Here is a 57,465-nt window from a genome sequence, read left to right on the forward strand (position 1 = left end):
AGGAATCCGGGCCGTATATCTTTGTCTAGGCATAAAAGGCTGTGAGTCGTGCCCCCCGTAAAGCAAGTGCTAGCCCGCTCTACTCCACCACAGCCCGACACAAAATGAAAAACCACAGGCACGTTGTGACATAGAGAAAAACGTCATAACCCTTTAGACTGGTTAATCAAACCCATACTGAGGAAATTGTGATGACGATAATCAAGAGTTATGCCGCACCGGAAGCAGGCGCAGCGCTGGAGTTGTATGAGTTTGATGCGGGTGAACTGCAAGCGGAAGACGTCGAAGTCGTGGTTGATTACTGCGGCGTGTGCCATTCCGATCTCTCGATGATCGATAACGAATGGGGAATGTCGAGCTATCCGCTGGTTGCCGGGCATGAAGTGATTGGTCGTGTGCACGCATTAGGTGACGCGGCGAAGAACAAAGGATTAAAAATCGGTCAGCGCGTCGGCATTGGCTGGACGGCACGTAGCTGTGGGCACTGCGATGCCTGTATCAGCGGTAGCCAAACCAACTGTCAGCAAGGCAGCGTGCCAACGATTCTGAATAAAGGCGGTTTTGCCGATAAGATTCGTGCGAACTGGCAGTGGGCTATCCCACTTCCTGATTCCATTGATATCGAATCGGCAGGTCCGTTACTGTGCGGCGGCATCACCGTCTTTAAACCGCTGTTAATGCACCATGTCACTGCGACCAGCCGCGTCGGCGTGATCGGTATCGGCGGTCTGGGACATATTGCGATTAAGCTCCTGCATGCGATGGGCTGTGAAGTCACGGCATTCAGCTCAAACCCGGCCAAAGAGCAAGAAGTACTGGCGATGGGTGCCGATAAGGTCGTCAACAGCCGCGATCCGCAGGCGCTGACTGCACTGGCAGGCCAGTTCGATCTTATCATCAACACCGTGAGCGTCGATCTGGAATGGCAGCCCTACTTCAACGCGCTCGCCTATAACGGGAAGTTCCATACCGTCGGCGCGGTGATGAAGCCATTTAGCGTTCCGGCTTTTACACTTATCGCAGGCGATCGCAGCGTTTCGGGTTCTTCTACGGGTTCTCCGCATGAGCTACGTTCTTTGATGAAGCTCGCCGCACGTGCCAGCGTGAAGCCACAGACGGAACTGTTCCCGATGTCGAAAATCAACGATGCCATCCAGCACGTGCGTGACGGCAAAGCCCGTTATCGCGTCATACTGAAAGCCGATTTTTAATCGATAAAGACGCCTGAGCGATTGGGCGTCTGCTTTTTGCACATAAGTCAGATTAACGTCATTCTCTGGACCACACTGCTCGGCACCACGCGACTGAATGTATTCAACAGGTTTCATGATAGGATTGAAAGGTGATACAAGAGGAGACTCGCAATGCCTTTTAAAGAGTATGACCACGACTTTATTGATAAAAATAAAAAGGCTTTCTCGTCCGTAAGGTTTGCCCTTTTATTGTCTGTGTTAATCATTATATTTAATCTCTTGTTCTTCAAGCATCGAGATTTTCAGGAGCAGTTACACAATAATCCAGGGTCTTATACGGATTCGATTGCACTGGTTTTTCTTTTTTTTATCTTGTCATGTACCAGTAAAATCTCACTTAACCATACTTCAGCCTTATCTATTCGGCTTGGGCTACATGTCTGGATATGCTCCGCCACGTTTGATTTCATGGATGAATTTATCTATCAGCCCAAGCTAGTTGGGTATTATGTTGAGGATATGCTGAGAATCATTGGTATGTTTGGCGTCGGATTCGGTGTCTATACTCTGATACAGCAAATTAACAATAAGTATGTCGAAGCCAGAATACAGTCATTCAGCGATGAACTCACACAGCTCCCTAACCGTCGATTTTTTATTAACGAATTAAAAAAGCTCGAAGCGAAAACACCCTATTTATTTATTATCGACATCGATAATTTCAAAGTCATCAATGACAAATACGGGCATACGAAAGGTGATGAGATATTAAGTAAGTTCGGCCATATTCTTTCCCGTTTCGATAACAGTGAAGTGGTCGCCACGCGAATAGGTGGGGAAGAGTTCGCCATTATTCTGTATGGCGGGACACAGGATCGGGCAGAGAAGTTGGCAAGAGAAGTCTTAAAAAATGCGAACAAAATCATTATTAAAAATATGCACCATCTTTCTGTCAGCATTGGAGCAGGTAAAAAGCAGCCTCAGGAACCCACTGAACACTTTATGAAACGCGTGGATGTTGCACTTTACCAAGCCAAAAATACCGGCAAAGGCAAAGTAGAATGGGCTCTGGAGCCGAAAGAAAAAACGCAGTAACCCAACGTAACCTAATCCGATAACACGGCCGCACGGACGCGCCACCGCCCTTAATCATCATAAAAATTACTGAAACTGACATTCCCGCCACAGAAAGCCATCGTTCAAATAATCTATCATTCTGTAACAAAATTAAATACATCCTGATTAATCAACTTGCTGATCTGCGTGTACTCTTTTATAGGTAGAACATGAATACATTACCCCCACAACACATTCAGTAAAAGGAAGACGAATGAAAGCAGCCATCGTTATGAAGGATCATTCCGTTGAGATTCAGGACAAAAAACTGCGCCCTCTCCAACATGGAGAAGCTCTGTTAAAAATGGAATGCTGTGGCGTATGCCATACCGACCTGCACGTCAAAGACGGTGATTTCGGCGATGTAACCGGCATCACCCTCGGCCATGAAGGTATCGGTATCGTTAAAGAAGTGGGCCCGGGTGTGACATCGCTAAAACCCGGCGATCGCACCAGCGTAGCCTGGTTTTATCAGGGCTGTGGCCACTGCGAATATTGTAATAGCGGTAACGAAACCCTGTGCCGCACGGTGAAAAACGCAGGTTATTCTGTCGATGGTGGAATGGCAGAAGAGTGCATCGTCGTTGCCGATTACGCGGTAAAAGTGCCGGACGGTCTGGATTCTGCCGCGGCCAGCAGCATTACCTGCGCAGGCGTGACGACGTACAAAGCGGTGAAAGTCTCGCAAATCAAACCGGGACAGTGGATCGCCATTTATGGCCTGGGCGGATTGGGTAATCTGGCACTGCAATATGCCAAAAATGTCTTTAATGCGAAAGTCGTCGCGATTGATGTGAACGACGCACAGTTAGCCTTTGCTAAAGAAGTGGGCGCAGATCTGGTCATCAATCCTGCCAAAGAAGATGCAGCCAAGATCATTCAGGAAAAAGTCGGCGGCGCACATGCCGCCGTGGTCACCGCCGTTGCCCGTGCGGCATTTAACTCCGCTGTAGATTCTGTTCGCGCAGGCGGGCGTATTGTTGCCGTCGGCCTGCCACCAGAGTCAATGGATCTGAATATTCCGCGTCTGGTGTTGGATGGTATTCAGGTATTAGGTTCGCTGGTCGGCACGCGTGAAGATCTAAAAGAAGCGTTCCAGTTTGCGGCCGAAGGGAAAGTAAAACCGAAAGTGACCCTCCGTCCACTGAAAGACATCAACGCTATTTTCGCTGAAATGAAAGGCGGGAAAATCACAGGCCGTATGGTGATCGACCTGTCAATGTAAGCGATAGTTAGCAAACAGGAATAAACGGGATAACATTATCCCGTTTATTCCTTCATCTCTTAGCTAAACGTTTGTGTATTACCGGGGCACACAAGCTGCTTACTTTTAATATGGTAGACCTCAACGTCAGGACGCGTGAAAAAGGCAATTTCCCACGGATTCTTGGTAACGAATTCATGACGCACTTTTTCATAGAGCGGATTGTCGCGCGCGATAATAAACGCTTCCCCTTCAATAATGGTGTAGTTCCATTCAATTGCCCGCTCGAAGGTATAATGGCTGCGCTCATCCATCGCAAAAAAGCAGTGCGGATTACGTTTGAGCAGTTGAGATTTAAAGGTTTCGGGGAATGTAATCAGGAAGATATCGTTATCCACGGACGACAGAAATGCTAACACCGTGGTATGCGGCTGCTCGGCCGCCATGGTGATTAATACACCGACCTTGTTGGTGAAATCCTGCTTTTCCGTCGGTGGAAAATCTACCATCGGCGTCAGAGGCACCGACATCGACGGGCGATCGTCTTGTGGAAACTGATAGCCCGGCTCACGGATGTCCAGCACGGGCGTGAAACCGTGCAAAAGCTGGCATTCTCTCGGTTCGAGTACCACCCAATCGCCTTCGCTTGCTATCACGCGCCCTTTGTAAGAAGTGCGATAAACCTGAATATTGGCATCAAACTCATCAACCCCAGAGCGATTATCAAGGTGAATGGTTGCCAGGTCGCCAACGGCAAACTCATGTCCGTGCGGGAAAAAAACGCGCAGACTGTTATCTGCATTGGGGTAGACGCCGCAAATATGGATGACCATACCACCCTGCTTATAACCCGCCAGTACACCGAGAGTTTGCTTTCCTAGATAGCTAACGAGACTCATACATCACGCCTTATTCAGATTGGGCTTCAGAGAGGATGCCGACCCTGATTCGTTCGGGCCGTTCCAACAACGGTCAGGAATCTGAGAAAAACCATCAGTCTGTCCGTATGACTTCCTACCTATCAACGGAGAAAGTGCTGAAAACTTTAGGCTTAATACCTATCTATTTAAAGGGCTATAGCCCAGAAAGCGTAAACAGCGCGGCCATAACGGCAATCGACAGTACTCCAATCCACACTTTCCATTTTTTCATCTGTCTGGTTCTCATTTCGCTGCAAAAGCGCATTGCTTTAGCGGTTATTTCAGCACCAGCATAGCGATTCCCACACCGACCAGCATCAAACAAAACGCGCCGCGTAGATAAGCTACTGGCAGCTTATGCGCCACCGCAACGCCCCAAGACACGCTGACAATCCCCCCCAGCGCCAATGGTAAACCGATACTCCAATCAACGTTACCCGCCTGCGAATAGGATAACAGCGCCGCCAGTGCGCCCGGCACCACAAGAATCAGTGCCATACCCTGCGCCTGCGTTTGTGCAAAGGCAAACAGCGTAACCAGTACTGGCACCACTACCAAACCGCCGCCGACGGTAAAAATACCAGACATAAACCCACTCGCGACACCGAGCAGCGGCAGATATTTGGTCGACAAGACAATCTCTGACGTTTGGCTGCGCTTTTTGTTATACCACTGCCAGATATAGTACGCCGCCAGCACCAGCAGGAAAGTGGCAAAGGCGCGCTGAAGGTTGTGAACATCAATCGATGAAGCGATGTGAGCGGCAAGATAGGCCGATCCCGTCGCAAAAGCACACATAGTCAGCGCCACCCGCGTATCAATGCGGTTACGCTGGCGATAGCGCAGAAAACCAATCAGCACGTTTGGCGTTATCATCACCAATGCGGTTCCCTGTGCCATATGCTGATCCATCCCGAATAACACACCCAGAATCGGAATCGCGATAAGCCCACCGCCAATTCCCAGCATTCCTCCACAAAATCCCAGCCCGATCCCCAAAAGCAAACACAATAAAATATCGCTGAACATCATTAAGCTAAACATAAAAAATGCGTGACCTATATATCATAAGACTATCTGGAAAACCGCGTTTCAGGCCGGCAGGCAGACAATGGTTTTAGGGTAAATACTCAGCGATTTCGATCAGGTTAAGATCGGGATCGCGCAGGTAAATAGAACGAATTGGCTGCGTTGCGCCGGTTCGCAGCACTGGCCCTTCATGAATCGGCCAGCGACAACGAGTCAAATGATCAATCACCTGCTCCAGCGGTATCGAAGCAATAAAGCACAGATCAAGTGAGCCAGGAACAGGCAAATGCGCCTTGGGCTCATGCTCTGCCCCGCGCAGATGTACATTGATTTTTTGATGACCAAAATGAAAAGCTACGCGCCCGCTTGCAAATGTTTCCTCCCGCATTTGCAGTACATCGGTATAAAAATGCCGGGTCGCAGCAAGATCAACACAGGTCAATACCAGGTGATCGACATGATCGATAAGTGACACTTATAAGCTCCATCTTAAATGAGACTTCACACATCCTAGGAGTAACGTGGTCTTTTGATAATCACTGAATCGTCAATGACCCTTTCCTGTCAGGAAAACCTCCAACTGTGTTAGCCTACAGCGTGACATAAGACATGTGACGACATGCTGCGCGGAATCAAACTGCCAGCTATTGTGCTGCTTTCCAGCCCGACTGAGGACTCTCAATAAACCATGATTAATCCTGCGCATTTTGACCTTCAGTCGCTCCGCATATTTTTGCAAGTTGCCCAGACGGGCAGCCTGACCAAAGCCGCAGAAAAGTTTCACATCACGCTTTCGGCCTTGAGCAAGCGTATCGCCGAGCTGGAGCGTACCGTGGACTGTGCGCTGTTTATCCGAATGCCGCGTGGCCTGACGTTAACGCCAGCAGGTAAGGAATTGGTCAATCTCGCGGGCAATGTGTTGAGCAACGTGGAGCGAATGGCGAGCGAAATGAATGACTACGCCGTTGGCGTGCGCGGTCACGTACATATGTGGGCAAATACTTCAGCGATTATTCAGTTTCTTCCGCAGGATCTGGCGTCATTTCTTCCGACACGGCCGCTCGTTCGTATTAACCTAGAGGAAAAGCTCAGCAAAACCGTGGTGACGGCACTCGCGATGGGTGAGGCCGATATCGGCATTTTCGTGGACAATGTCGGCTCGCAAGGAGTCGAGAAAATTCCTTACCGTAAGGACAAGCTTGTCGTACTCGTTCCGCCCCAACACCCGCTTTCCGCACTGTCAGACGTGAGCTTTAACGACACATTGGGCTACGATTACGTCGGCCTCAATAGCGGTAGCTCTTTGCTGAAACAGCTGAAAGACGCCTCGGATGAACTGGGAAGAGTGCTGCGCCTGCGCGTGCAGGTCAGCAGCTTTGACGGTATTTGTCGCATGATCGAAGCGGGACTGGGCATCAGCGTCTTGCCGGAGGGCGCGATTCGCCCGGAAGTGCTTGGCACCGGGTTACGTGCCATCAATCTTACCAACGAGTGGGCTTCACGCCAGCTCTGGCTGGGCGTGAAATCCGGCGCAATTCTGCAACCCGAAGTGATCAATCTGCTGACGCATTTGCGCCAATGTGGGGAGTAAGGAGGAAATCTACTTTCAGCCTTCGTCGCGACCCGTTTTTTCATATCCGAGGCGGCCAATAAAGGGTAAACGCAGCGCGGGCGGATTGATATCTACGCCCATGTTCAGCCCCAGAATATTGGCTTCTATGCCCTCTTCGACCCCCATCGTGATACCCAGTACGCCCAACAGTGAAATCTGCACGCCACTCCCTGATGGCGACAACCCAACGGGGCGCGTTATCGGGCGGTAATCTTTACCAATCGCATTGGCTGGCATATCCAGCTTGAGCGCGGGCACTTCGCGGCCAATATGTGCCAGAAACGTATTGCTATTCGGCCCCGGCCAGGCGTGATAGGTATTCGGCCACGGATAGCTTTTAATGGCGGCCTCAATCTGCGGGATCATCGCCTCCGCCTTGTCACCACGGTGTTCTACCAACAGCTTAGGCATCGCCCCGTACCAGTAAGCATCCGCCACCGAACGATTCAGACGGACGACGTTATCACTTCCCCAGCTTACAACCTCGTAGCGACGATATTGGGTTTCCCCTGCTTTCTTGAAAATGATCCACGGATGCACCGCCACCAGCCCGCGCCAGCCGTAAGTCGGTGCCGCATAAACCTGCACAATAGCGGTCTGGCGGAACTGCACAGGGTTCGGCGCTAGCCCTGAAGAATCACGTTTGGCAGACCACCAGGTTTGTCCACTAAACGTCTCGCCGTTACGCGTCGACTGCGCCCAGCTTTGCCAAAAAGACAGCAACAGAACACAAATAAACCCAATCCCCAAGAATTTGAGGTACGTCATAGGCCAACTAGCTCACTGAAAAGAGATGGAACGGAATCGATGCGCATGCGGGCGAGCGCCCACAGTGGAAATCGGTCAAAAAATCATTTCGCTAGTTTACTGCCAGTTGGCGGTAAGGTTAAGACATTCGGCGAAACCTTGACCTACTTTTACGTTATGCAGAGGCTAGCAGGTGAAAATCTTCCTTTTATCCAGTCTTGATGTCACATTCTATATACGACACACGCTACGTTAAACATGCTAAGGAACAACGAGATGAACGATAATGCGTCTCTGGCAGCCGCTTTCTATCAGGCCTTCAATACCAATGACCGTGAAGCTTTCGACCGCCTGCTAGCAACCGACTGGATCAATCATCCTGCCGATCCGGGCCAGCCTAATACACCTGCAGGGTTCAAACGCGCGGTGTCACATACTCATGCGGCTTTCGAAGGCTTTCATATCGATATCGAGGCTGTGGTTGCCGAGAACGATTTGGTAGTTTGCCGGATTGCCATGAGTGGCCGTCATATCGGTGATTTCGACCGCTGGAAAGCCTCCGGTCAGCAGGTACGTTTTTCTGGTATGGATATGCACCGTATTAAGGGAGGACGTATCAGTGAAACCTGGCACTTTGAAAATTTCGATGGATTAAAAGCGGAGGAAACCGCCTGACTAGCTGAGTCTGCTATCAGCGGTTACCCGAGTGAGATAACATTTACTCAGAGCGAGTAATCCAACAAAAACAAGTGAATGTAAAAATGATTTGCACAGAAAATTACAGAAAAAACGAAAAAGAAGCCGGTAAAGCGTTGGATGCGTACACGGAAAATAAGCTAGGAGATAGGTTCTGTTTCAAAGAGAAGAAGCTAAGCCTCATTTATAAAGAAGGCGACCACGTTGTTGGCCGAATCGTCGGATCCATATTTTTCAACTATCTCCAAATAGAGATGATCGTCGTGGATGATCGTTGCCACGGAAAAGGTATCGGAGGAGAGTTGCTGGCTGCCGCAGAAAAAATGGCTTCAGAGGAAGGCTGTGTCTTCGTCTATTTAGAGTCAATGAGCTTCAATGCTCCCGGTTTCTATGAGAAGAAAGGGTATAAAATTATTGAAAAAGTTGAAAACTCCCCCTTACCAGGGGAATCACATTACTTTTTTATCAAGTATCTAAAAAAATCATCACAGAAAGTAGCATAAGAAAATGTAAAACCATTACCATGAAAATAATATATTTACGAAACATAATTATTAAACAATCAACAAACACGTTTCAGTTTATTTTAATTTCCCCATGTCATTAAAAAACCACCAACTATAATAAATCTGCAAATTCAATTAACAACACACCCCTGGTAGAAAACGGAGAAATTAAATGATAAAAAATAATAAGCGTATTAAGCCTATGATATGTGCATTATCATTGGTCGCATTAACACTAGGCTCAGCGGTTTCGCTCGCCTGTACGCGGTTCGTTTATAAAGATCTCAATAACCCTGATTACCCTATTACCGCCCGTTCAATGGACTGGGCCGACGATACCGAGACCAATCTCTGGATTTTCCCACGAGAATTAAAGCGTTCTGGTGCCGCAGGCGCGCATTCTCTGGAGTGGACATCAAAATACGGCAGTGTCATTGCCTCTGCTTTCGACAGTAATCCAAATATGGCCTCCACAACCGATGGCGTGAATGAAAAAGGGTTGGCAGCTAATGTGCTCTGGCTGGCGGAGTCTAAATACCCAGATACAGCACCGACAGCAGACAAACCGGGCTTGAGCATCGCAGCGTGGGCACAATACGTGTTGGATAATTTTGCTACCGTCGATGAAGCCGTGAAGTCGCTGCAAGATGAAAAATTTACACTGGTCACAAAAGACTTACCGAATCAGGATAAAAAAGCGACGCTTCACCTTTCCTTATCCGATTCCTCTGGTGACAGTGCCATTATTGAGTATATCGACGGCAAGCAGGTCATTAACCATAATAAGGACTATCAGGTGATGACCAATTCTCCGACGTTCGATAAGCAGTTGACGCTGAATACCTATTGGGATCAGATAGGTGGCAATGTGATGCTGCCGGGAACGAACCGCGCTGCCGATCGCTTTGTCCGCGCCTCATTCTATGTGAAAAATGTTGCCCCCAATAAACTCATTCCAGGGGTAGCAGAGAAAAGTAAAATAGAAAAAGATAAAGCGGACTTAGCCGCCGCATTCAGTATCATACGCAATGCATCCGTTCCCTATGGTTATTCCTTACCAGACATGAAGAATATTTCCTCAACGCGCTGGCGCACCGTTATAGATCATAAATCGCTACAATACTTTTTTGAATCTGCCGTATCGCCTAATATCTTTTGGGTTGATTTGAAAAAAATCAACTTTGCGCCGCGCGGAGGTAACGCCGCCAAACTAGATTTGGGGCCTGACCAAAGCACCATTTATTCAGAGGAGGCTTCCGGGCACTTTAAACCCGCTACGCCATTTAAATTCGCTGGACTATAAATCGGGAAGTTATTTTTCGATACGCTGTTTATTCCACGATGATATTAAAGCGCCATGATCCCATGGCGCTTTCTTGTTATACCACCAAAAAACCACATCTCAGCCATTGTAATAAACTATTTAGTAAACCGCTTTAAAATACCCCATACATTAAATAAAGGATAATTATCACGAAATTAACCAACGGGGTAATAAAATCCATGAAAAACTTCAATATCGAAATTAACGTGTGTGACAGTACCGGAAAATCAACCTGCACCGTTCATCCACCAGTTAACGTTGATCACCACACTTGTTGCAATACAAACAGCCAGTGTGAACAGAATCCAAACACCTCTGGCGTTTCCTCCGTATTCGGGCGTACGGGCGTCGTAACAGCACAGCCGGGCGATTACACAGCGAACGAGATTACAGAAACGGCGACAAGAAAATTCGTCACACCAGATGAAAAATCCGTATGGAATGCAAAACAGTCAGAATTAATTTCTGGGACTAACATTCGAACGCTGTTTGGACAATCGTTGCTAGGCAGCGGGGATTTTTCCCCCACTCCCGCCCAAATGGGTGCAGCAGCGGCAGTGCATACCCATACAACATCAGATATCACAGACTATACGCAAAAAACCAAGCAGCTTATTGCCGATTCACTTGAAGCAGGAAATGGCGTCACGTTAAGTCGCAACGCCTCTAATGGCAAAACGGTAATTAGCGCAACGGTCAGCAACGGTTCTGGTAATGGGAGCGGAGGGTATACCGTTGTTGATAAAGCGGGTGCAACAGCAGGTGAAAACCATTTATTCAGCATTAGCCCTCAGACATCCTATGCGTATGACGCCTATGCACTGAAAGAAGAAACTGGCGCAAGCAATCAAACCTATCTGGTAGATAACTTTGATAGCGCTAGCCAGCCTAACTATAACAGTACAAGCGCAGTAAATTTTAACGGTACTGTGACTCCCTTTATCGGTGATACGTACGAGTTACAACAAGATGGCAGTTTCTACAGCGCTGAAATAAAAGCTGATGGGGAATTTCTTTCTCTCATTCCTGAGACTAGTACATCGATTATTCCGGCCATGACATCGGATAGCGCGCCTGTCGGTTATGTCGCAAGCGCCTCCAATTTTGCGATCTCCACCGCAGCCTTTCACCCTTATGTTGCCTTTGATGGAAAAGACAATGTCGGAGAATGGCCGGATTGCTGGAGTACCGATAATCAATGGCTCCCATCCGTGGCTAATCCACACTGGTTACGGATCGATCTCCCAGAAGGAAAATCGGTTTTCAGCTATCAGATGGTTAACCGCTCAAGAAATGAGTTAGGCAATCCTAAATCCTGGAAATTTCAGGGAAGCAATGATAACGGCGTAACATGGGATACCCTGCACGAGATCGCTGACAGCGCAGATAATAATCCTGGAAGTAAAAGAGATTATAAGCTTGGCAAAGTCGTCACATATAAGAGCTATCGGTTACTGATCACGGCCAAAAACGGAAGCCAGCCATTTACTACACTGGCCGAACTAAGTTTATTCTCACCCATTAGTCGGTTCGTAATTCAGTCAAACAATACATACTATGGGGTAACCAACGGGGTATTATCAGAAATCCTAGGTGAATTAACCAAAGAAAAAATTGATCAATATGGTGTTTTCAGTCTGGATAAATTAGATACTGCCGGGACAGTGCTAACCGCACCGGTCAAAATCGTTTCAAATGAAAAAATGAAGGTAAAAACAACGTATATTCCCTTCCCACAGATCGTGTTACCGAAAGAGCTGATGTATGCCAGCGCATGGGCGAAAATTAATTCAGCAACATTAACAGCGGCACAAACTAACGCAGGCAAAGTTCGTGTTGCGGTCTCGCGCGATCTGAACGATTGGTTCGCATGGAATGGCACAGCATGGTTATCTATTGGCGCGTTGTCTGCCGATACGACGAGTGCAACCGCATTGATTCAAGATGGCATGACGCCAGCCGCTTTAAATGCAGTAACAGCGACACAATGGGGACAGCTTTTTGCTTCAAAAAACAATGTACCAGATCGTCTCGCATTTGCCTTTGCGCTGGATGTCACCGATCCAGCAGTGGATGTTTCATCCATCGATAAATTGGCACTCAATGTCGATAATGCTTCATCCTGGAAATTGCAAACGTCAGCGGAAGTCGAAATTCGCTGGAACAGGGATAATGTCACATTCCGTACAGTGGCTGCGGGAAATTACAAGCTCGCTTATCAACACCCCTAATCATTAAGCCATATTTTTAAGCCGCTATTTTCAGCGGCTTTTTTATTGAGTTTACCCTAAAAATAATGTAAGGCGGCACACTACCGCTATTACATTTACATGCAGGAGTATAACTGGGAAATCACGATTAAAATTCTAACACTACGTTATAACGCCTTCGCATTCCCTGCCCATTCGGCATAGAAATGGCTCGAACAGATCCCTGGCTCAATTGCTTTTATTTCTGTTTTGACTAATCCCAAATTGACAAACGGATCGTCGTCCAGAATATCTTCCATATCAGAAATCTCTAACCCGTAGGCTAAAATAAACCCACCGGTGCCATCGTCCAACGGGCCGGCAAAAATAACATTTCCCTTTTTAATATTATCAGCTAGCCATTTTTTGTGTGCGTCAATACTCTTTTCAAGTTCATCTTTCGGGCTGGTGTAATACAGTGTAATGGCATAGAGCATGATTGCCACCTCAATAATTATTGATCGGCCATATATTTTTTAAGCTATGGATGTAATCACAGAATGGATAGAGGACTTCGCATTTTGGATTTCACGATTCTTGATTTCATCCCCTTTTGAAGCGCCTTCCACACGGACAAAATGAATATCGGTAATACCAAGAAACCGGAAAAAGCCCTGAAGATAGCGTTCCTGGAAATCCATATCTAAAAAAGGCGGTGTGGTATAAAAACCACCGCGGGACGAAATCACAATGACCGTTCTTCCACCCGATAAACCTACTGGGCCTTTCTCTGTATATTTAAAGGTCTTCCCCGCCTGTGCAAGACGATCCAGCCACGATTTCAATTGGCTCGATACGGAAAAATTATACATCGGCGCACCAATAACAATTACGTCATGCGCCAGAAATTCCGCGACCAACGTTTCAGATAATTGGTGTTCCCGCAGCGTTGCCTCGTCCACTGAAGCCGATGGGATCGTACGAAATCCCGCAGCAATCGGCCCGGTTAAGTGGCGTATTTCATCCTTAACCACATCACGATAAGAGACGACAGCGTTCGGATGCTGCTGAACTAATTGATCGACAACGTCAGCTGAAATCTGTCGGGAAACGGAACCATTCTCAAGAATACTGGAGTCTATATGTAAAATGTTCACAATAACTTCTCCTACATTGAGTTTCAGAGCTCACTCATTTAACTGCTTTAGCCGCGCTATCAATAAAATCCGCGACGACTTCCGGGTGTGACACCAGAGACATATGGCTGGACGAAATAGACTGTGTCTTTGCTCCGATATGACTCGCGATTGCTTTCTGAATTGATGGGTTTAATGCCTTGTCATTCTCCGTTAGCAAATACCAGGTTGGTTTATTTTTCCATGCCGCCTGCTGAATACGATCGCCAAACGCTTTTGCGGCAATCGGCTGTTGCACCGCTACCAACGCCTGTACTTTGTCTAGCGGTACATCGCCAGCCATAACCGCACGATACTGCTCAGGATTATCTAGCCAAATTAACCCGTTGGCATCGGGCACCATGCCTTCCATCGGCGCTTTCAGGCGCTGCAATAAATCAGAGGCGGACTCTCCGCTGTCTGGCACTAGGGCAGATAAGTAGACGATGCCGCGAACGTTGGGAGAATTACCAGCCTCAGTCACAACAGCTCCCGCCCATGAATGTCCTACCAGCAGCACATCGCCCTGCAGCCTTTGCAACACACGCTTCGTTGCTTCAACATCATCCGCTAAAGAAGTCAGCGGGTTTTGCACCGCAGTAACGTGGTATCCCATCCCTTGTAGTCGGGCCGTGACGGCAGACCAACTGGAACCATCGGCAAAAGCGCCGTGGACCAAGACGATATTGTTAATTTTTGCCGCCTCCGCAACATTGTGAACGCTGGCAGACAGCACCAGACCTAACGCGATAGCCAGATGGCCAAGCCATTTAATTCGGTAATGCGTCATACGCACTCCTCAGAAAGGTTGATACGACTGCCAATTTCCCCGATGAGTGTTGTCACTCTTTGGGTAACTAATGGTTGAATTTTAATCGTGGTTGATATTTGTGGTAAGATGGCAAACTTGACATAGTTCATGCAAAATCCGCCAAATATTGTCTGACTGGAAAATTCACTATGCACATCTCTATTCTGGCGCTGCCGGGCAGCATGCAGTCGGCGATATCCGGGCTTTCCGATATATTCTGGATGGTCAATCAGGCACTGATTACACAACCTGACAACGCGCTTCCCTCTTCTGCACCGTCGTTTAAAACATCCATTATTAGTGTGGACGGCAAGTCAGTTCGTGATGCTCAGGGCAGGCTAATTCACGTAGACAGTTCATTCGACACAGTTGGTAGATCGGATGTCGTATTGGCGACCGGAATGATGCTCGGGCCTGACAAATTACCGCTGTCGACGTCATCCGTCAGTGAATCCGCAATTTGGCTCAAGGAGCAATATCGGCAAGGTTCTCTGATAGGCGGTGCCTGTGCGGGTGGTTTTATTCTGGCTGAAGCTGGGCTGTTGGATGGTCGGTTTTGCACCACGACATGGTGGCTCTACCACACTTTTAAACAGAAATACCCGAAGGCAAAACCGGTGTGGGGCAAAGCGCTAGAAGAGCAAGATGGCATTATTACCACCGGCGGACCATTATCCTGGGTGGAGCTTGCCCTGCATATTATTCGCCGCAGCGCAGGCCCTAAGATTGCCAAACTAGCGGCGGATATTGCAGTGGCGGATAGTCAGCCCCTCTCGCAACGTATTTATGCCCCGCAGGGGTTTATTAATACCGTACATCCCCTACTGCTGCGTGCTGAACAGCTTATCCGCTACGAGAACCCAGCGATCACCGCAGAAGAATTAGCCAGCGCCCTGAATTTTAGTGACCGAACGCTTCACCGAAAGCTCAAAGGACTCACCGCTGAAAGCCCGAAAAACTTTATCACCCGCGTCAGAATCGAAATGGCCTGTCTGCTGCTTGAAAACCCGATGACCAATATCAAGCAAGTTGCCGCTGAATGTGGTTACAGTGAAGACACTGCTTTCAGACGTGCCTTCTCCCAGCAGATGGAGATGACGCCGACCCAGTTCAGAAAATGGGCGCTGTTGAGAAATAATAAACCGAACGCGTTAGATAATGAGGATAGTGATTAAGGCTGTGGCTCTGGAAGACACGAACTACCGTCTTGATTTACGCCATCGCAACACATTGCTATTCACCGTTCGAACAAGCGTATAAAAATGACGTTCGTGGTGCTGGCAACTATTTATCCCAGATGTATTACAATGGGCAGTATGTTGAAGCTGAAGGCCATCAAGCCAAAATATTACTAGGAACCAGCTAGAACATCAGATGATAATTATTTTCGCCAGTGTGAAAAAGATAAGCGTGAGAGAACAGCAACACGCAGCGAATTACCGTTCTTAACGTTAAAACATGAATAAAACTTTCTCGGAAGAAAGGACGTGCCGTATAAATGTGAGGTCCATTTCGTTATCTATACTAATAAATTAGGTGAAGTCGCTAATAACCTGACAGTACTCTCTATTTCGCTCAGCGATTTTTGTAATGAACAAGAGATTGAATCACTCACTCTTTTTATTGAAAAAAGAATGGGTAGTCCAAAAACAATCTCATAGCAGCACTCGTTGCATAATTCTGCTGTATGACAGAATCCTATAAACAAATTGCCAGTAGACTATGGCGTCTTCTCGTTTATGTTCCCTACTTCCTGCCGTCACTTCACACCTGAGTAGCGCGACGGCCACTATCACCTCTGCGCAATTTTTACGCCGAGAGGGGAAATATATTCAGGTATATTAGCCCCCTCAATCTAACTCAACGAATAATCCCCAACCTCACAGGTAGCATTGAAATTATAAATAGACAAATAAAAATTGGTGACCGCGGGCGCAATCACCAATATGTCAAATAAAAATAATTATCATGCAAATCATCTATCGTATTTGAACTTTACAAATTTATTAATGTAAGCATTTAGGCCGTCACCATTTCTTGCTAAAACCTTCATTTTCTCTACATGGATATGACCTGCCACACCATAGCTGTATGTATAAGATTTCGCAGTATTATCAAACCATACTGTTATGCAATCACTACCTATTTCATACCCTCTAACACCAGAGTCATTATTAATGTCTTTATAAACTTCCATTTTATTACCCCTATATGAATACGCTTATACGCATCGTCATAATTAAGAGATAAACAAAAATGAGTATTGATTGCGATCATAGATAAGACTAAAAACCATCAAGCCTAAATAGCTGTTCCGAATAGTAGATCACTTCGAGGGAACTCAGCCCGGATTGTGCGATCCGATCAATCGCCAAACCGACCCTATCACCAACCGGACTGAGCGATACATTTATCAACTTATTCCTTTTCGGAATCAAAATTATGCTGGGGTGTGCAAGATCACCGAATGAGCTACATAGATACGGCAAAAACGAGTGCCGCGTCGGGAACGCGTCACTAGCAGCGCCAAAAGCAGGCATAAACACCGAAGGAGTCGCGCAGCGGCATAATTTCTGCCAACAGCCTGGGTTCTCAGGACGGCGGCAACTGAATGCCCAGAGTCGGGCATGACAATTGTGCAACAGATAAATTTATTATCTATCACGAGCGAAACTTTCCCTTTTCGTAAAAAATTCGTCCTGTAAACAAACCATGACTCCGTATCACTTAGCAAGCACCCAGTTCGGTTTTAAGACAACCAAAATTTGCCTCAAGGTGCTCTACTAGTAGCCTCTGACATCCTTCGGCAACCCATGCATCGATCGAAAGCCGCATTGCCCCAACGCAAATCATTGCTGCAAGACGTAGGCCGAAACGTCTCTCAACATCTGGCCAGAGCTCGCACAGACCTTCGTAGGCTGCTTGCTCCATTCGCAGAAATTTAGCCTGATTGCCCGATTGGAGTTGTTCGGTCGACTGCACAATTCTGCCAATCAACACCGCGACATCCGGGCGCATATTCACCGTCAGAGTAACCAGCGCCGCTTGAATGGTCTCGATTGGCGATGCTGCTACACCCCGCTTCAGTATCTCCGCATGTAACTCACCCGGCAGCGCATTTTGCCAAGCCAAGATGATTTCTTCCTTAGAGCCGAAGTAGTTAAAGAAGGTTCTTCGGGCGATGCCCGATGCTTCGGCAATCGCATCGAGCGTCGTGGCTTCATAGCCGTTCTCTGCGAACAACTTCAGGCCTACTTCAGTGATGCGGTGGTACATCTCGCGGCGCTTCTTTTCGCGAACGCCGTCTTTACGTTTCAACTCATGTTCCATACCAAGCTCTCACATATTTTTTTCTTGAAAATTTGCACCAAGTGCAATATTTTATTTTGCACTTGGTGCATAAATATATCATCGATACCTATTTTCCCCAACTTTGGAAATCACACATGAGAGCCATACGCATTCACAATTTCACAGAAGCACCACGCAGGGAGGATATCCCCGTACCTGATATCGGCCATGACGACGTGCGCGCGGGTGGACGCCTCATTTCTACTGTCATGCCACCCGACGAGGAAGAAGCACGAGCACATGGAGTAACGGCCAGCATCTTCTATGCTAAGCCCTTTGCCGATCGTCTCGGCGATCTCGTCGCAACGATCGCTAGTCGAAATGTAAAGGTGATCATTGATCGCACAGTTCCTTTAAATCGCTTTGACGAAGCGTGGGACTACCAGATCTACGGTCATGCACGCGGTAAGATCGTCGTACTTTCACAATAAACCTCAACAACCCACATTAGGATAATTTCATGAATACCTCGCACCTTGGTGGCACATTTACCCCGATCGGTACATCGTTGAACCTGAAACGCATGGGCTATGGCACCATGCAATTGCCCGGCCCGCACGTCTGGGGTCCACCGCGTGACAAAGACGCTGCTCTGGCAGTACTACGCGAAGTGATAGCTCTGGGAGCCAATCACATCGACACAGCCGAATTCTATGGCCCGGGCGTATCCAACCAGCTAATCCGCGAAGCGTTATCACCCTATTCGGGTGACATGACGATCGTTACCAAAGTCGGTTTCGTGCGTGGTGACGATGCATCTTGGGTACCCGATCATACGCCGGGTGGGATCAAGCGTGCGGTGCATGAGAACCTCACAAGCCTCGGACTGGAAACGCTTGATGTTGTCAATCTGCGGCTGGGCGGCGCGCACGGACCGGACGATCGCTCGGTAGCCGAATCATTAGAGGTACTTGTTCAACTCCAGCGGCAAGGTCTGATTCGTCACATTGGCTTGAGTAATGTCTCACCCACGCAATTTACCGAAGCTAAGTCGATAACGACAATCGTGTGCGTCCAGAACCAGTATAATTTGGTCAAGCGTGGCGATGATGAATTCATCGATGCTCTGGCGGCACAAGGGGTAGCTTACGTTCCCTTCTTCCCGCTAGGCGGATTTTCGTCACTGCAATCATCGATCCTCTCGCAAGTGGCTAACGAGGTCGGAGCGACGCCAAAGCAGGTTGCATTAGCATGGCTGCTACAGCGATCTCCTAATATTCTTGTCATCGCAGGAACGTCATCTACGACGCATCTCAGAGAGAATTTCGCCGCAGCAGATCTCGTATTGTCAGGCGAGCAAATCACAAAGCTTAATAGTATTTCGCGACAGGTTGATTAATCACGCCTTAGGTAACCGGTGTCTTTAATAAGAAACCGCCGTCTTCAAAATAGGAAAACCCGCAGTTATGCGGGTTTAGATAGGCTTTTGGCTATTTAGCACAGAGTGTAGTGGGCAACAAAACTGACTGCGGTTTTAACATTTACCCAAAACGAAAATTCTGATTCATTTAGTGTAATGCCGCCATTTGTGGTGGCGCGCAATGCACTATAAATAGCATCTGGTGACTATCACGGATTCAATTTTCACTGTTTCCCTGAAAGGGCCATCAACGACTGATGTCGCTCCAACAATTATTCATCGTCGCGTTCTTTTCTTGCTCGCTGACGTTCATAGAACTCATCTTCAGCCGCAATGATTTCATCAATCAGTGAACCCATATCCACCTCATGCGTCGCTTCGACGAAGAGACCAGTTAGCGCTGTTTCTGGTGTTAATTTTCCGTCTTCATATAACATCCAGATTTCTTGCGCATACCGCGTTTGCAATAATTGTGGCGCGAACTGACCGTAGTAAGCGGTGATGTTATTAACATCACGTGTAAACATTGATTCAGCATGGTTGTTGGCGGCGGCGTCCACAGCTTGTGGCAAGTCGATAATTACCGGCCCCTGCGCATCGAGCAGTACGTTAAACTCCGATAAATCACCATGTACAATACCTGCACACAACATGCGCACGATATTGCGGATCATTGTATTAAAATCAGCAACTGCAGTCTCTTCCGTGAGAGTCACATCGCTAAGGCGTGGAGCAACAGCGCCCTCAACATCTGTGACCAACTCCATTAATAGCACACCGTCAAGACAGATATAGGGCTGTGGTACGCGAACACCGGCATTAGCAAGACGGAACAGTGCATCGACTTCCGCCGTTTGCCAGGATTCCTCTTGTTGCTTGCGTCCGAATTTTGAGTTTTTTTGCATTGCACGGGCATTACGCGTGTTACGGACTTTGCGCCCTTCCTGGTACTGCACTGCCTGTTTAAAGCTACGCTGCATTGCTTCTTTGTACACTTTGGCACACTGGATTTTGTCACCACATAAAACAGTGTAAACGTCCGCTTCCTTGCCGCTTTTCAAGCGTTGGAGCACATTGTCTATCAGGCCATCATCGACCAGAGGTTGGAGTCTGTTTGGGATTTTCATGCGGCTTTACACCTTATTTCAGCCGCTTTTCGTATCAATAACAAAGACGGTGATACTGGAAAAAATGGCAGAGTCTGAAGAAAGATTTTAATTTTACCAATAATCACCGGATTTTGCTTGCCTACTCCCCGTTGAAATCCTCTTCTTTGCTTCATTCGGCCATTCATGTGCCTCTGAACGAGTCATCCCGTCAACACCATATCGATAAATGGTGCTGGTTTCTTGTCTACCGTGGATCGAGTCGTTGTAGCGAAACGAGATCTCTTTGGGGCGTTTATTTAACGCTTCAGTGATCAGACGTTCACCTTTCGGCCAGTACTGCGAGCGCGTTTGCCAATGTGGATGATGCCAGCCCTACAGCTCTGGAAACGGCCGCCAGCGTCATCTCTTTTTCCTTAATCCCGCGATAATATCCGCCGGGTGCCAGTCAGTGTGATCTATTCCATTTCCCTCCACCTATCAAAAATCATTTTTGATTTCCCGTGTGGATAGGATCATTTTTTGTGATGAGTAAGACCACAGACGATGAGTCACATCTTTAACGGATTAGCCTGTGTCTAGCTAAACCGCTGCCGTATTTTAGGCCGGCGCACGAGGATGGGGCAAACGCTTAGGGCATATCAAATCACAGTAGCCCCATGTATCTAGGGATGTAAAACAACATGGAAAACTGACGTTAGACTATAACTATTATTCTGGAGATACCCTATATTACTTGAGTACATAACGTGACAAAGGACCTACGAATACTCCAGTAATACCCCATCCCCCAAGAGGCAAAAATTCTTTCTAATATTAGAATGGTTTTAATATCTTGAAAATTTCTAAAACTGTGACATTCTAGGTAAGGTTAATTTGTAAAAAACGTATCTTGTACGCCCAAACTTAAACAACAGATCGGTTCGTCCAAGGAAAGAAGGTTAAGTCAAATTCAAGAAATGTTGCTTTGCTGACCTAATGCCGAACCAAAACTAAACCTCGTGGTCTCCTGCTGATTGGTTTAAATATTGGGTAAATTTCTGCTACAGAGTATGATTACCACTTTGAGAAAAGGACTCGCTATGCATGACACGACGTCTGGATATAAAAAAAGCTGTGCTGATGAACTAGATTTTTCATCTATCAATCAATATCATGAATCGACAATGCAAATTAGCAATCAGTGTTTCGAATATAAAAAATTATGTGTTGGCGCTCTTGGCATAATTATAGCAGCAATGTTGAAAATTGGACCAGAAACAAGTCTGGTACAACTTTCTCTGACCTGCCTTTTTATTACCATCGGATTTTGGATGTGTGATACTACAGCATATTATTATCAAAGAGTGAATCGGCAAAAAATCCATGATATTCAAAAGAAAATTTCAAATAGAAATTCTGGGCAGAATGAAGTAGCAACTCAGCTTAAAAATTCTTGGGCTGTAGCTATTTTTAACAAATCAATGATACTTTACATATACTGCACAGCAGTATTTATATTTACTTTTTCAATCTCCATAATTATTTTTTTATTAAAAAACTGCATTAACAGTTACTCAGCATGAAAATATTCATTAGCTACACAACTAGAGATAATGTAATAACAAACGATTTTCTTGTTGAATTAGAATCAAAAATATCAGATCTAGGATATTTATATATTGATCTTTTGCATAATAACTCTGAGGATAAACAAGCAAGGGTTGAAAATGAACTTCAACAAGCAGATATTTTCCTCCTACTGAATACAGCCTCTACTGGCATTTCACCATGGGTGAAATGGGAGATAGAAACGGCAAAGTCGAATAACATCTACAATATAAAAATCAACATCCCCACTTCAAACAAAAACATCATCTTCAATGAAATTCGTTTAGCCATTACAAATGCAATTAATCGGAAAAGTAAGCTGTAAAAATAAATTGGGTTCCCAGGAAAACCCCATAATTTAAAAACCTGTAATATTAATAATATATTACTCACCAATGTGAGTATAATTTTCTTATAAAAAAGCACCAGCAGCAACAAAGCATGCTGGTGTTTTCACTGGTACAAAAATTAGAAAGAACTTATTCCCACTCAATCGTTGCCGGTGGCTTGCCCGATACGTCATAAACAACGCGGGAGATGCCGTCGACTTCGTTGATGATGCGGTTGGATACACGGCCGAGGAAATCGTATGGCAGATGTGCCCAGTGCGCGGTCATAAAGTCGATGGTTTCTACCGCGCGCAGCGCGACGACCCAATCGTATTTACGGCCATCACCCATCACGCCTACAGAGCGAACTGGCAGGAAGACGGTGAATGCCTGGCTAACCTTGTTGTACAGGTCAGCTTTGTGCAGTTCTTCGATAAAGATTGCATCTGCACGACGCAGCAGGTCACAGTATTCTTTCTTCACTTCACCCAGTACGCGGACGCCCAAACCTGGGCCAGGGAACGGATGGCGGTACAGCATGTTGTACGGCAGACCCAATTCCAGACCGATCTTGCGCACTTCGTCTTTGAACAGCTCTTTCAGCGGCTCAACCAGACCCAGCTTCATCTCTTTCGGCAGGCCACCCACGTTGTGGTGTGACTTGATTACGTGTGCTTTGCCAGTAGCAGACGCCGCAGATTCGATCACGTCCGGGTAGATGGTGCCTTGCGCCAGCCATTTCACTTCGGCTTGCTTGTTAGCTTCTTCATCGAACACTTCAACAAACACGCGGCCAATGATTTTACGCTTGGCTTCTGGCTCATCTTCACCAGCCAGCTCGTTCAGGAAGCGATCTTCAGCCGCCACATGAACAATGTTCAGACCAAAATTATCGCCGAACATTTCCAGAACCTGATCGGCTTCGTTCAGGCGAAGCAGGCCGTTGTCGACAAACACGCAGGTCAGGCGGTCACCAATCGCACGGTGCAGCAGCATCGCGGTAACGGAAGAATCCACACCGCCAGACAGACCTAGAATCACGTGGTCGTTACCCACCTGCTCGCGAATACGGTTCACCGCATCGTCGATAATCTTGGCTGGCGTCCACAAAGCTTCACACTGGCAAATATCAAGGACAAAACGCTCTAACATGCGCTGACCTTGACGCGTGTGCGTCACTTCCGGGTGGAACTGTACGCCGTAAAAACGTTTTTCTTCGTTAGCCATGATAGCGAACGGACAGGTATCCGTGCTGGCAACGGTCTCAAACCCTTCAGGGATCGCCGTTACTTTGTCGCCGTGGCTCATCCAGACATCCAGCAGCGGTGCGCCCGTGGCGCTCAACGCATCCTGAATATCACGCACCAGCGCGCTATTAGTTTTTACTTCGACCTGCGCATAACCAAACTCGCGCTCATTGGAACCTTCAACGTGGCCACCCAACTGCATCGCCATCGTTTGCATGCCGTAGCACACGCCTAATACCGGTACACCAGCGTTGAAAACGTATTCTGGCGCGCGCGGGCTGCCAAATTCGGTGGTGCTTTCCGGGCCACCGGACAAGATGATCCCGTTCGGATTAAACCCGCGAATCTGCGCTTCCGTGACATCCCATGCCCACAGTTCACAGTAAACGCCCAGTTCACGCACGCGACGTGCGACCAGTTGCGTATACTGCGAGCCGAAATCCAGAATAAGAATGCGGTGTTGATGAATGTTTTCAGTCATGAGGAGCGTGTTCCAAAAAGCTAAAAAATAAGTAAACCCGGCGAATAGCCCTAAAAAGGTAGGCAATAGTACCGGGTTTATCGGGTTAAATCAGCCCGCAAATTACCTTATGAACCCATACGGTAGTTTGGTGACTCTTTAGTAATGGTAACGTCGTGAACGTGGCTTTCCTGAATGCCAGCGCCGCTGATGCGCACAAACTCAGCCTGCGTACGCAGCGCGTCGATAGTGGCACAACCGGTCAGCCCCATACAGGAGCGCAAGCCGCCCATCTGCTGGTGAACGATCTCTTTCAGGCGACCTTTATAGGCTACGCGACCTTCGATACCTTCCGGCACCAATTTGTCAGCAGCGTTATCGGTCTGGAAGTAACGGTCTGATGAGCCTTTGGACATCGCGCCCAGTGAACCCATACCGCGATAAGATTTGAATGAACGACCCTGATACAGTTCGATTTCACCCGGTGATTCTTCCGTACCTGCCAGCATAGAACCGACCATGACACAGGCTGCGCCTGCTGCGATGGCTTTAGCGATGTCGCCGGAGAAGCGGATACCGCCGTCGGCGATGACCGGAATGCCCGTGCCTTCCAGCGCTTCAACTGCATCGGAGATCGCAGTAATCTGCGGTACGCCCACGCCAGTAACGATACGGGTCGTACAGATAGAGCCAGGGCCGATACCGACTTTCACCGCGCTAACGCCTGCTTCAACCAGTGCTTTCGCCCCTGAGCCCGTCGCAACGTTGCCGCCGATGATTTCGAGGTTCGGGTATTTAGCGCGTGTTTCACGAATACGCTGCAATACGCCTTCGGAATGACCGTGTGAGGAGTCGATCAGCAGTACGTCAACGCCTGCGGCAACCAGCGCATCAACACGCTCTTCGTTACCTGCGCCAGCACCAACTGCCGCGCCTACACGCAAACGACCGTGTTCGTCTTTACAGGCGTTCGGTTTACGTTCTGCTTTCTGGAAATCTTTTACGGTGATCATGCCGATCAGGTGGAATTGATCGTCAATCACCAGCGCTTTTTCAACGCGTTTTTCGTGCATTTTTTGCAGCACGACATCACGCGCTTCGCCTTCTTTAACGGTGACCAGACGCTCTTTCGGCGTCATGAACGCGCTAACCGGTTTTTCCAGATCGGTAACAAAACGCACGTCACGACCGGTAATGATACCGACCAGTTCGTTGTCTTTTGCTACAACCGGGTAACCCGCAAAGCCGTTACGCTCGGTCAGTTCTTTCATTTCACGCAGCGTCGTTTCTGGCGTGACTGTTTGTGGATCAACCACAACGCCGCTTTCATGTTTTTTCACGCGGCTAACTTCTTCAGCCTGACGTTCAATCGACATGTTTTTGTGAATAAAGCCCAAACCGCCTTCCTGCGCCAGCGCAATAGCGAGGCCGGATTCGGTAACGGTATCCATTGCTGCGGACAGCATAGGAATATTCAGGCGAATGTTTTTCGTCAACTGCGTAGACAGATCGGCAGTATTAGGCAGAACAGTAGAATGAGCAGGAATCAGGAGGACGTCGTCAAACGTCAGTGCTTCTTTAGCGATACGTAGCATGGGCAATATCTCACCAAGGTGGATGTAAGAATAGATAAAATATTGCCGTGGCATTATACAGAGCGTAATCGGTTGCCTCCAGCATTATTTTACTAAAATGCTTGATTACCTGTTTCAGGTAGGTAGTATCGATCAATTAAGTGACTGTTTTAAAATTTGATCTGGCTCACAATGTCTCAATTTCCCTCCTCTGCAATTTTTACCGTTAGCCGCCTGAATCAGACGGTTAGACAACTGTTGGAAATGGAAATGGGCCAGATTTGGCTCTCCGGCGAAATTTCCAACCTTTCTCAGCCCTCATCCGGCCACTGGTATTTCACGCTAAAAGACGAACGGGCACAGGTGCGCTGCGCGATGTTCCGCACTAGCAACCGTAAAGTAACGTTCCGCCCGCAAAATGGTCAGCAGGTTCTTATTCGCGCGAGCATTACGCTGTATGAACCCCGTGGCGACTATCAGCTACTGGCGGAAAGCATGCAGCCCGCTGGCGACGGCCTGTTACAGCAACAATTTGAACAGCTCAAGCAGCGCCTCGCCGCCGAAGGGCTGTTCGACCAGCAGTTTAAGCAAGTGCTTCCCTCTCCCGCCAAACAGGTCGGAGTGATTACGTCAGCCAGCGGTGCCGCCCTGCACGATATCTTGCAGGTGTTACAGCGTCGCGATCCATCGCTGCCGGTTATCGTGTATCCCACGTCGGTGCAAGGGGCGGAAGCGCCGCTACAGATTGTCCGCGCCATCGAACTGGCTAACCGGAGAGATGAGTGTGACGTATTAATTGTTGGGCGCGGCGGCGGTTCGCTGGAAGATCTCTGGAGCTTTAACGACGAACGCGTAGCTCGCGCTATCTTCGCCAGCCGCATTCCAATCGTCAGCGCCGTCGGCCATGAAACCGATGTCACCATTGCCGATTTCGTCGGTGACCTGCGCGCACCTACGCCGTCCGCCGCTGCCGAGTTAGTGAGTCGTAACCAACTTGAGCTGTTGCGCCAGATCCAGTCCCAGCGCCAGCGTCTGGAAATGGCGATGGACTACTACCTTGCCCAGCGCAATCGAGAGTTTACCCGCCTGCACCATCGCTTACAGCAGCAGCATCCACAGCTCAGGCTGGCACGCCAGCAGGCTCAGTTGGTCAAACTGCGCCAACGGCTGGATGATGCCATGCAGCAGCAACTTCGGCAGACCTCGCGCCGGAGTGAACGCTTACAACAGCGTCTGATGCAACAGCAACCGCAGACCCGAATTCATCGTGCACAGCAACGTTTGCAGCAACTTAGCTATCAGATGCAGAGCGCGGTCGAACGTCAGTTGAATCAGAATAAGCAGAAGCTGGGCATAGCCTGTTCGCGACTGGAAGGCGTTAGCCCGCTGGCAACGCTGGCACGCGGCTATAACGTCACCACAGCACCGGACGGTAAAGTGCTGAAAAACGTCGCGCAAATTACCCCCGGTGAAACATTGAAAACCCGTTTGCAGGACGGTTGGGTGGAAAGTCAGGTCACGACGCTGGTTCCAAATCCTAGTTCGGTGAAAAAGCGGCGAAAACCCTCATCTCAGTCATAAAAATCACGCGATTAGCATAAAATATACAGTATGGGGATTTATCCTAAAACGACGGCGATCCCCCATTCTTACCCCTGACATCTGAACTATACTCATTTCCAGCTCACTAAAATTTATGCCCGCCATACTTCAAGCCGCATGTTCGCGGTGAAGCAGGTGGGATAACAATACAGTGAGCTTTATTGATCGTCTGTGTTACCCCTGATGAGTGTTTTCAAGGAGATGAGGTATGAAGTCCAGACCGATTTGTAGTGTGATCCCCCCTTATATTCTGCATCGTATTATCGCAAACGGTACCGACGAGCAGCGCCACTGCGCGCAACAAACGCTGATGCACGTTCAATCATTAATGGTCAGCCACAATCCGCGCCCTGAACCTCATGAGAAATTGCCCGCTGGGCAGGCAAATCGTCACATACACGATGCCGAACAGCAGCAACTGTTGCCTGGCAAGCTAGTACGTGGTGAAGGTCAATTGAGCAATGGTGATGTCGCCGTAGATGAGGCCTATGACTATCTAGGCGTAACCTATGACTTCTTCTGGAAGGTTTTCCAACGTAACTCGCTGGACGCTGAAGGTCTGACGCTAGCTGGCACAGTACATTACGGCCAGGATTACCAGAATGCCTTCTGGAACGGACAGCAGATGGTGTTTGGGGACGGCGACGGGAAAATATTCAATCGCTTCACGATTGCGCTTGATGTGGTTGCGCATGAACTCGCTCACGGCATCACCGAACATGAAGCAGGGCTGATTTATTTCCGTCAGTCCGGTGCACTCAATGAATCGCTGTCCGACGTCTTTGGTTCCATGGTCAAACAGTATCATTTAGGGCAAACCGCTGAGCAGGCCGACTGGTTTATCGGTGCTGAGCTTCTGGCAGAGGGTATCCATGGCATGGGGCTACGCTCTATGTCTCATCCAGGCACAGCGTATGATGATGAGCTGTTGGGTATCGATCCCCAACCCTCCCACATGAATGAATATGTGAACACGCGTGAAGACAACGGCGGCGTACATTTGAATTCAGGTATTCCCAACCGAGCGTTCTATCTGACAGCCATCGCGCTAGGCGGTCATTCCTGGGAAAAAGCGGGCCGAATCTGGTACGACACGCTGTGTGACAAAACGCTACCACAAAATGCGGATTTCGAGATTTTCGCACGCCACACGATTCAACATGCAACCCAACGCTTTAACCACACCGTTGCTGACATCGTCCAGCAATCGTGGGAAACCGTGGGCGTGGAGGTACGGCAGGAGTTCTTATGAAAACGCTACCGGATCTCAACGACGACGCCACTATTGAACTGGCGCGTGAAGGAGGTTTTGCCTGGATCCCTAAACTGGCGGGGACGCGACACTTCGCGCTCGCCAGCGTCCCTTCATCCGAACGGGCGCGTATTTGTAATGCGATCCGTGATGCTTTCCCTCAGGCTCGCGAACCCGGCGAACCTGACGGTCCAGGCCGTGGCGACCAATTTTATTACCGTATCAGTATTCGCTACAGTCACCCGCAGCAGAATCAGTATGCCGATATTATCTTGCTGATCCCTGAAGACAGCGCGCCGCCGGAGTTGGCTGATTTGTGGCGCAATGGCCTACCGCAGTAACAGCGGATTAGTAGTAACGCTGAATTTAATCGGCAAGCGTGTAGCTAAACACTACCCGTCGCTTAGAAATCATCCCGTGCTGCTGGCAGAAATAATCCACCGCGCCGCAGGCTTTCAATTCCTGAAGCAAGTGCTTACATTCAGGACAGGCAGCCTCACGCAGATAACGCAGCTGGCAGGCCTCGCACAGGAAAGCCCCATCAGTCTGCCACATCATCGTGTTGTGACAATCAGGACAAAGCACATCCATATTTTCCCCCGTTGCGGTTATCAGTGGCTCACTAATCGCTATCAGGCATTAGATAACGCTGAGCGAACGCAGCACATACAGCCCAATGGCAATCATGAAAAATGCACCAACCGTCGTCAGTCCAATGATATTCGCCGCCAGCGTCGCATTTCCGCCCATCGCACGCGTCATGGCATAACTACCTGCTGCGGTTGGCGTTGAGGAAAACAGAAAAATAATTCCCAGCTCAACACCGCGAAAACCAACAAGCCATCCACCCACGGTGAGCAACCCCGGTACAACGAATATCTTCGCAACGGAAGACAACACAGCAACATTGGATGAACGGAACATGCTACGCCACTCCAGACTGGCACCCGCACACAGCAGCGCCAACGGTAAGGCCATAGAGGAGATAAAGCCGCCAGTTTGCTTAATCACACTTGGCATCGGCAGGTGGCTTTGCCCATATGCTGCCCCGAGAAGCAGACCAATAATCAGCGGGTTTGTCACAATTCCCCGCAGCAGTTGGCTTACGGGGATTTTTTGCTCAGGGGATTGCCGCTGCAAGCTACGCGTTAACGTGATAACGGACAGCGCATTGAACATAATTACTGTCACCATCAGATACATTGACCCGACAGCAACGCCCTCTTCACCATAGGCGCTCATCGCAAAAGCCAGCCCCATGACACCCGTATTCGAACGGAATCCCCCTTGCACAAAGATGCCACGTTCCTTTGGATCCTTGACTAGCCTCACCGCCGCGATTTCCAGCAGCAGAAACGTCGCTAATGTCCCTATCGTCCCATAAACCACCAGTGGCCACTGGCTTGCGAAAGACGTGTGATTACCTGCAACACTAAAAAACAACAGACAGGGAAGAGAAAGGTTGAATACAACCCGCATTGCCGTATCACAAAACGCATCATTAAGGAGATTAAACTTGCGTAATGCAATACCTATCAACAACATAAGTACATTAGGCATCGTGACGTTGAATGCAAAACTCCAAGTTTCCCAGGACATGACTTTCCTTAATTATTATTCGTTTCGTCTCTGACAAAACGGGGCGAATATTGCTATTCGCCCCGTTAATAAATCACTTACTTTTTTTAAGATGCGACATCAACCGCTTGCGCTTGCGTAGCTGAGTTGGCGTCAGCTTGTTGCGCTTGTCTGCAAAGGGGTTTTCCCCTTCTTTAAACTGAATACGAATCGGCGTGCCCATCACTTCCAGCGAACGGCGATAGTAGTTCATCAGGTAGCGCTTGTAGGAGTCCGGCAGGTCTTTCACCTGATTACCGTGGATCACCACAATCGGTGGGTTATAACCCCCAGCGTGAGCATATTTCAGCTTCACGCGACGACCGCGCACCAACGGCGGTTGGTGATCGTCTGATGCCATTTGCATGATACGGGTCAACATGGCCGTACTCACGCGGCGGGTGGCGCAAGAGTACGCTTCGGTAACAGATTCAAACAGGTTACCTACGCCGCTACCGTGTAGCGCAGAAATAAAGTGAATACGGGCAAAATCGATAAAGCCGAGGCGCAGATCCAGCGTATCTTTCACTTGGTCACGAACTTCCTGCGACAGGCCATCCCATTTGTTCACCACGATCACCAGTGAGCGCCCACTATTGAGGATAAAGCCCAGCAGCGAGAGATCCTGATCGGAAATGCCTTCACGCGCATCGATGACCAGCAGCACTACGTTGGCATCTTCAATCGCCTGCAACGTCTTGATGACGGAGAATTTTTCTACCGTTTCCGTGACTTTTCCGCGCTTACGTACCCCAGCGGTATCAATCAGAATATATTCACGTTCATCGCGCACCATCGGGATGTAGATACTGTCACGCGTCGTGCCCGGCATGTCGTATACCACCACACGCTCTTCACCCAGAATACGGTTAGTCAGCGTAGATTTACCCACATTCGGACGCCCGACAATCGCCAGTTTGATCGGCAAATCTTCAGGATTGAAATCGTCTTCCGCTTCTTCTTCGCTGGCCTGCTCTTCCGCTTCTAACGCTGCCCAATAAGCCGCGTTCTCTTCTTCTTCGGTTAGCTCGACCGGCTCTTCTATTTCATCTTGTACGAACGGCAGCAGAACCGTTTCCAGCAGCGATGTCACACCACGGCCATGAGATGCAGCGATAGCGTAAACTTCGCCCATACCGAGTGAATAAAAATCTGCCGTGACCATATCTGGGTCAAGACCATCAGTTTTGTTAGCAACCAGCACCGTCGTCTTTTCGCGGCTGCGTAAATGCTTGGCAATGCCTTCATCCGCAGGCATCAACCCCGCGCGAGCATCGACCATGAACAGCACGATGTCCGCCTCTTCAATCGCCACCAGCGATTGACCGGCCATACGCGTTTCCACACCGTCTTCCGTACCATCGATACCACCAGTATCGACGATAATAAATTCATGCCCTTCCACTTCTGCACGACCATACTTGCGGTCACGAGTCAGCCCAGGGAAATCCGCCACCAATGCATCACGAGTGCGCGTTAAGCGGTTAAATAGCGTGGATTTCCCCACATTCGGGCGCCCGACCAGCGCGACGACAGGTATCATTGTTACAACCTCATTACTTATATTTCAATACGTTACAGCGAAACACTCGCTGACGATAAAAAGACGAAACGGCCCCTGATAATGTCAGGAGCCGTTATGGGAACGCATCCAAAAGCGCTGCGCTCCAAATCAATACGGGGTTACCTAGCGAGTGAACGCGTAGACATCACCGTTTTTCGCCTGAATCAGCAGCTTGTCGCTGGCAACTACAGGCTTGCTCAGGAAACCAGAGCTATCCACTTTTTGTTGCGCCACAAAGCGGCCATCTGCCGTATTCAGCCAGTGCAGGTACCCTTCGGCATCACCCACAACCAGATAACCGTTATACAGCGCCGGAGCCGTTAGGTTACGGTGCAACAGATCGCTTTGGCGCCACAGGCTCACGCCGCCGTTGGTGTTCAACGCCACAACGCGATCGTCCTGATCGACCAGATAGATGCGGTCGCCGTCAATGAGGAAATCATGCACTGAACCCAGTTCACGCTTCCACAGAACCTGACCAGAACGCAGATCCAGCGCGGTCATGTTGCCATTGTACCCTAGTGCGTAAACCACTTCGCCCGCGACAACTGGCGTCGTGTCGACATCATTTAGACGATCGATTTCGGTTGCGCCACTCGGCTGTGAAATACGCTGTTGCCAGATGAGCTGGCCCTGATTGATCATTACAGCATTCACACGACCGTTGTCACCGCCGACAATCGCCGCACCAAATGCGGTTGTCGGTGCAGATTCACCACGCAGAGACAGCGTCGGCATATCGAGGTTAACGCTCCACTTGATTGCGCCATCGGCTTCATTCAAGGCCTGCAACATACCGTTGCTGGTGTGAATCAACACGACACCATCGCTAACGACAGGACGAGACAGCGCTTCACCTGCCACTTTCGTCTGCCATACTGGCGTACCATCTTCCGCATTCAGCGCATAGACCTGCGCCTTTTCGCTGCCGACATAGACATGGTTACCAGAAACCGTTACCCCACCAGACAGCAGCGCCGGGTTATTGCGAGAGAAGAAATTGGTCTTCTCTGACAGATCCGCGCGCCAAATCTCTTTGCCGTCACTCAGATCCATCGCTTTCACCGTGCCACGACGATCGGCGGCAAAAACGCGATTATCCTGCCACGCAGGATGAAGGTTGGAATAAAACTCACCAATCCCACTTCCCACCGAGCTGTTCCACACCTTGGTTGGCGTGAACTGGTTTTCCACCTGCGGCAGTGGAGACATAGTGACGACATCTTCTTCGCTGTTAAACAGCGAGCATCCGCTCAGCAGGGCAACAGAAACCAGTCCTACCAACAGTGTTTTACGCAATTGCATGGAATTCCTCTTAGCTGGACAGGTTATTCAGTTTCATGCGCAGTAACGCTTGCTGTGCCTGCGATGGATTGGAAGACAACCCTTTGTTGTAGGCATCGCGCGCAGCCTGATTATCCCCTTTGCTAGCCAGGATATCGCCACGCACTTCAGCAGCCTGTGATGCCCAGCCTTCCAGCTTGATGGCATCCAACGTTTTCAGTGCGTCATCCGCTTTGTTTTCCTGTAGCTGAACCCGCGCCAAACGCAGATTCACCACCGCCAGCAAATCGGCATCTTTAGTTTGCGACTGTGCCTGTACCAACTGCTGTGCTGCTTTAGCAAAATCTTTCTGATCAACGTAATGACGAGCCAGTTCCAGAGAAGCGAGCGCACCATAGGTATTCTTATTCTCGGCCGTAAATTTCTCTGTTGAAGCAATTGCTTCAGCTTTACCTTCGGCCAATTGTTCCGTTACCTGCTGATAAGACGCAGATGCTGCCTGCACGCTGTCATTTTGATGACTTTGCCAGAAACGCCAGCCAACCAGTGCACCGACGCCCAACACAACACCGACAACTAACGCCTTTCCGTTCTCCGCGAGGAAACGACGTAGTGCATCAACCTGTTCATTCTCTGTGGTATAGACTTCCACGGTGTCTCTCTCCTCAATCCAGTAACGTTGCCAGCCGCGATGCGACGTCGGCCTGTGCCAATGTATCCTGCTCGCCATTACTCAGGTTTTTAACCACAACCTGACCGGCCGCCACTTCATTTTCACCTAATACCAATGCGACGCGTGCGCCCCATTTATCAGCGCGAGCGAATTGTTTCTTAAAGTTGCCACCACCGTAATTGGTCATCAGTTTCAACTGCGGCAGCGCATCACGTAATTTCTCCGCCAGTTGCATTGCGGCAACCTGCGTTCCCGCACCGGAAGAAATCAGATAAGCATCTACGCCTGACGGTGCTTTGAAATCCGGGTTCACAGACTGAACCAACAGAACCAAACGTTCCAGTCCCATCGCAAAACCAACCGCTGGCGTCGCGTGTCCGCCCAGTTGTTCCACCATACCATCATAACGCCCACCGGCACAGACCGTGCCCTGAGCACCCAGACTGGTCGTCACCCACTCAAATACGGTGCGGTTATAGTAATCCAAACCACGGACCAGACGCGGATTAACGGTATATGGGATACCGGACTGCGTTAAAAGTTCACACAGCGTTTCAAAGTGTGCTCGCGATTCGTCATCCAGATAGTCCGTCAGCACTGGAGCCTCATTCAGCAATTCTTGAATCTGTGGATTTTTCGTATCCAGAACGCGCAACGGATTGGTGTACATCCGGCGCAGGCAGTCTTCATCGAGCTGATCTTTATGCTGTTCGAGGAACGCCACCAGCGCGTCGCGATAGCGGGCACGCGCGTCTAACGAACCAATCGAATTCAGTTCCAGTTTTACATGATCGGAGATGCCCAGCACTCGCCACCAGCGAGCCGTCATCAGGATCAGTTCGGCATCAATATCCGGCCCTTGCAAACCAAAAACTTCACAGCCTAACTGATGAAACTGGCGATAACGCCCTTTCTGCGGACGCTCGTAGCGGAACATCGGGCCGACATACCACAGCCGCTGTTCCTGATTGTAGAGAATACCGTGCTCAATACCGGCGCGAACACAGCCTGCTGTCCCTTCTGGGCGCAGCGTCAGGCTATCGCCATTGCGATCGTCAAAGGTATACATCTCTTTTTCAACGACGTCAGTCACTTCACCGATAGCGCGCTTAAACAGCGGTGTTTGCTCGACAATCGGCAAACGAATTTCATTATAGCCGTAGCCACTGAGCACCTGTTTCAGGCTGTTTTCAATACGCTGCCACAATGCCGTTTCGGCTGGCAGGTAATCGTTCATGCCGCGAATGGCTTGAATATTTTTTGCCACGTCAGTTCTCTATGCGTTTTTCAAAAAATAAACCCGATTATAGAGGGATTGTCGTCGCATCTTCAATGCGGGGCATCCCCATCGGGTTCAGGAATCGTGAATTATGCGGGTGACGGCATACCGTCACGCCGTCAGGGTTACCTATCCACCAGATTGACGGTAATACGCTGATTTTCGTCCATCATGGAGGCTTTCGCACGGATCTTGGCTTCTAACTGATCGATCATCTGTTCGTTATCGAAGCGCTCTCTCTGCCGCACGCCGTCTTCATAGAAGCCGCTCTTATTGTGCCCACCCGTTACACCAATGGTAGACACCAGCGCTTCACCGGGGCCATTCACCACGCAACCGATAATCGAGACATCCATCGGCGTGATGAGATCTTCCAGCCGTTGTTCTAGGGCGTTCACCGTACCGATCACGTCAAATTCCTGACGAGAGCAAGTCGGACAAGCAATGAAGTTGATTCCACGTGCACGAATACGCAGTGACTTCAGAATATCGAAGCCGACTTTCACTTCTTCAACCGGATCGGCCGCTAATGAGATACGCAGCGTATCGCCAATACCTTCAGACAGCAGTAAACCGAGGCCGATAGCCGATTTCACCGCACCGCTGCGCGCCCCACCGGCTTCGGTGATACCAAGGTGCAGAGGCTGATCAATACGTGATGCCAGCAGACGATAGGATTGCACCGCAAGGAAAACATCCGAGGCTTTAACGCTGACTTTAAACTGATCGAAGTTCAGGCGATCAAGGATATCAACATGGCGCATCGCCGATTCCAGCAATGCTTCCGGCGTTGGTTCACCATATTTTTCCTGTATATCTTTTTCCAGCGAACCGCCGTTCACACCAATGCGGATCGGGATATTGTTGTAACGTGCACAGTCGACAACCGAGCGAATACGCTCTTCGTTACCAATATTGCCGGGATTGATACGCAGACAGTCGACGCCATATTCCGCGACTTTCAGCGCGATGCGGTAGTCAAAATGAATGTCAGCAACTAACGGGACATTCACCTGCTGTTTGATAAGCTTAAAGGCTTCCGCCGCGTCCATAGTCGGCACAGAAACGCGGACGATATCGACGCCAACACGTTCCAGCGCTTTGATTTGATTGACGGTTGCTTCAACGTCGGTGGTTCGGGTGTTGGTCATGGATTGCACCGCAATCGGCGCACCATCACCAACAGGCACCTTGCCGACGTAAATCCGTGTTGATTTTCGACGGGTTATGGGTGCAGCGTTATGCATTACTTCATCTCCAACATTGCAGTCTTACCTGAACAACACGTTATTCTGCAGTCAACGTCAGGCGTGCAACCTGACTGCTGCGCACGAATCGGGTTAAATCGACTGGCTTACCTTGAAATTGAATCTGTACCGCAGCAGGTGCACCAATTTTTAGCTTATAGGGTGACTGACCATCCAGATTCAGCGTGCCGCCATTACGCTGCATGCCGCTAAACAGTTTCTTACCGCTGGCATCCGTGACTTCCAACCAGCAATCGGCAGTAAAAGTCATCACCAATGCATGCGCTGCCGAGACTGGATTGCTATCCGCTACCGTAGCAGTCGGTGCAACTGCCCCAGCGCCTAACAATGCGTTACCCACAGCCTGCAGCTGTGTGGCGTTCGCCTGTGAAGGTGATTGGCTGGACAGTGCAGCAGAGGATGCGATTGTAGAAGAAGGAGACGTTGTCGCCGCGATAGTAGCGGACAGATCGACTGGCGTTGAAGGCGGTGTCGCTACGGAACCCGGTGCCGCCGTTTCCTGCGGAGCACTGTTATCCATCAGCGGAACTGACTGCCCTTCCGTTTGCGCCTGCATCGAACTAGCGTGATCGACCATGCTATTGATCTCAGCCTGTTGAGCCTGATGGTTTTGCCACCACCACGCGCCTGTCAGTCCAAGAACAACCAGCACGACCAGCCAGGTGATTGTCATCAACCAGCCATCACGCTTTTTGCGGCTTTTTTTCAGCGAAAAACTCTGCATCGGCGAAACCGAGATCGTTTTAGGCGCAGCTTGTTTATCCACTACGGGAAGCAGGTCACCTTCAGGCAAATGAACCAGCTTGGCATAAGAACGGATATAGCCGCGCAGAAAGGTCGGCGCTAAATCAGCAGGAGTCGTACCGTCTTCAATATCACGGACGGTGGTGATTTTAAGGCACAAACGCTCGGCAATAGTTTGCTGAGTCAGACCAAGGCGTTCACGCGCCTCACGCAGACGTTCGCCGGGTAGTTTTGCTTCTGTTGTATCTTGGGTGGTTTCAGTATTCATTAGCTAAGAAATGCTGGTACTGTTTAGATTGTGGAAAACTTCGCGCCAGCACGTTGCCATAACGTTCTTTATCGCCATCATGGCCCGCTAACGCGGCGAAACGAATCTGTAACCATAAACTTTCGGCACTGGCCGGAAGACTATGCTGATAAACATCAAGCAGCAACCGCGTTTGCTCATTTTTCCCGGCAGAAAACTGTTTGTTTGCTTCTGCCAGCAAAGCACTGCCTTTCGTCGGGTCATATTTCAGCGCCCGACTTAATAAATTGCGCGCGTCTTCAGTCTGTCCAGCATTGAAAAAGCAGTATCCCGCATTTTCCAACGCATCAGCAACCTGACTGTAATCAGGAAGTTGTGCAGCCGCACTAAACTGTCGCTGAGCCGCTACATACTGCCCTAAACTACACAGAAACGCACCGTAATTATTCATGACGCTGCCATTTTCCGGTGCCCTATTCAACACATGCTGATAACGCTGTTCAGCCAAACGGTTTTCACCTATCCGCTGCTCGTAAAGCGCCATCCCCAATTGTGTTCGATAATCCTGCGGGGCAATCGCCACCGCCTTCTCAAGATTCTGCCGAGCCGAATCCAGATTATTGTGCGCCAGATACGCCAACCCCAGCTGTAAGCGGGTTTGGGCGACAGCTGGATTTGTCGTCTGCTGAGGCGAATGTACACACCCCGCCAGCAGCAACATCGCAAACAGGCTACTCAGCCAATACATTCCCTGCGTTAACGCTATTCCGTGTAATAAAGACAGTCCCTGCACTAGAGGCTTTGCCATCCCTGTTCTCCCTCATTTGTCATCCTTGCCAAAGAGGTTACCTGAATATGCGCAGAGTGCGCCGTCCTACCTGACAACAACGCGGCACGCTTCGCAGTTTGTCCGTATTTGCCCTGCAACTTGCGTTGGTGAAACGACATCGGCGACAAGACGTCGGGTTAGCGCTGCCGCGTTAACCCACGCCATTCGTTATCAGACCGCTTTCACCGTGATAGGTTCACCCGCCATTTTCTTCTTCAGCGTACGCTTGGTTCTGTCCACGACTTCACCCGCCAACTGACCGCAGGCAGCATCAATGTCATCCCCACGGGTTTTACGTACAATCGTCGTGAAACCATATTCCATCAGCACTTTGGAGAAACGGTCAACGCGGCTATTTGAGCTACGGCCATACGGCGCGCCAGGGAACGGGTTCCACGGAATCAGGTTGATCTTGCACGGCGTATCTTTCAGGCATTCAGCCAGTTGATGCGCATGTTCAGTGCCATCATTGATATGATCCAGCATCACATACTCAACGGTCACGCGGCCCTGATTGGCATTGGATTTTTCCAGATAGCGGCGCACCGCACTCAGGAACATCTCGATGTTATATTTTTTGTTGATCGGCATGATTTCGTTGCGGATGTCGTCAGTCGGCGCATGCAGTGAAATCGCCAATGCAACATCAATCATATCGCCCAGTTTATCCAATGCAGGCACGACGCCTGACGTGGACAGCGTCACGCGACGCTTGGACAAACCAAAGCCGAAATCATCCAGCATGATTTCCATCGCTGGCACCACATTAGTCAGGTTCAGCAGCGGTTCGCCCATGCCCATCATTACCACGTTGGTGATCGGGCGCTGACCGGTAACTTTAAAAGCACCGATGATCTTCGCTGCACGCCACACCTGACCAATGATTTCCGATACGCGCAGGTTGCGGTTAAAGCCCTGCTGCGCCGTTGAACAGAATTTGCACTCCAGCGCACAGCCGACCTGAGACGATACGCACAGCGTGGCGCGATCTTCTTCTGGAATATAAACCGTTTCAACCCGTTGGCCGCCCACCAGAATCGCCCACTTAATAGTGCCGTCGGAAGAGCGCTGTTCGTCTACCACTTCAGGTGCGCGAATTTCAGCGATCGCCTGCAATTTGGAACGAAAGACTTTATTGATATCCGTCATCTGGTTGAAGTCATCACAGCAGTAGTGATACATCCACTTCATGACCTGATCGGCGCGGAATGGTTTCTCTCCCATCGACATGAAGAGGTCACGCATTTGCTGACGATTAAGATCCAGCAGGTTAATTTTTTCCGCACTGGCTTTGACGGATTGAGGGGCATCAGCAGACGCCGGAGAGAATTCAGACACGGTTTGCTCGGATACAGTAGTTGTTGTAGATGGAGTCGTTTCAGACACGATGATTTCAGACGCGATTTGCTTAGACATTGTAAATCCTGGCCTCGTTGTTACACGTTATGGCGCTAAAAAAGAAGGTGGAGTTCGATGGTGATAACCAAAGAAACGCCCCGGGCAAGTGCAGGCTCATCCGGGGCGCAGCATTGTACAAAGTTTAAAACAGGTAAGCTACCATCACCGCTTTTTTTCTGTGTCATCGCTTCAGTGTCGCACACTGACTCGGTAAAAAGGGCAACATCACAGGTGCTCATCTGTTATTACGCATAAAAACCAATCATGCGTAACAGGGCACACACGCAGAATTACGCGCGCGGGCAGATTTCGTCGTCGCTGAAGAAATAAGCGATTTCACGTTGAGCAGATTCAATAGAATCTGAACCGTGCACCGCGTTCGCCGTGAAGCTGTCCGCGTAGTCAGCACGCAGCGTTCCCGCCAGCGCGTTGGCTGGGTTCGTAGCACCCATGATGTCACGGTTACGTTGAACGGCGTTTTCACCTTCCAGCGCCTGCACCATGATCGGGCCAGACATCATGAATTCGACCAGACCATCAAAGAACGGCTTACCTTTATGCTCAGCGTAGAAGCCTTCCGCTTGCTCGCGGTTCAAGCGCAGCATTTTAGCCGCAACGATGGTAAAACCGGCGCTTTCAAAGCGTGCATAAATCGCACCGATGGCATTCTTGGCAACCGCATTAGGTTTTACGATGGAGAAGGTACGTTCTATCGTCATATTGACCTCATTAACTAAACTGTCAGATTGCAGCCGGATTATAAGAATTGTATACCCGGCCGGTGAAAGTGGCGCAAATTATAGGGGTACTGACCTTTGTTGCCTACCAAGTAGATAACATTTTATTAAAAAATATTACCTCTCATTTTCTCTTCATTAACGATTACGCATCGCGTTTTTTCGTTCCCCACCGCTCCTGTACGGAATGTAACAAATCATCAGCGATCACAGTTCTGAAGGTTACTTGTAACGTTATAGGTTATTTGTTTTTAAAACAATAAGATAACTGGAATCTCGTTGTCATTCACTGCTAGCCTGCTGCTGTACCCACCATAATGGCCAGTAAGAGGGCTGATAATGAAAAGAGCGGTCAACGCATTACAAAATTTCGGCAAGTCCCTTTATGGGCCAGTGCTGATACTCCCGATTGTCGGGTTATTCATCGCATTTGGGAACGTGTTCGGTAACGGCAATTTAGCAGGCTATGTCCCTTTACTTAATCACCCCTTAATTCAAGATTTTGGTCAACTGGTTTCCAAATCTGCCGTGGCGATTCTGGCTAATTTGGCGCTGGTGTTCGCCGTCGGGATTCCTATCGGGCTGGCGAAGCGTGATAAGGGCTATGCCGCATTGATCGGCCTGGTGATGTTCATCATCTTCATTAATGCCATGAATATCACACTGCAATTACAGGGCAAACTCGTGCCAGCCGCCGAGATGCGCCCCGCTGGGCAGGGAATGGTGCTGGGCGTTCAGGTGCTGGAAATGGGCGTTTTCGCCGGTATTCTGATCGGTGGATTCGCAGGCTATCTGTATAACCGCTACTCCAGTAAACAGTTTAACGGTGTCATGGCGATCTATTCCGGCCACTGCTTCGTCGCTATTCTGGTGATTCCGTTAGCGATTGCACTGGGCTTTGTAATGAGCACCGTTTGGCCTTTTGCTCAGCACGGCATTACTTGGCTGGCCTTCGCCATCAAAGGTGCGGGTCCTGTTGGCATCGCGATTTATGGCTTTCTGGAACGCATTCTGATCCCCACCGGGCTGCATCATCTGGTCTATACCCCGTTCTTGTACACCGAACTGGGCGGCACCGCCGAGGTGTGCGGCAAGCTGTATCAGGGCGCACGCAACATCTACTTTGCTGAAATGGCCTGTCAGGACGTCAAACAGCTGAGTTCAACCGTGGTCTGGGATGCACGCGGCATCAGTAAAATGTTTGGTCTGACTGCCGCGGCGCTGGCAATGTACGTCACGGCGAAGCCAGAAAAACGACTGGCAGCGAAAGCCATTCTGATTCCGGCGGCTTTTACCTCTTTCTTACTGGGCGTCACCGAACCGCTGGAGTTCTCCTTCCTGTTCGTCGCGCCGATGCTGTTTGCCGTTCACGCGGTGCTCACCGGCATAGGCATGATGCTGTTCTCCATCATGGGCGTGCATGCGATTGGTGCCAATGGCGTCATCGACTTCCTGCTCTATAACCTGCCGCTGGGCATCGAGAAATCCAACTGGCCGATGTATATCGCGGTCGGGCTGATCATGTCGGTGATTTACTTCTTCGTCTTCCGCTTCCTGATTCTGTATTTCGACATGCCAACACCAGGGCGTGAAACCGATGAGGAAGAAACGAAGCTTTACTCCAAAACCGAATATCAGTCCAAGACCGAGAATCAGGCGAAAACGCAAGACGCAGTGAAAGGTGATGCTCAGCTTGTCGGAGCCACCATCATCGCGGGGCTGGGCGGCAAACCCAATATTGAGGTGGTGGATAACTGCTACACCCGCCTGCGGGTCACGCTCATCGACCCAGCTTTGGTAGACGAACAACAGCTTAAGAACACCGGTGCGAAAGCCGTTATCCGACAGGGTAACAACGTACAGGTGGTTTACGGACTTCACGTCAAAACTATACGCGAAGCAGTTGAAAACGCGCTTTAACAGGAGACTGACCATGACGAAACCCCCATTCATTCTGACGATTGCCGGTGGCGGCAGCACCTATACCCCAGGCATCGTAAAAAGTCTGATGGTACATCTTGCGGATTTCCCGCTGGCAGAGATTCGTTTGTATGACATCGACGGCCAGCGGCAGGACATCATCGCGCCAGTGGTAGAAAAGGTGATTCGCGACCACAGTGACAGCATCGTCTTTACTGTCACGACCGACGCAGAAACCGCGTTTACCGGTGCTCACTTTGTCTTTGCACAGATGCGCGTCGGCCAGTACAAAATGCGCGAACAGGACGAGAAAATTCCACTACGCCACGGCGTCGTCGGGCAGGAAACCTGTGGCCCCGGCGGTCTGGCTTACGGCCTGCGCACAATTCTGCCGATGGCTGAATTGATCGATCTGGTTGAACGCTATGCGCACAAAGAAGCATGGATCGTCAATTACTCGAACCCTGCCGCGATTGTTGCCGAAGGCGTTCGTCGTCTGCGACCTAACGCCCGCGTGCTGAATATTTGCGACATGCCAGTTGCCGCGATGCGTAACATCGCAGCCGTGCTGGGCGTCGATCGCCACGACATCACGGTGGATTATTTCGGGCTGAATCACTTTGGCTGGTTTACCCGCGTGCTGGTCGACGGCGTCGATCGTATGCCGGAACTGCGCGAACATATCGCCCGCTACGGTCTGTTGACCGCCGATGCCGCCGACACCGATCCGCAACACGCCGATCCGTCGTGGGTGAAAACCTGGCGCAATATCAAACCGATCATGGATCATTTCCCAGAATTCGTGCCGAATCCGTATTTGCAGTACTACCTGATGCCGAACCAGATCGTTGAACATCAGGATCCAGATTACACTCGTGCCAACGAAGTGATGGACGGACGTGAGAAGAAACTGTTTGCGGCCGCCGCCAGCTACAAGGAAACCGGTATTCTGCCGGATGCGTTCCACGTTGGCGTACACGGTTCGTTCATCGTTGATGTCGCCTGCTCGCTGGCGTTCGATCTCCGCCAGCGTCATCTGGTCATCGTCGAGAATAAAGGTGCCATCGCCAATCTGCCTTACGACGCAATGGTGGAAGTCCCGGCTTATATCACCGCCCAAGGGCCGGAACCCGTGCGCATGGGGAATGTCCCGCAGTTCCATCGTGCCTTGCTGGAGCAGCAGTTGGCGTCTGAGCAATTACTGGTCGAAGCTACGTTGGAAGGCAGCTACGAGAAGGCGTTGCAGGCATTTACCCTGAACCGTACCGTGCCGACCATGCAGCACGCCAAAGCGATTCTGGACGACATGATTGAGGCCAATCAGGATTACTGGCCGCAATTAAAACAAGCATATAGAGACGGTATTGCCCAATAATCTGCGACTTGTCGGATTAAGGAAAATCGCTGACAATGAATCTATCATTGCACATCAATGGTAGATTCGGGGTCGAATTCGTCGACCCCAACGTGGAGGATCTATGTCAGCATCGTCTTCTGATTTGCCCGTTTCTCATGAGCGGTTTGTTTCCGCAGACTGGCTTTCCAGCCACCTGAACGACAGCAGCACCACGCTCATTGACGCCCGAATGTTGCCACCGGGTAACGATACCCGTGATATTCATGCCGAATACCGCGCCGCTCATCTGCCTGGCGCGGTTTTTTTTGATATTGAAACCCTGTCCGATCACAGCATCGATCTGCCGCATATGATGCCGACTCGCGAAGACTTCGCACGCGCGATGAGTGAGCTAGGTATCGATAACCAACAGCATTTGGTGATTTACGATGAAGGCAACCTCTTCTCCGCCCCCCGCGCATGGTGGATGCTGCACACCTTCGGCGCGACATCCATTTCAATTCTGAGTGGTGGTTTGGCTGGCTGGAAAGCGCAGAATCTGCCGCTGGAACAGGGAGATGTGACGCGTAATCCCGTCACGTTTCACGCTACATTGGATGAAAAAGCCATTCGCTCACGCGACGACGTGCTCTCAATCAGCCGAGATAAATCAGAGCAGATTGTCGACGCCCGCCCCGCCTCGCGCTTTCATGCCGAAGTAGACGAGCCGCGTCCCGGCCTGCACCGTGGTCATATCCCCGGCAGCCTGAATGTGCCGTGGACCGATTTGGTGAACAACGGTGCGCTGAAACCCAATGCCGAACTGGCGACCATTCTGCATAAGCACGGCGTGGATTTCACTCGCCCCATCGTCGCCAGCTGTGGTTCCGGCGTAACGGCATCCGTCGTGGTGTTGGCGCTAACGCAATTAAATGTGCCAAATGTGACGCTGTACGACGGATCCTGGAGCGACTGGGGCAGCCGCGATGATGTCCCAATTGCGCGCGATTAACCCCGCACGGTATTGTGTTGTCAGTCTATTTATTCCTTGTCTATCAGGAATCGCTCAGGAGTAGCAGGTGGATAATCGGCTGGCATCGCTAATGCAGCACGGTCAGGCGCTGACGCGCGCGGAATATCGCGTGCTGGCTTTTATCGCCGAACATTCATCGCTGATCGGCAAAATCACGGTGCGGGAACTGGCGCAGAAAACCTATGTGTCCACGGCGACTATCATGCGCCTGTGCCAGAAAATCGGCTTTAGCGGCTACAGTGAATTCATTTATCACTGCAAAACGCTGCTCACGGACAATCCGCGTCTCGCTCCCTCACCTGTCGTCACGCCCGATGATGCTTTGCTACCAGATGCTTTCCAGCATTTTATCGACAATTATCAGCGCACATTTGCCTACATTAGCCATAAGGATAGAGCAGCCTTCGGCGCTATCCTGCGGCAAGAAAGTCACTTTTTTCTGTACGGCGCCGGGTTTTCCCATTTGTTTGCCGAATATTTGGCGAAGAAGCTTCAGGTGCTGGGGAAAGATGCGTTCTCTTCCGGGTTAGGCGACAGTCGAGGCATTTTTCTCAATAACGCGCCGAAGTATCAGGTGTTTATCGCGATCTCCCGCAGTGGGGAAACCGAGCAGGTGCTGGATAAGGCACGTATCGCCAAAAACATTGGTATGAAGGTGATTGCCTTTACCCGCGCGTCGTTGAACTCATTAGGTGAGTTGGCCGATCTACATTTCCGGCTCTACGATGATGCGGTTCACTATGCGGCGGAAGCGGGCGAGATTAGCTCATTTGAATCGAATCTGGTGATGCTGATCGATTTACTGTTGTTACAGGCAACAGCGGAAAAATCGTAATCCGCCGTTGCCTTCATAAAACGTATACCCACGGTATTACGCGTTGCCGCTTCCCTTAAACTCTCTCAGGAAACTCCCCCACTTGCGCTCGTAGAACGGAGTGGTGTGCTTAATCATGTAATGGCTGATGCCCGACTCGCCTTCCTTCACCAGACACAGATCGACAGGACGCTCGTCCGGTAAAGTATCGCTGGCGACGCTGCCCGCTTCGCGAATGATAGTTTCCTCATCCTGATCGGCATCAATACCAATCAGCAGATGCGGCTGTTCTTCACCTGGTTCCTGAATCTGTGCCAGAAACGCCCGTTTTACATGGCGATGCTTGGTAAACAGCTGTGTCAGGGAATCAATCATCTGTGCTGGCATCTCGGCTGGTTGACTCAGCATGACCTGCATATCGTCTTCAACAACGCGCTGCTGAACAAAGCCGTTACCTTCGCCAGACAGAATATGTTCAATTTCCTGCGGCAAAAACTCTTTGCCATACGGCAGCTTAGGATTGAAGAACAGCGTGACGCCCTGCGTCATTTCAAACAGCGAACGTACTGGCAGCGCCAAAAAAGACGCTTCTTCCGTAATCACGCTCTGTAATGCTTCCAGAGAAGAGAAGAAAGGAATGGCGGATGAACCATCGTCTTTTTCCCAGTGCTGAATGTTCACATTGCTGCCCGCATGCAACACCGTCTCACCGGATTGATCCCCGTCATCAGTCGTGCCCAGCACGAACACCGTGGCTCCCATCAGCTCGCTGAAAAACTCAGGGCGATGAGCTGGCTCCGTGGCGGCCAGAATCAGCACTTCTTCCAGTTTATTACGTGGCGAAAACTCCATACTTCCCTCAACATGATTACGTTAAAAACCAGCGTTTTGAGACCTGGATAAAATGAATGACAACAGCCATAAATTTCAAACGGGTCTCAGCGCGGCTTTAATTCTCAACACATTCTGTAAATAGCGGACAACCCTGAACCGACTACTTGGCGTTGCTCAGCAGGAGATTCGCTAGCGTACGCACGCCGAGTCCCGTTGCGCCCGTCGCCCACTGATCTACGGCACCTTTGCGATACGTTGCCGAACAGTCGATATGCAGCCAGCCCTGCTGGTAATTTTTCACAAAGTGCGACAAGAACGCGGCTGCCGTGCTGGCACCGGCGGTGTGTGCACCACTGGCAATATTGTTCAGATCGGCAAAGCTGGACGGCAGATGGCTGCGGTGGAACTCTTCCAGCGGCAGACGCCAGAACGGCTCATTTTCTTCTTTCGCGCTTTCCTGCAATGCCGCAACCAGCTCATCATCAAAGCTGAACAGTGCGTGATAATCGTTGCCCAGCGCCATTTTCGCTGCACCCGTCAACGTCGCACAGTCAATAATCCACTGCGGATTCTGCTCGGAGGCATCAATCAAACCATCCGCCAGCACCAGACGCCCTTCCGCATCGGTGTTCATCACCTCAACCGTTTTACCATTGCGGTAGCGAATGATATCGCCCAGACGGAATGCATTGCCGCTCACCATGTTATCTGCACAGCACAGATATAGTTTCACACGCTGTTGCAAACCGCGTGACGCCGCCAGCGCCAGTGCGCCCGTCAGAGTGGCCGCACCGCCCATGTCTGACTTCATGGAATCCATTGATCCACTCGGTTTCAGGCTGTAGCCACCGGTATCAAACGTAATACCTTTACCGACCAAACAGGCGAACACAGGCGCATCTGGATTACCCGTCGGGTTATAGTCCAGTGCCAGCAGCACTGGCTGACGTTCAGAACCGCGACCGACCGTATGCAGACCGGCATAATTCTGTTCACGCAGATCTTCACCTTTGGTGATACGGTAGCTGACAACATCACAGGCCACGTCACACAGCAGATCGACCGCACGGGTTGCCAACTGCTCTGGCCCTAAATCTTCGGCAGGCAGATTGATGGTGTCACGCACCCAGTCAACAATCTTCAGACGGTCGTTCAGCTCTTTCTTGTCGGCGTCGTTCAGTTCCGCCCATTCAACCGTTCTTTGCCCTTTCGGACCACGATAGCCCTGCCAGAATGCCCAGCTGTTTGCCAGATCCCAGCCTTCATCCGCTAACGTAACGTGTTTAATCCCCTGCCCATCGATTTTACGGGCGGCACGCTGGATCGTTGCCAGTGCAGCTTTGCCATTCAGTGACGTCGTGCCAACATGAATGGTAAAACCCTGCTCATTCACACTCAGCGTCGCTTTTTCTCCCCAGCGCGCGTCAGCAGGTTGAGTGGAGAGTGAAATCAGCATGGTATTGTTCGTCATAGTGCTTCTCCGATAATGGATATTCCTGCCACTTTTCATGTTTGCAGGTGCTTTTCATATTTGCAGATACATAAACCGTGCATCATGACATGAAAATGTTACGAATTTTGGCACGAAAATAAAATGGTCCACCAGCCTAATACTGGTCACGTAAGTCTCATACCAGGAGAAACGTGGGGATGAGGTTCCCGCAGGGATACCTCGCCCCGTGGTTACTCCATGTATCTCGGTTCTCAAACGCTCGGCATTAACCTGGTAGCCCCGTCATATTACTTAGTCGGCTTCATCTAACCAGACCAACAGGATCGCTTCCAGAATTTTTTCATTGGAGGCATCCGGCCGATCGTCAAATTCATCCAGCTCGCAGATCCACTGGTGCATATCGGTGAAACGCACGGTTTTCGGATCGAGATCGGGAAACTGGTCGTAAAGTGCTTCACCAATAGCCCGGCTGTCTGTCCATTTTAATCCCATAACGGTTCCTCCCTATTCAGATCAATGCTCACGCGCGTGGTTGATCGTATAGCGCGGGATCTCAACAACGAGATCGTCTCCGGCGACACGCGCCTGACAGCCCAGACGACTTTCCGGTTCCAGCCCCCAGGCCTTATCCAGCATATCGTCTTCTTCTTCTGTGCTTTCTGCCAGCGAGTCAAAGCCTTCACGCACGATGCAATGGCAGGTGGTGCAGGCACAGGATTTCTCGCAGGCATGCTCAACGTCAATACCGTTACGCAGGGCGACTTCCAGTATACTTTCACCGCGTTCCGCTTCCAAAACCGCGCCTTCAGGACACAAATCCTGATGCGGTAAAAAGACTATCTTAGGCATGTTACACCTCATCCACAGAATGGCCTGCCAGCGCACGACGGATAGAGGCATCCATACGACGGGCGGCGAATTCCTGGGTTTGTTGATCGACTGTTTTAATCGCGGCTTCAATTGCCACGGGATCGCTTCCCTGCATCATCGTATGCAGGTGTTCGGATGCCGCGACAATGATACCTTTTTCGTCATTACTCAATAACGCTGCGTCGGCCACCAGTGCGCTTTGCAAGCTTTCCAGCACGCGTGCCGCCTCCACTTTTTGCTCTGCCAGACGACGCGCCCCGACATCTTCCTTCGCATTCAACATCGAGTCGGTGATCATCGTGGCAATTTCCGTATCGCTCAAACCGTATGACGGTTTAACCTGAATAGAAGCCTCGACGCCCGTCGATTTTTCCATCGCCGTAACACTCAACAAGCCATCCGCATCGACCTGAAAAGTCACGCGAATGTGAGCCCCTCCCGCAGGCAACGGCGGCAGACCGCGTAGCGAAAAGCGGGCAAGCGAGCGGCAATCCGCGACCATTTCACGCTCGCCTTGCAAGACGTGGATCATCATGCCGCTCTGGCCGTCTTTGAACGTTGTGAATTCTTGCGCACGAGCGACGGGGATCGTGGTATTGCGCGGAATGATTTTTTCCACCAGCCCGCCCATCGTTTCCAACCCGAGCGACAAGGGGATCACATCCAGCAGCAGCATTTCACTGTCCGGCTTGTTGCCTACCAGAATATCCGCCTGAATTGCCGCGCCGAACGCCACGACCTTGTCGGGATCGATAGACGTCAGCGGTGTACGACCAAAAAATGTCCCCACCTGCTCACGCACCAATGGAACACGCGTCGAGCCGCCGACCATCACCACTTCCTGCACGTCTTCTGCCGTCAGTTCCGCGTCTTTCAGCGTACGACGACAGGACAGCAGCGTGCGTTTCACCAACGGGGCAATCAGTACATCAAGCTGTTCGCGGGTAATAGTTCCCTGCCAGCCAGCAACATCCACATCGATCGTATCGGCGCTGCTGAGTGCAATCTTGGCTTTCACCGCCGCATCACGAAACGCATGATCCAACTGGCGATCGTTCCGATCGTGAACACCTGCCTGCTCACGCAGCCACTCCGCCAGCAGATGATCGAAATCATCACCGCCCAGCGCAGAATCACCGCCGGTTGCCAGCACTTCAAAGACGCCACGGCTTAAACGCAGAATGGAAATATCAAAAGTGCCGCCACCCAGATCGTAAATGGCGATCACCCCTTCTTTACCGGAATCCAGACCATAAGCAATCGCCGCAGCGGTTGGCTCGTTGAGCAGACGTAATACGTGCAGCCCAGCCAGACGCGCCGCGTCTTTGGTACCCTGACGCTGTGCATCATCGAAATACGCAGGAACGGTAATCACCACGCCATCAGGCACGCCGCCTAACGCCGCTTCCGCGCGCGCAGCCAGCGCAGACAAAATATCCGCAGACACCTGAACGGGATTCAGGCTACCAGCAGAGGTCTGAATCAGCGGTAGGCCATTATCACTGGCGTGAAAACGGTAGGGTAAATGAGGATAACGCAGTTGAATGTCGGCCAGAGAACGCCCCATCAGGCGTTTGACTGAACTGACGGTGTTTTCAAGATCGTGGGCAGCATTGTCGCGCGCGTGCCAGCCGACGCTGTGACCATCGTGGCGATAGTGGACAACTGACGGCAGCAGATCGCGCCCGTCGCTGTCCATCAGCGTTTGAGCTTCGCCGCTGCGCACGGTGGCAACAAGAGAATGGGTGGTGCCTAAATCAATACCAACAGCCAGACGTCGCTGGTGCGGTGCCGCACTGAGTCCTGGCTCACTAATTTGTAATAAGGCCATATTGAGCTTCCATCAATTGGCTGGCGAAAAACCTGAATGGCAATCACCATCGGCTTTCCCACCGGATTAACGAGTTATCTGTCCAGCAATTGTTCTTCGAGTTCTTCAACCTGTTGCTGGAGCTTGTCTAAAAAGCGTAGCTTGCGCACGGTGTCCACGGCGTCTGCCCACGTCTCATTATTCAGTTCACCACGCATGTGAGAACGACGAGTGGCAATCGTTGCCTGCAACCGCTCAGCGAAGGCCGTCAACGCATCATCAGCATCAGACCGTTGTGAGATCGCCTCCAACTCTTCGCGCAGTTCAAGCTGTTCCATCAGGAATGCGGTGTCACGCATCGTATGCTGCTCGTTGTTCACATCAAAACCGTGCAACGACAGCATGTACTCCGCGCGTTTCAGCGGATGTTTTAACGCCTGATAGGCGTTATTGATCGTCGCCGCCTGCTGTACCGCCAGCATACGCTCGCGCTCTGGGCTGGCAGCATAACGGTCAGGATGGAACTGCCGTTGCAAGTCTTGAAAACGGGATGCAAGCAGGCCACCATCCACATCATAGCGAATAGGCAGCCCGAATAACGTAAAGTAATCCATAGTGGTACTCTGGGAGTTCTGAGTAGCAGCGCGTGTCATGAATCGATCGCACGCTCACTACCCAAGAGGGGTCAGACGTTGAAACTTTCGCCGCAACCACATTCGCCGGAAATGTTAGGATTATTGAACTTAAAGCCTTCGTTCAGCCCTTCTTTAACGAAATCCAATTCGGTTCCGTCAAGATAGACCAGACTTTTTCCGTCCACGATGACTTTGACGCCTTTGTCTTCAAAGACGGTGTCACCGTCGTTCAAATCATCAACAAACTCCAACACATACGCCATACCGGAGCAGCCGGATGTCCGTACGCCAAGACGCAGCCCAAGACCTTTACCTCGGTTTGCGATAAAAGCGCTCACGCGTTGTGCCGCACTTTCGCTCAGAGAAATCGACATACTGTTACCTCGATCGTTCGCCAGCTCGACGGAATCAGGCACCGATAACCACGGTGCCCCGACGAGTTCAGCCGCAGAGATTACTGCGCGTCGCGTTTACTTTTGTAATCCGCAATCGCTGCCTTGATAGCGTCTTCCGCCAGAATGGAGCAGTGAATCTTCACTGGCGGTAGCTCAAGCTCTTCGGCAATCTGCGTGTTCTTAATCGCTTCAGCTTCATTAAGCGATTTGCCTTTTACCCACTCTGTGACCAGCGAGCTGGAGGCAATGGCAGAACCACAACCGTATGTCTTGAAGCGGGCATCTTCGATGATACCCTCGTTGTTGACTTTTATCTGCAACTTCATCACATCGCCGCACGCTGGCGCGCCGACCATGCCGCTGCCAATAGAAGGATCGGCGTTGTCAAATGAACCCACGTTGCGTGGATTTTCATAGTGATCAATTACTTTTTCGCTGTAAGCCATGATAGTCGTCCCCGCTCTGGTGAATTAATGATGCGCCCATTCGATGCTGCTGATATCCACACCCTGCTTGAACATTTCCCACAGCGGAGAAAGATCGCGCAGACGGCCGATAGATTTACGCACCAGCTCGATGGTGTAGTCGATCTCTTCTTCGGTGGTAAAACGCCCCAGCGAGAAACGGATCGAACTATGTGCCAGCTCATCATTCATACCCAACGCACGTAGCACGTAGGAGGGCTCCAGACTGGCCGACGTACAGGCAGAACCGGACGATACCGCCAGATCCTTGAGTGCCATAATCAACGATTCACCTTCAACATAGTTGAAGCTGACGTTCAGGATGTTGGGCACACCTTGTTCGATATCACCATTCAGATAGACTTCTTCAATATCATTAATACCGTTCCACAGACGATCGCGCAGCATACGCAGGCGATCCATTTCTGCAGTCATCTCTTCTTTCGCGATGCGGTAGGCTTCGCCCATACCGACAATCTGGTGCACAGGCAAGGTGCCAGAACGCATACCGCGCTCATGTCCGCCACCGTGCATCTGCGCTTCGAGGCGGATACGGGGTTTACGGCGAACATACAGTGCTCCGATCCCTTTCGGCCCATAGATTTTATGGCCGGAGAAAGACATCAGATCCACTTTTAACTGGCTGAGATCGATAGGCAGTTTGCCTACGCTCTGCGTGGCATCGACATGGAACACGATGCCGCGGCTACGGCACATGTCGCCGATGGCTGCGATATCCTGCACAACGCCGATTTCATTATTGACGTGCATGATGGAAACCAGAATGGTGTCCTCACGCATCGCAGCTTCAAGTTCAGCCAGGTCAATAATGCCGTTGCGCTGCGGTGCCAGATAAGTGACATCGAAGCCTTCACGTTCGAGTTGACGGCAGGTATCCAGCACGGCTTTGTGTTCGGTCTTACTGGTGATGATGTGCTTGCCTTTCTTCTGGTAGAAGTTGGCAGCACCTTTAATGGCGAGGTTATCGGCTTCGGTCGCGCCTGACGTGAAGACGATCTCACGCGGGTCGGCACCAACCAGCTCAGCAATTTGGTTACGGGCGATATCAACCGCCTCTTCCGCCTGCCAGCCAAAACGGTGTGAACGGGAAGCCGGATTACCGAACGTACCGTCCAAAGTCAAACACTGCATCATTTTCTCAGCGACGCGCGGGTCAACCGGCGTGGTAGCTGAATAATCGAGATAGATAGGTAACTTCATTGCTCATAAACTCCGTACATCACTTCAAAACGTACAATGCGTTTTGTTTTATTGACAGGCTGTTTATACCCGCAACCTCTCGGGCCAATGCAAAAAATTTGACGATGTTATAGTCGGAACAATTTATCGTCAGAATACGCCGTGACAGTCGGATTAACGCCAACACCACATTGGGTAATGTGGTCAGGATTATGCGGCTATCAGAAAGGCAAAACGTGACGAGTAATGGTTCCTCGTCACAAAGAGCCTGTCACATTGAAGGTATATCAGGCGCGCAGGTTAACGTTGATCGTTTCCTGGATACGTCCATTTGCGGTGCGACGCGTGTCAGCATCCTGACGATCCGCAACGTTCAGTACTTCCTTATTATTCACCAGCTCATCCAGCGTGATGTTATTCAGGAAGTCAGTAATACGGTCGCTCAGATCGCGCCACAGCGTGTGCGTCAGGCAGCGATCGCCACCCTGGCAGCCTTCGCGGCCCTGGCAACGCGTTGCGTCAACAGACTCATCGACGGCAGAAATAACCATACCAACAGCGATTTCATTCGCGTTTTTACCCAGCAGGTAACCGCCGCCTGGGCCACGAACGCTGGCAACCAGTCCGTTCTTACGCAAGCGCGAAAATAGCTGCTCCAGATAAGACAGTGAAATGCCTTGGCGTTCGGAAATATCCGCCAATGGAACTGGCCCTTCCTGGGAGTGCAGAGCCACATCGAGCATGGCGGTAACGGCGTAACGGCCTTTGGATGTCAGTCTCATGATAGTGGTACCTGTAGGTAAAACATGTATTATGAAAACATGTATTGGCAGAACATACCGCGAGTCTGACATTCCCGAGTATTTTAGTCAACTATTTAACCGAGTAAAACACTCAAGTATTATTCGTCGTGTGTTTTTTGTACCGAGCTGAGTATTCCACGCAGGATGTTAAGTTCCTGAGCTTCAGGTCTGGCGCGGGTAAACAGGCGACGCAGCTTGTTCATCACCTGCCCTTGATGTGCCGGTCGGATAAATCCGGTTTGCAGCAATGTCTGCTCAAGATGCTGATAAAAACGTTCCAGATCGTCGACCAGCGGATACGGCGATTCTTCATGCTCAGGCTGCCCGGTCTGTAACCGATCCAAATGCGCGATACGTACTTCATAAGCGATGATCTGTACCGCCATCGCCAGATTTAGCGAGCTGTATTCTGGATTAGCAGGAATCGCCACGTGGTAGTGACATTTTTGCAGTTCATCATTCGTCAGCCCCACACGTTCACGCCCAAACACCAGCGCTACCGGCGCGTGCTCCGCTTCCTGTGCGCTACGAACACCGCACTCACGCGGCTCCAGCATCGGCCAAGGCAAAGTTCGGGAACGCGCACTGGTGCCAACCACCAGACTACATCCTTCGAGCGCCTGATCGAGCGAATCAACCAAGGTGGCATTGCCGATAACATCGCTGGCGCCTGCGGCCAACGCAATGGCCTGCGAATCAGGCTTAACCAATGGATTGACCAAATAAAGTTTGCTTAACCCCATGGTTTTCATCGCCCTGGCCACTGATCCCATATTGCCAGTGTGCGACGTTTCAACCAGAACAATGCGAATATTGTCTAACATTATGTACTCTGTTGTGCGAAAGGAAGTCATGCGAAAAGGAAACCGCCATACCTTAACACAAACTTATACACTAAATAATTCGAGTTGCAGGAAGGCGGCAAATGAAGGAATCCCGATGAGCTTACTCAAGTAAGTGATTCGGGTGAGTGAGTGCAGCCAACGCACATGCGGCTTGAAGAATGACGTGTATAGATATTTTACTTTCCTGCTGCTATACTCTGCGCCGCTTTCCGTTCTTTAACATTCCAGTGGACCGATACCATGCATCCGATGCTCAACATCGCTATACGCGCTGCGCGTAAAGCCGGTAATTTGATTGCCAAAAACTATGAAACGCCAGACGCCGTCGAAGCTAGCCAGAAAGGCAGCAATGATTTTGTGACCAACGTCGATCGGGATGCAGAACGTCTGATCATTGAAGTCATCCGCAAGTCTTACCCACAGCACACCATCATTGGTGAAGAATGTGGCGAGCTGGCAGGTGAAGATCCGGCAGTACAATGGGTTATCGATCCTCTGGATGGCACCACCAACTTCATCAAACGTTTACCCCACTTCGCTGTTTCTATCGCGGTTCGCATTAAAGGCCGTACCGAAGTTGCCGTTGTTTACGATCCTATGCGCAATGAACTGTTTAGTGCCACCCGCGGTCAGGGCGCACAACTGAACGGCTATCGTCTGCGTAGCAGCACTGCCCGCGATTTGGAAGGCACCGTACTGGCAACAGGCTTCCCCTTCAAATTAAAACAACACAGCAAAAGTTATATCAACGTCGTTAGCGCACTGTTCACCCAGTGTGCGGATTTCCGTCGCACGGGTTCTGCCGCGCTGGATCTGGCCTATGTGGCCGCAGGTCGCGTTGATGGTTTCTTTGAGATCGGTCTGAAGCCGTGGGATTTTGCGGGTGGCGAACTGCTGGTACGTGAAGCTGGCGGGATCGTGACGGACTTCGTTGGCGGCCATAACTATCTGGCATCCGGCAATCTGGTTGCTGGTAACCCGCGTGTGGTGAAAGCTATTCTGGGTACCATCCGCGAAGAACTGAGTGACGCGCTGAAGCGCTAATCTCGGCCCACTCCGGCCCATTCTCATAAAAATGAAATCGGGTCGGAGTTGTTATTTTTCTTTACATATGAATCCTGTATACGCATTGTTTATCATTATACGATAATAATTATCAAACTCATTACACTGATAACTTCATCACATTGATAAATTGTGAATTAGGATCGCCACCATGTTAAGAAAATCAGTAAGATCGTTCCTCCTAACTGCATTACTCTCCGCTCCACTCTTCAGCTACGCGACCCAATACCCTCTCACCGTTACCGATTTCGACGGCAGAAGTGTCACCATTAAACAAGAGCCGCAGCGCATCATTCTTCAAGACGGCCGCGATATTATGACGATGGCATTACTTGACCGCGATAATCCCTTTCAGCGTCTGGTCGCCTGGAACAATTTAGCGAAAAAACAGGACACGGCAACCTGGGACATGCTGAAAGGAAAATGGCCTCAGTCCGTCGGCATTCTGGATATGGGTTTCAGTGACAAAGGCAACGTCGATTTGGAAAGTGTGCTGTCAAAACAGCCCGATCTGATGATTGCCCAGTTACGAGCCAAACCGGCACTAAAGGAAAGCGGTGTGATTGACAAGCTCAGCGCGCTGAATATTCCCGTACTGTTTGTCGATTATGAAGTAAATCCGGCTAAAGATACCGCCCCCAGTGTCGATCTGTTAGGCAAGGTTCTGAACCGCGAAGCCAACGCCAAAGCATATACCGATTTCTACCGTAAGCACCTTGATGCTATTCAGCAGAAAACCGCCACGATAACCCCAAAACCTAGCGTTTTTATTGAGCCGATTGCCGGAAATTCGGATTCCTGCTGCTTCACGCACAGCAGCAGCGGCTGGGGCGGATTGGTGGAAGCCGTCGGCGCGACAAATATTGGTTCGGGTTTGCTGCCAGGTGCATCAGGCTTTGTCTCGCTCGAAAAAATCATCAGCATGAAACCTGACGCCTACATCATGACAGGCTCTAAACGTGGTAACAGTCAGGTACTGCCGTTAGGCTATGGCGCAACTGTCGAAGACGTTCGCACTCAGGCGAATGTGCTGCTAAGTCGCACCGGTATTAGCCAGATCCCAGCGGTTCAAGCTAAGCGCGTCTATGGCGTTTACCACCATTTCTACAACCATCCCTACAACATTGTCGGTATGGAATATCTGGCAAAAGATATTTATCCTCAGGCATTTGCCAGCCTGAATCCTGATGACACGTATCACCATATTATTCAAAATTTTACCTCGCTGCCTGACAGCGACTTTATCTTTGCCTGGAAACAAGGTGAGTAATTTTTCATGAGTACAACCACTGAACCGGGTATCCGCAGTACTACCGCGGATGCCAACACCATTATGGACAACTATCGCGGCATCATCCGACGCCGCGTGGGTGTGATGGCGATACTGCTGTTGATCATCATCGGCTCGTTGTTGCTGGATTTCACGATGGGACCGTCGGGACTCACGCTTGATGTGCTCTGGAACACGCTGACCGACCCGGCCAGCGCAGATGCAGGCACACGCGTGATCGTCTGGGATATTCGTCTGCCTTATGCGTTGATGGCCATTATCGTCGGGCTAGCGCTCGGCCTGGCTGGCGCAGAAATGCAAACGATCCTGAACAACCCGCTGGCCAGCCCGTTTACGCTTGGCGTTTCCTCCGCCGCCGCATTCGGCGCGGCGTTGGCTATCGTCCTAGGAATCGGCATCCCCGGCATTCCGGCTCAGTGGTTTATTTCTGCAAACGCCTTTATCTTTGCTCTGCTGGCAGCGTTGCTGCTTGATGGCATTACGCGCTGGACGCAGGTCGCCACCTCCGGGGTCGTGCTGTTCGGTATCGCGCTGGTGTTCACCTTCAATGCGCTGGTTTCCATGCTCCAGTTCATCGCCAACGAAGACACGCTGCAAGGTCTGGTGTTCTGGACGATGGGCAGTCTGGCTCGCGCCTCGTGGGAAAAGCTGGGCGTCCTGCTGT

57 protein-coding genes and 2 pseudogenes (2 of these 59 only partly in view) are annotated in these 57,465 nt (G+C 50.3%); 23 read left to right on the forward strand and 36 right to left on the reverse strand.

Going from position 1 to position 57,465, the window contains the following annotated elements:
• Positions 1-22 (reverse strand): annotated as a pseudogene (locus tag A0G03_RS21760) (IS3 family transposase); its annotated part reaches 187 nt to the left of the window's first position; the annotation flags it as partial.
• Positions 23-191: 169 nt separating this feature from the next.
• Here A0G03_RS21760 and ahr point away from each other — a divergent pair.
• The 3 genes from ahr (at position 192) to adhP (ending at position 3,534) form a co-directional block, all read left to right on the forward strand.
• Positions 192-1,211 (forward strand): NADPH-dependent aldehyde reductase Ahr, encoded by a 1,020-nt coding sequence (gene ahr / locus A0G03_RS10440; RefSeq protein ID WP_048261408.1) that lies wholly within the window; start codon positions 192-194, stop codon positions 1,209-1,211.
• Positions 1,212-1,364: 153 nt separating this feature from the next.
• Positions 1,365-2,288: a GGDEF domain-containing protein gene (locus A0G03_RS10445; protein ID WP_048261411.1), complete on the forward strand. Its 924-nt coding sequence runs from the start codon at positions 1,365-1,367 to the stop codon at positions 2,286-2,288.
• Positions 2,289-2,523: 235 nt separating this feature from the next.
• A complete protein-coding gene (adhP, locus tag A0G03_RS10450) occupies positions 2,524-3,534 on the forward strand; it encodes an alcohol dehydrogenase AdhP (protein WP_048261412.1) in 1,011 nt (336 codons plus the stop codon).
• A gap of 59 nt (positions 3,535-3,593) precedes the next feature.
• Here adhP and A0G03_RS10455 read toward each other — a convergent pair whose 3' ends face one another.
• From A0G03_RS10455 to A0G03_RS10465, 3 genes are all read right to left on the reverse strand, one after another.
• Complete coding sequence (locus A0G03_RS10455) at positions 3,594-4,412, reverse strand: hypothetical protein (RefSeq protein ID WP_048261414.1); 819 nt, start codon at positions 4,410-4,412, stop codon at positions 3,594-3,596.
• A gap of 297 nt (positions 4,413-4,709) precedes the next feature.
• Positions 4,710-5,477, reverse strand: coding sequence for a sulfite exporter TauE/SafE family protein (locus tag A0G03_RS10460; RefSeq protein WP_048261417.1), 768 nt, complete (start codon positions 5,475-5,477; stop codon positions 4,710-4,712).
• A 73-nt stretch (positions 5,478-5,550) separates the two neighbouring features.
• Positions 5,551-5,937, reverse strand: a complete 387-nt coding sequence (locus A0G03_RS10465) for a VOC family protein (protein ID WP_048261419.1) — start codon at positions 5,935-5,937, stop codon at positions 5,551-5,553.
• A gap of 213 nt (positions 5,938-6,150) precedes the next feature.
• On the opposite strand from A0G03_RS10465, the gene A0G03_RS10470 reads away from it, so the two are divergent.
• Positions 6,151-7,053 (forward strand): LysR family transcriptional regulator, encoded by a 903-nt coding sequence (locus A0G03_RS10470; RefSeq protein ID WP_048261421.1) that lies wholly within the window; start codon positions 6,151-6,153, stop codon positions 7,051-7,053.
• A 15-nt stretch (positions 7,054-7,068) separates the two neighbouring features.
• On the opposite strand, the gene A0G03_RS10475 is transcribed toward A0G03_RS10470, so the two are convergent.
• A complete protein-coding gene (locus tag A0G03_RS10475; protein ID WP_048261423.1) occupies positions 7,069-7,842 on the reverse strand; it encodes a DUF3750 domain-containing protein in 774 nt (257 codons plus the stop codon).
• A 255-nt stretch (positions 7,843-8,097) separates the two neighbouring features.
• Here A0G03_RS10475 and A0G03_RS10480 point away from each other — a divergent pair, with 255 nt between their 5' ends.
• From A0G03_RS10480 to A0G03_RS10495, 4 genes are all read left to right on the forward strand, one after another.
• On the forward strand, positions 8,098-8,496 hold the full coding sequence (locus tag A0G03_RS10480; RefSeq protein ID WP_048261425.1) for an ester cyclase: 399 nt from the start codon (positions 8,098-8,100) through the stop codon (positions 8,494-8,496).
• A gap of 86 nt (positions 8,497-8,582) precedes the next feature.
• Positions 8,583-9,020 carry a GNAT family N-acetyltransferase gene (locus A0G03_RS10485; protein WP_048261426.1) on the forward strand — a complete coding sequence of 146 codons (438 nt, stop codon included), beginning with the start codon at positions 8,583-8,585 and terminating at the stop codon, positions 9,018-9,020.
• A 175-nt stretch (positions 9,021-9,195) separates the two neighbouring features.
• A complete protein-coding gene (locus tag A0G03_RS10490; protein ID WP_048261428.1) occupies positions 9,196-10,326 on the forward strand; it encodes a linear amide C-N hydrolase in 1,131 nt (376 codons plus the stop codon).
• A gap of 200 nt (positions 10,327-10,526) precedes the next feature.
• The gene (locus A0G03_RS10495) at positions 10,527-12,578 is read left to right on the forward strand and encodes a discoidin domain-containing protein (RefSeq protein WP_223250568.1); all 2,052 of its coding nucleotides are present in this window, start codon (positions 10,527-10,529) and stop codon (positions 12,576-12,578) included.
• A 146-nt stretch (positions 12,579-12,724) separates the two neighbouring features.
• On the opposite strand, the gene A0G03_RS10500 is transcribed toward A0G03_RS10495, so the two are convergent.
• From A0G03_RS10500 to A0G03_RS10510, 3 genes are read right to left on the reverse strand one after another with little or no spacing between them, the layout of a single operon-like run.
• On the reverse strand, positions 12,725-13,033 hold the full coding sequence (locus tag A0G03_RS10500; protein WP_048261430.1) for a YciI family protein: 309 nt from the start codon (positions 13,031-13,033) through the stop codon (positions 12,725-12,727).
• A gap of 39 nt (positions 13,034-13,072) precedes the next feature.
• Positions 13,073-13,693, reverse strand: coding sequence for an FMN-dependent NADH-azoreductase (locus A0G03_RS10505; RefSeq protein WP_048261431.1), 621 nt, complete (start codon positions 13,691-13,693; stop codon positions 13,073-13,075).
• Positions 13,694-13,727: 34 nt separating this feature from the next.
• A complete protein-coding gene (locus A0G03_RS10510; protein ID WP_048261433.1) occupies positions 13,728-14,501 on the reverse strand; it encodes an alpha/beta fold hydrolase in 774 nt (257 codons plus the stop codon).
• Positions 14,502-14,671: 170 nt separating this feature from the next.
• Here A0G03_RS10510 and A0G03_RS10515 point away from each other — a divergent pair, with 170 nt between their 5' ends.
• Positions 14,672-15,697: a GlxA family transcriptional regulator gene (locus A0G03_RS10515; protein ID WP_048261435.1), complete on the forward strand. Its 1,026-nt coding sequence runs from the start codon at positions 14,672-14,674 to the stop codon at positions 15,695-15,697.
• A gap of 800 nt (positions 15,698-16,497) precedes the next feature.
• Here the strand turns inward: A0G03_RS10515 and A0G03_RS10525 are convergent.
• Positions 16,498-16,719: a hypothetical protein gene (locus A0G03_RS10525; protein WP_048261437.1), complete on the reverse strand. Its 222-nt coding sequence runs from the start codon at positions 16,717-16,719 to the stop codon at positions 16,498-16,500.
• Positions 16,720-17,249: 530 nt separating this feature from the next.
• Positions 17,250-17,852 (reverse strand): TetR/AcrR family transcriptional regulator, encoded by a 603-nt coding sequence (locus A0G03_RS10535; RefSeq protein ID WP_048261439.1) that lies wholly within the window; start codon positions 17,850-17,852, stop codon positions 17,250-17,252.
• Positions 17,853-17,968: 116 nt separating this feature from the next.
• Here A0G03_RS10535 and A0G03_RS10540 point away from each other — a divergent pair, with 116 nt between their 5' ends.
• Positions 17,969-18,304: a zinc-binding dehydrogenase gene (locus A0G03_RS10540; RefSeq protein WP_048261440.1), complete on the forward strand. Its 336-nt coding sequence runs from the start codon at positions 17,969-17,971 to the stop codon at positions 18,302-18,304.
• 29 nt (positions 18,305-18,333) lie between these two features.
• A complete protein-coding gene (locus tag A0G03_RS10545) occupies positions 18,334-19,212 on the forward strand; it encodes an aldo/keto reductase family oxidoreductase (protein ID WP_048261442.1) in 879 nt (292 codons plus the stop codon).
• 293 nt (positions 19,213-19,505) lie between these two features.
• Here A0G03_RS10545 and A0G03_RS10550 read toward each other — a convergent pair whose 3' ends face one another.
• Both A0G03_RS10550 and A0G03_RS21980 read right to left on the reverse strand, forming a co-directional pair.
• Positions 19,506-20,360, reverse strand: a complete 855-nt coding sequence (locus tag A0G03_RS10550; protein WP_048261444.1) for a PA4780 family RIO1-like protein kinase — start codon at positions 20,358-20,360, stop codon at positions 19,506-19,508.
• Between the two features lie 258 nt (positions 20,361-20,618).
• Positions 20,619-20,801, reverse strand: a pseudogene (locus A0G03_RS21980) (helix-turn-helix domain-containing protein); the annotation flags it as partial.
• A gap of 620 nt (positions 20,802-21,421) precedes the next feature.
• Here A0G03_RS21980 and A0G03_RS10560 point away from each other — a divergent pair.
• Together A0G03_RS10560 and A0G03_RS10565 are read left to right on the forward strand one after the other, a co-directional pair.
• The gene (locus A0G03_RS10560) at positions 21,422-21,904 is read left to right on the forward strand and encodes a hypothetical protein (RefSeq protein ID WP_131701682.1); all 483 of its coding nucleotides are present in this window, start codon (positions 21,422-21,424) and stop codon (positions 21,902-21,904) included.
• On the forward strand, positions 21,901-22,254 hold the full coding sequence (locus tag A0G03_RS10565) for a TIR domain-containing protein (protein ID WP_053075316.1): 354 nt from the start codon (positions 21,901-21,903) through the stop codon (positions 22,252-22,254). Before A0G03_RS10560 ends, A0G03_RS10565 begins: the two co-directional genes overlap by 4 nt.
• 154 nt (positions 22,255-22,408) lie before the next feature.
• Here A0G03_RS10565 and guaA read toward each other — a convergent pair whose 3' ends face one another.
• Positions 22,409-23,986 carry a glutamine-hydrolyzing GMP synthase gene (guaA, locus tag A0G03_RS10570; RefSeq protein WP_048261448.1) on the reverse strand — a complete coding sequence of 526 codons (1,578 nt, stop codon included), beginning with the start codon at positions 23,984-23,986 and terminating at the stop codon, positions 22,409-22,411.
• 107 nt (positions 23,987-24,093) lie between these two features.
• Entirely contained in the window at positions 24,094-25,560 is a 1,467-nt protein-coding gene (guaB, locus tag A0G03_RS10575) for an IMP dehydrogenase (protein ID WP_014698969.1), read from the reverse strand.
• Positions 25,561-25,731: 171 nt separating this feature from the next.
• On the opposite strand from guaB, the gene xseA reads away from it, so the two are divergent.
• From xseA to A0G03_RS10595, 3 genes are all read left to right on the forward strand, one after another.
• Positions 25,732-27,120 carry an exodeoxyribonuclease VII large subunit gene (gene xseA / locus A0G03_RS10585; RefSeq protein WP_048261450.1) on the forward strand — a complete coding sequence of 463 codons (1,389 nt, stop codon included), beginning with the start codon at positions 25,732-25,734 and terminating at the stop codon, positions 27,118-27,120.
• Positions 27,121-27,349: 229 nt separating this feature from the next.
• Positions 27,350-28,393 carry a M4 family metallopeptidase gene (locus A0G03_RS10590; protein ID WP_048261452.1) on the forward strand — a complete coding sequence of 348 codons (1,044 nt, stop codon included), beginning with the start codon at positions 27,350-27,352 and terminating at the stop codon, positions 28,391-28,393.
• The gene (locus A0G03_RS10595; protein ID WP_048261454.1) at positions 28,390-28,734 is read left to right on the forward strand and encodes a protealysin inhibitor emfourin; all 345 of its coding nucleotides are present in this window, start codon (positions 28,390-28,392) and stop codon (positions 28,732-28,734) included. The genes A0G03_RS10590 and A0G03_RS10595 overlap by 4 nt, the downstream gene beginning before the upstream one ends.
• A gap of 25 nt (positions 28,735-28,759) precedes the next feature.
• Here A0G03_RS10595 and A0G03_RS10600 read toward each other — a convergent pair whose 3' ends face one another.
• The 11 genes from A0G03_RS10600 to ndk form a co-directional block, all read right to left on the reverse strand.
• Positions 28,760-28,984, reverse strand: a complete 225-nt coding sequence (locus A0G03_RS10600; protein ID WP_048261456.1) for a zinc ribbon domain-containing protein — start codon at positions 28,982-28,984, stop codon at positions 28,760-28,762.
• A gap of 48 nt (positions 28,985-29,032) precedes the next feature.
• Positions 29,033-29,992: an AEC family transporter gene (locus A0G03_RS10605; RefSeq protein ID WP_048261458.1), complete on the reverse strand. Its 960-nt coding sequence runs from the start codon at positions 29,990-29,992 to the stop codon at positions 29,033-29,035.
• A gap of 73 nt (positions 29,993-30,065) precedes the next feature.
• Positions 30,066-31,553 (reverse strand): ribosome biogenesis GTPase Der, encoded by a 1,488-nt coding sequence (gene der / locus A0G03_RS10610; protein WP_048261460.1) that lies wholly within the window; start codon positions 31,551-31,553, stop codon positions 30,066-30,068.
• A gap of 144 nt (positions 31,554-31,697) precedes the next feature.
• The gene (gene bamB / locus A0G03_RS10615) at positions 31,698-32,879 is read right to left on the reverse strand and encodes an outer membrane protein assembly factor BamB (RefSeq protein WP_048261462.1); all 1,182 of its coding nucleotides are present in this window, start codon (positions 32,877-32,879) and stop codon (positions 31,698-31,700) included.
• 10 nt (positions 32,880-32,889) lie between these two features.
• A complete protein-coding gene (locus A0G03_RS10620) occupies positions 32,890-33,510 on the reverse strand; it encodes a YfgM family protein (protein ID WP_048261464.1) in 621 nt (206 codons plus the stop codon).
• A gap of 13 nt (positions 33,511-33,523) precedes the next feature.
• On the reverse strand, positions 33,524-34,798 hold the full coding sequence (hisS, locus tag A0G03_RS10625; RefSeq protein ID WP_048261466.1) for a histidine--tRNA ligase: 1,275 nt from the start codon (positions 34,796-34,798) through the stop codon (positions 33,524-33,526).
• Positions 34,799-34,935: 137 nt separating this feature from the next.
• Positions 34,936-36,057: a flavodoxin-dependent (E)-4-hydroxy-3-methylbut-2-enyl-diphosphate synthase gene (gene ispG / locus A0G03_RS10630; protein WP_048261468.1), complete on the reverse strand. Its 1,122-nt coding sequence runs from the start codon at positions 36,055-36,057 to the stop codon at positions 34,936-34,938.
• Positions 36,058-36,097: 40 nt separating this feature from the next.
• Entirely contained in the window at positions 36,098-37,090 is a 993-nt protein-coding gene (rodZ, locus tag A0G03_RS10635) for a cytoskeleton protein RodZ (protein ID WP_048261470.1), read from the reverse strand.
• Positions 37,080-37,877: a type IV pilus biogenesis/stability protein PilW gene (gene pilW / locus A0G03_RS10640; protein WP_189315216.1), complete on the reverse strand. Its 798-nt coding sequence runs from the start codon at positions 37,875-37,877 to the stop codon at positions 37,080-37,082. The genes rodZ and pilW overlap by 11 nt, the downstream gene beginning before the upstream one ends.
• A gap of 192 nt (positions 37,878-38,069) precedes the next feature.
• Positions 38,070-39,314 (reverse strand): dual-specificity RNA methyltransferase RlmN, encoded by a 1,245-nt coding sequence (gene rlmN / locus A0G03_RS10645; RefSeq protein WP_048261471.1) that lies wholly within the window; start codon positions 39,312-39,314, stop codon positions 38,070-38,072.
• Positions 39,315-39,586: 272 nt separating this feature from the next.
• Positions 39,587-40,015 carry a nucleoside-diphosphate kinase gene (gene ndk, locus A0G03_RS10650; RefSeq protein ID WP_048261474.1) on the reverse strand — a complete coding sequence of 143 codons (429 nt, stop codon included), beginning with the start codon at positions 40,013-40,015 and terminating at the stop codon, positions 39,587-39,589.
• A gap of 357 nt (positions 40,016-40,372) precedes the next feature.
• On the opposite strand from ndk, the gene A0G03_RS10655 reads away from it, so the two are divergent.
• From A0G03_RS10655 to A0G03_RS10670, 4 genes are all read left to right on the forward strand, one after another.
• Positions 40,373-41,953, forward strand: a complete 1,581-nt coding sequence (locus A0G03_RS10655) for a PTS transporter subunit EIIC (RefSeq protein WP_048261476.1) — start codon at positions 40,373-40,375, stop codon at positions 41,951-41,953.
• A 13-nt stretch (positions 41,954-41,966) separates the two neighbouring features.
• Complete coding sequence (locus A0G03_RS10660) at positions 41,967-43,328, forward strand: 6-phospho-alpha-glucosidase (RefSeq protein WP_048261478.1); 1,362 nt, start codon at positions 41,967-41,969, stop codon at positions 43,326-43,328.
• 103 nt (positions 43,329-43,431) lie between these two features.
• Positions 43,432-44,301 (forward strand): 3-mercaptopyruvate sulfurtransferase, encoded by an 870-nt coding sequence (gene sseA, locus A0G03_RS10665; protein WP_048261481.1) that lies wholly within the window; start codon positions 43,432-43,434, stop codon positions 44,299-44,301.
• A 67-nt stretch (positions 44,302-44,368) separates the two neighbouring features.
• Positions 44,369-45,157 carry a MurR/RpiR family transcriptional regulator gene (locus tag A0G03_RS10670; RefSeq protein WP_048261483.1) on the forward strand — a complete coding sequence of 263 codons (789 nt, stop codon included), beginning with the start codon at positions 44,369-44,371 and terminating at the stop codon, positions 45,155-45,157.
• Between the two features lie 36 nt (positions 45,158-45,193).
• On the opposite strand, the gene sseB is transcribed toward A0G03_RS10670, so the two are convergent.
• From sseB to trmJ, 11 genes are all read right to left on the reverse strand, one after another.
• The gene (gene sseB, locus A0G03_RS10675; protein WP_048261485.1) at positions 45,194-45,988 is read right to left on the reverse strand and encodes an enhanced serine sensitivity protein SseB; all 795 of its coding nucleotides are present in this window, start codon (positions 45,986-45,988) and stop codon (positions 45,194-45,196) included.
• A gap of 142 nt (positions 45,989-46,130) precedes the next feature.
• A complete protein-coding gene (gene pepB / locus A0G03_RS10680) occupies positions 46,131-47,441 on the reverse strand; it encodes an aminopeptidase PepB (RefSeq protein WP_048261488.1) in 1,311 nt (436 codons plus the stop codon).
• A gap of 273 nt (positions 47,442-47,714) precedes the next feature.
• Positions 47,715-47,915, reverse strand: a complete 201-nt coding sequence (iscX, locus tag A0G03_RS10685; protein WP_005970169.1) for a Fe-S cluster assembly protein IscX — start codon at positions 47,913-47,915, stop codon at positions 47,715-47,717.
• Positions 47,916-47,936: 21 nt separating this feature from the next.
• Positions 47,937-48,272, reverse strand: a complete 336-nt coding sequence (gene fdx / locus A0G03_RS10690; RefSeq protein ID WP_014698950.1) for an ISC system 2Fe-2S type ferredoxin — start codon at positions 48,270-48,272, stop codon at positions 47,937-47,939.
• Position 48,273: 1 nt separating this feature from the next.
• Positions 48,274-50,124 (reverse strand): Fe-S protein assembly chaperone HscA, encoded by a 1,851-nt coding sequence (gene hscA, locus A0G03_RS10695; protein WP_048261490.1) that lies wholly within the window; start codon positions 50,122-50,124, stop codon positions 48,274-48,276.
• A gap of 74 nt (positions 50,125-50,198) precedes the next feature.
• Entirely contained in the window at positions 50,199-50,717 is a 519-nt protein-coding gene (gene hscB / locus A0G03_RS10700) for a co-chaperone HscB (protein WP_048261492.1), read from the reverse strand.
• A gap of 71 nt (positions 50,718-50,788) precedes the next feature.
• Positions 50,789-51,112, reverse strand: coding sequence for an iron-sulfur cluster assembly protein IscA (gene iscA / locus A0G03_RS10705; RefSeq protein WP_010307854.1), 324 nt, complete (start codon positions 51,110-51,112; stop codon positions 50,789-50,791).
• Between the two features lie 80 nt (positions 51,113-51,192).
• Positions 51,193-51,579, reverse strand: a complete 387-nt coding sequence (iscU, locus tag A0G03_RS10710; protein WP_005970177.1) for a Fe-S cluster assembly scaffold IscU — start codon at positions 51,577-51,579, stop codon at positions 51,193-51,195.
• Positions 51,580-51,603: 24 nt separating this feature from the next.
• On the reverse strand, positions 51,604-52,818 hold the full coding sequence (locus A0G03_RS10715) for an IscS subfamily cysteine desulfurase (protein ID WP_048261494.1): 1,215 nt from the start codon (positions 52,816-52,818) through the stop codon (positions 51,604-51,606).
• Between the two features lie 266 nt (positions 52,819-53,084).
• The gene (gene iscR, locus A0G03_RS10720; RefSeq protein WP_039306127.1) at positions 53,085-53,579 is read right to left on the reverse strand and encodes a Fe-S cluster assembly transcriptional regulator IscR; all 495 of its coding nucleotides are present in this window, start codon (positions 53,577-53,579) and stop codon (positions 53,085-53,087) included.
• 119 nt (positions 53,580-53,698) lie between these two features.
• Positions 53,699-54,424: a tRNA (cytosine(32)/uridine(32)-2'-O)-methyltransferase TrmJ gene (gene trmJ, locus A0G03_RS10725; RefSeq protein WP_048261496.1), complete on the reverse strand. Its 726-nt coding sequence runs from the start codon at positions 54,422-54,424 to the stop codon at positions 53,699-53,701.
• Between the two features lie 261 nt (positions 54,425-54,685).
• On the opposite strand from trmJ, the gene suhB reads away from it, so the two are divergent.
• From suhB to A0G03_RS10740, 3 genes are all read left to right on the forward strand, one after another.
• The gene (gene suhB / locus A0G03_RS10730) at positions 54,686-55,489 is read left to right on the forward strand and encodes an inositol-1-monophosphatase (protein WP_048261498.1); all 804 of its coding nucleotides are present in this window, start codon (positions 54,686-54,688) and stop codon (positions 55,487-55,489) included.
• Between the two features lie 172 nt (positions 55,490-55,661).
• Positions 55,662-56,780: an ABC transporter substrate-binding protein gene (locus tag A0G03_RS10735; RefSeq protein ID WP_048261500.1), complete on the forward strand. Its 1,119-nt coding sequence runs from the start codon at positions 55,662-55,664 to the stop codon at positions 56,778-56,780.
• A 6-nt stretch (positions 56,781-56,786) separates the two neighbouring features.
• On the forward strand, positions 56,787-57,465 hold the 5' portion of the coding sequence (locus tag A0G03_RS10740; protein WP_048261502.1) for a FecCD family ABC transporter permease. 404 nt of this gene lie beyond the right edge of the window; only the first 679 of its 1,083 coding nucleotides appear in the window; the start codon lies at positions 56,787-56,789; the stop codon falls past the right edge of the window.

This window comes from Pectobacterium peruviense (genome assembly GCF_002847345.1).
In the GTDB taxonomy this organism is placed as follows: Bacteria; Pseudomonadota; Gammaproteobacteria; order Enterobacterales; family Enterobacteriaceae; genus Pectobacterium; species Pectobacterium peruviense.

What these genes read in the sequence shown, in the direction of transcription:
- A0G03_RS10535 (WP_048261439.1), bottom strand. Translation starts at nt 17,852, where the DNA reads ATGGAACATGAGTTGAAACGTAAAGACGGCGTTCGCGAAAAGAAGCGC.
- iscR (WP_039306127.1), bottom strand. Translation starts at nt 53,579, where the DNA reads ATGAGACTGACATCCAAAGGCCGTTACGCCGTTACCGCCATGCTCGAT.
- A0G03_RS10480 (WP_048261425.1), top strand. Translation starts at nt 8,098, where the DNA reads ATGAACGATAATGCGTCTCTGGCAGCCGCTTTCTATCAGGCCTTCAAT.
- A0G03_RS10550 (WP_048261444.1), bottom strand. Translation starts at nt 20,360, where the DNA reads ATGAAAATCCCAAACAGACTCCAACCTCTGGTCGATGATGGCCTGATA.
- A0G03_RS10485 (WP_048261426.1), top strand. Translation starts at nt 8,583, where the DNA reads ATGATTTGCACAGAAAATTACAGAAAAAACGAAAAAGAAGCCGGTAAA.
- A0G03_RS10515 (WP_048261435.1), top strand. Translation starts at nt 14,672, where the DNA reads ATGCACATCTCTATTCTGGCGCTGCCGGGCAGCATGCAGTCGGCGATA.
- rodZ (WP_048261470.1), bottom strand. Translation starts at nt 37,090, where the DNA reads ATGAATACTGAAACCACCCAAGATACAACAGAAGCAAAACTACCCGGC.
- A0G03_RS10490 (WP_048261428.1), top strand. Translation starts at nt 9,196, where the DNA reads ATGATAAAAAATAATAAGCGTATTAAGCCTATGATATGTGCATTATCA.
- A0G03_RS10540 (WP_048261440.1), top strand. Translation starts at nt 17,969, where the DNA reads ATGAGAGCCATACGCATTCACAATTTCACAGAAGCACCACGCAGGGAG.
- A0G03_RS10525 (WP_048261437.1), bottom strand. Translation starts at nt 16,719, where the DNA reads ATGGAAGTTTATAAAGACATTAATAATGACTCTGGTGTTAGAGGGTAT.
- hscA (WP_048261490.1), bottom strand. Translation starts at nt 50,124, where the DNA reads ATGGCCTTATTACAAATTAGTGAGCCAGGACTCAGTGCGGCACCGCAC.
- der (WP_048261460.1), bottom strand. Translation starts at nt 31,553, where the DNA reads ATGATACCTGTCGTCGCGCTGGTCGGGCGCCCGAATGTGGGGAAATCC.
- A0G03_RS10545 (WP_048261442.1), top strand. Translation starts at nt 18,334, where the DNA reads ATGAATACCTCGCACCTTGGTGGCACATTTACCCCGATCGGTACATCG.
- A0G03_RS10475 (WP_048261423.1), bottom strand. Translation starts at nt 7,842, where the DNA reads ATGACGTACCTCAAATTCTTGGGGATTGGGTTTATTTGTGTTCTGTTG.
- iscA (WP_010307854.1), bottom strand. Translation starts at nt 51,112, where the DNA reads ATGTCGATTTCTCTGAGCGAAAGTGCGGCACAACGCGTGAGCGCTTTT.
- sseA (WP_048261481.1), top strand. Translation starts at nt 43,432, where the DNA reads ATGTCAGCATCGTCTTCTGATTTGCCCGTTTCTCATGAGCGGTTTGTT.
- A0G03_RS10560 (WP_131701682.1), top strand. Translation starts at nt 21,422, where the DNA reads ATGCATGACACGACGTCTGGATATAAAAAAAGCTGTGCTGATGAACTA.
- A0G03_RS10655 (WP_048261476.1), top strand. Translation starts at nt 40,373, where the DNA reads ATGAAAAGAGCGGTCAACGCATTACAAAATTTCGGCAAGTCCCTTTAT.
- A0G03_RS10735 (WP_048261500.1), top strand. Translation starts at nt 55,662, where the DNA reads ATGTTAAGAAAATCAGTAAGATCGTTCCTCCTAACTGCATTACTCTCC.
- trmJ (WP_048261496.1), bottom strand. Translation starts at nt 54,424, where the DNA reads ATGTTAGACAATATTCGCATTGTTCTGGTTGAAACGTCGCACACTGGC.
- guaB (WP_014698969.1), bottom strand. Translation starts at nt 25,560, where the DNA reads ATGCTACGTATCGCTAAAGAAGCACTGACGTTTGACGACGTCCTCCTG.
- A0G03_RS10470 (WP_048261421.1), top strand. Translation starts at nt 6,151, where the DNA reads ATGATTAATCCTGCGCATTTTGACCTTCAGTCGCTCCGCATATTTTTG.
- bamB (WP_048261462.1), bottom strand. Translation starts at nt 32,879, where the DNA reads ATGCAATTGCGTAAAACACTGTTGGTAGGACTGGTTTCTGTTGCCCTG.
- A0G03_RS10605 (WP_048261458.1), bottom strand. Translation starts at nt 29,992, where the DNA reads ATGTCCTGGGAAACTTGGAGTTTTGCATTCAACGTCACGATGCCTAAT.
- A0G03_RS10595 (WP_048261454.1), top strand. Translation starts at nt 28,390, where the DNA reads ATGAAAACGCTACCGGATCTCAACGACGACGCCACTATTGAACTGGCG.
- A0G03_RS10590 (WP_048261452.1), top strand. Translation starts at nt 27,350, where the DNA reads ATGAAGTCCAGACCGATTTGTAGTGTGATCCCCCCTTATATTCTGCAT.
- pilW (WP_189315216.1), bottom strand. Translation starts at nt 37,877, where the DNA reads ATGGCAAAGCCTCTAGTGCAGGGACTGTCTTTATTACACGGAATAGCG.
- A0G03_RS10455 (WP_048261414.1), bottom strand. Translation starts at nt 4,412, where the DNA reads ATGAGTCTCGTTAGCTATCTAGGAAAGCAAACTCTCGGTGTACTGGCG.
- adhP (WP_048261412.1), top strand. Translation starts at nt 2,524, where the DNA reads ATGAAAGCAGCCATCGTTATGAAGGATCATTCCGTTGAGATTCAGGAC.
- A0G03_RS10715 (WP_048261494.1), bottom strand. Translation starts at nt 52,818, where the DNA reads ATGAAGTTACCTATCTATCTCGATTATTCAGCTACCACGCCGGTTGAC.
- rlmN (WP_048261471.1), bottom strand. Translation starts at nt 39,314, where the DNA reads ATGTCTAAGCAAATCGCGTCTGAAATCATCGTGTCTGAAACGACTCCA.
- A0G03_RS10660 (WP_048261478.1), top strand. Translation starts at nt 41,967, where the DNA reads ATGACGAAACCCCCATTCATTCTGACGATTGCCGGTGGCGGCAGCACC.
- A0G03_RS10445 (WP_048261411.1), top strand. Translation starts at nt 1,365, where the DNA reads ATGCCTTTTAAAGAGTATGACCACGACTTTATTGATAAAAATAAAAAG.
- xseA (WP_048261450.1), top strand. Translation starts at nt 25,732, where the DNA reads ATGTCTCAATTTCCCTCCTCTGCAATTTTTACCGTTAGCCGCCTGAAT.
- sseB (WP_048261485.1), bottom strand. Translation starts at nt 45,988, where the DNA reads ATGGAGTTTTCGCCACGTAATAAACTGGAAGAAGTGCTGATTCTGGCC.
- iscU (WP_005970177.1), bottom strand. Translation starts at nt 51,579, where the DNA reads ATGGCTTACAGCGAAAAAGTAATTGATCACTATGAAAATCCACGCAAC.
- A0G03_RS10460 (WP_048261417.1), bottom strand. Translation starts at nt 5,477, where the DNA reads ATGTTTAGCTTAATGATGTTCAGCGATATTTTATTGTGTTTGCTTTTG.
- ispG (WP_048261468.1), bottom strand. Translation starts at nt 36,057, where the DNA reads ATGCATAACGCTGCACCCATAACCCGTCGAAAATCAACACGGATTTAC.
- guaA (WP_048261448.1), bottom strand. Translation starts at nt 23,986, where the DNA reads ATGACTGAAAACATTCATCAACACCGCATTCTTATTCTGGATTTCGGC.
- A0G03_RS10495 (WP_223250568.1), top strand. Translation starts at nt 10,527, where the DNA reads ATGAAAAACTTCAATATCGAAATTAACGTGTGTGACAGTACCGGAAAA.
- ndk (WP_048261474.1), bottom strand. Translation starts at nt 40,015, where the DNA reads ATGACGATAGAACGTACCTTCTCCATCGTAAAACCTAATGCGGTTGCC.
- A0G03_RS10510 (WP_048261433.1), bottom strand. Translation starts at nt 14,501, where the DNA reads ATGACGCATTACCGAATTAAATGGCTTGGCCATCTGGCTATCGCGTTA.
- A0G03_RS10600 (WP_048261456.1), bottom strand. Translation starts at nt 28,984, where the DNA reads ATGGATGTGCTTTGTCCTGATTGTCACAACACGATGATGTGGCAGACT.
- hscB (WP_048261492.1), bottom strand. Translation starts at nt 50,717, where the DNA reads ATGGATTACTTTACGTTATTCGGGCTGCCTATTCGCTATGATGTGGAT.
- A0G03_RS10565 (WP_053075316.1), top strand. Translation starts at nt 21,901, where the DNA reads ATGAAAATATTCATTAGCTACACAACTAGAGATAATGTAATAACAAAC.
- iscX (WP_005970169.1), bottom strand. Translation starts at nt 47,915, where the DNA reads ATGGGATTAAAATGGACAGACAGCCGGGCTATTGGTGAAGCACTTTAC.
- suhB (WP_048261498.1), top strand. Translation starts at nt 54,686, where the DNA reads ATGCATCCGATGCTCAACATCGCTATACGCGCTGCGCGTAAAGCCGGT.
- pepB (WP_048261488.1), bottom strand. Translation starts at nt 47,441, where the DNA reads ATGACGAACAATACCATGCTGATTTCACTCTCCACTCAACCTGCTGAC.
- fdx (WP_014698950.1), bottom strand. Translation starts at nt 48,272, where the DNA reads ATGCCTAAGATAGTCTTTTTACCGCATCAGGATTTGTGTCCTGAAGGC.
- A0G03_RS10500 (WP_048261430.1), bottom strand. Translation starts at nt 13,033, where the DNA reads ATGCTCTATGCCATTACACTGTATTACACCAGCCCGAAAGATGAACTT.
- ahr (WP_048261408.1), top strand. Translation starts at nt 192, where the DNA reads ATGACGATAATCAAGAGTTATGCCGCACCGGAAGCAGGCGCAGCGCTG.